The organism is Nonomuraea insulae (assembly GCF_042656245.1).
The window spans coordinates 217908-273236 of record NZ_JBHSPA010000052.1 but is presented as its reverse complement, the minus strand read 5'-3'; the positions used below and the strand labels follow the sequence as shown (position 1 = coordinate 273236).

Below are 55329 nucleotides of genomic sequence, written 5' to 3'. Positions count from 1 at the left end.
TGGGCGGCCCCATGGCCGTCCACCTGGTCAAGGCCGGGCATGCCGTGACCGGCTACAACCGCACGCCAGAGAAGGCGAAGCCGCTGGCCGCGGCAGGGGGGCGGGCGGCGGAGTCGATCGCCGCCGCCGTGACCGGGGCCGAGGTGGTCGCGCTCATGGTGCCCGACTCGGCCGACGTCCAGGACGTGCTGACCGGCGAGGACGGCGTGTTCGCGCACGCCGCACCCGGCACGCTGATCATCGACTTCTCCTCGATCCGCCCCGACGTCACGCGCGAGCTGGCCGAGGAGGCGGGCCGCCGGGGCCTGCGCTACCTCGACGCCCCCGTCTCGGGCGGCGAGGCGGGCGCCAGGAACGCGGCCCTGTCGATCATGGTGGGCGGGGACGCCGCCGACTTCGAGGCCGCCGGGCCGATCTTCGACGCGGTCGGCAAGACCGTCGTGCACGTCGGGCCGAGCGGCTCCGGGCAGACGGTCAAGGCCGCCAACCAGCTCATCGTGGCGGCCAACATTGAGGCGCTGGCGGAGGCGGTGGTGTTCCTGCGGGCCTACGGGGTGGACCTGGAGGCGGCGCTGGAGGTGCTCGGCGGAGGGCTGGCCGGCTCCGCCGTGCTGACGCAGAAGGGCGCCAACATGGTCGGGCACTCCTTCGAGCCCGGCTTCCGCATCGCCCTGCACCACAAGGACATGGGCATCGTCACCTCGGCCGCCCGCGAGGCCGGCGTGGTGCTGCCGCTCGGGGCGCTGGTGGCCCAGCTCGTGGCCTCGGCGAACGCCACCGGCGACGGCTCGCTCGACCATTCCGCGCTGCTGCGCGGCGTCGAACGTCTCTCGGGCACGCCGTAAAGGGAGTTCCAGATCTGTCACTCTAAGTGACAAGGCGACTAACTCAGCGTAATTGCCGCTGCTTAGTTGTGGGCCATGTTCTCCATCATGTCCCGCCGCTTCGCAGCGGCCGTCGCAACCATGACCGTCCTGGCCCTGGTTCCGGCGACCGGCGCGGGCGCCGCCACTCCCACCGAGCTCCCTCCTCCCTCGTCCGCGGCCGTCGCGTACGCCGAGCTGCAGCAGCTCTCCGTCGCCCAGCCCGGCTCGATGGCCGGCTACAGCCGCGCCCGCTTCCCGCACTGGTCCTATCAGGGCAACGCCTGCGACACCCGCGAGGTCGTGCTCGCCCGCGACGGCGTGGACGTCAAGCAGGACGAGGCCTGCCGCTCCATCGCGGGCATCTGGTACAGCGAGTACGACGGCAGGGAGTTCACCAGCTCCTCCGCCCTCGACATCGACCACATGGTGCCGCTGGCCCAGGCCTGGCGCTCCGGCGCGAACACCTGGAGCGACGCCGAGCGCAGGCGGTTCGCCAACGACCTCGACGGGCCGCAGCTCATCGCCGTCTCGGCCTCCTCGAACCGGTCCAAGGGCGACCAGTCCCCCGACCAGTGGCGGCCCCCGCTGCGCAGCTACTGGTGCACCTACAGCCGGGCCTGGATCGACATCAAGTCCCGCTACAACCTCACCATCACCGCCGCCGAGCAGGACGCGCTCGTGGAGATGGTGGGAACCTGCGGCCCGAACGGAGCGTGAGTGTCCGCGCGGACCTACGAGAGCAGCGTCGTCGCCGGCCCCGGCGGGGTGATGACCGATGAGGTCGGCGTCATCACCGGCGAGGTGACCGTGCGCACGGAGGTGACGGGCGGCCAGGCCACGGTACACATCCAGTACCTGGACGCCGACGAGTGGTACGAGATCGAGGGCAGCCCCCTGGGCCCCGTCGACCCCGGGCCACACCTCCACCAGGAGATCGTCCAGGCGGTACGGCAGGGCATGCCGGACGGCCTGACGGCCTTCCACCCGGCCACCTGACCCACCCGGCCACCTGAGCCTGGCCACCTGAGCCTGGCCACCTGAGCCTGGCCACCTGACCCACCCGGCCCGGCCCCGGCGACACCCGAACGGCGTCGCCGGGGCCTTCACACCTCAGCCGTGGTCGGACGAGCGCCGGATCAGCTCCTCCGCGGTCATCGCCTCGCCGGGCGGGACCGGCGCCGGATGGGCACGCATGCCCGCCAGCACCAGACGTACAGTCCGGCCTCGCAGCTCCTCGCCCAGGTCGGCGGGCAGCGTGGGCAGACCGCGGACGAGCAGCCCGACCACCCCCATGACATCCCCGGCCCCGACGTCGGGGCGCAGCGCCCCCTCGTCGTGGGCGGCGCCGACGATCTGGTCGAGGGCCTTCAGCAGGCGGGCACGGCCCGCCTCGATCTCGGGTGCGGCGGGCACCCCGTGCGCCCGCGACCCCGCGACCGACACGAGCAGGTCCAGCCGCTGCCCCGCGCAGCGGTCCACGAACCTGCTCAAGGAGTCCCAGGCCCAGGTCTCCTCCTCGCGTGCCTCCTCGGCCAGCGCGACCATGCGGTCCAGGCCGTCGGAGAACACGGCGTGGACCAGGCTGTCGCGGTCGGGGAAATGCCGCTGGAGGGCGTCCGATCCGGTCAGCCGCGCCACTTCGTCCAGAGAGGCGCCGGGGCCCTGCTCGGCGAACACCCCCCGGGCCGTGTCGATGATCAGCTTCCGATTCCACTTGGCGTCCGCTTGCAGGTGGCCCGGCGCGCCCATAGGGTCTGCCGCCTCTCGCTCGACTTCACTTCTCCCAGCAGCCTAACGTGAGCCACGGGAGAGGGTTTCCTCAGTTCGGCTCGGCGAACTGCTCGGCCCCGACGGTGAGCCCGTGGCCGTGGCGACTGCGACGGCGCACATCACGGAGATCAGGCGGGAGTGAGAGCCGGGCCTCAACTAGCCGGCCACTCTCGGGGTACGTGCAGGTCATGACGCATATCATCGAGCGCGAAGCCGTCCAGGACCTGCTCGCCACCAAGGAGGCGCAGCTCGTCGAGGTGCTGCCGGAGCGCGAATACTCCTGGGCGCACCTGCCACGGGCCGTCAACGTGCCACTCGGCGCCATCGACCGCGCGTCGGAGCTGGATCCGGGGCGCCCTGTCATCGTCTACTGCCACGACGCGCTGTGCGACCTGAGCCCGCGCGCCGCCCACCGCCTCGACCGGCTGGGCTTCGGCGAGGTCTACGACTACGGGCTGGGCAAGATGGACTGGCTGTCGGCCGACCTGCCCTACGACGGGCACGCCGCCCTGGTCTCCCAGAGCGTGCGCCGCGACCCGGTGACCGCCCTGCTGGACGACCCGCTGGGCGCGCTCACCGAGCGCATCATCGCCGACCCCGCAGGGATCGCCGTCGTCGTGGACGAGGACGACGTCGTCCAGGGCACGATCGGCTCGCGCGAGCTCAGGGGCGCCGACCTCGACGCCACGGCCGAGAGCGCCATGCGGCTCGGCGCCACCACCGTACGCCCGAGTGAGGAGCTCGAACCCCTGATCCAGCGCATGGACCGGGCGAAGGTGGACCACGTGGTGGTCACTCAGGCGGACGGGACGCTGGTGGGCCTGTTCGGCCTCGGCGACGCACGTCCGCCAGAGAGCGACTCCGACCAGGGTTAGGACCTGCGGTCGAGGCGGAACGAGGGCTGCCCGGGGGAGCCCGGCTGGGCGTCCAGCGCCTTGTCATCGAGGATCTGCACCGCGTCCTCGGCGACGAACACGCGTACATCCTCCTTCTCGACCACCTGGTCACCCTGCTGCGGCGTGCTCGCCAGGGAGACCTCCAGAGTCCCGGCCTCGTCGGCCTTCGGGGCGATGCGCAGGCCCGCGTCCTCGGGCACGTCCTCGCCCACCATGAGGTCGCGGATGGCGACGACGGCGTTGTCGGTCAATGTCAGCACGGCTTGCTCCTTTACGTCGTGAGCCCTCCGACTCCCCTCTGACCTGGGAGGCAAACACATGCGCCGACCGGTTGCGGGTAGCGGGGCGGCATGGGTAAGACCGATGGAGCCGTCCTGGACGCGCTGCTCGACCGCTACGGCCGCACATACGCCCGCGAGGCCGGCATCAAGCTTTCCGACCAGCCGAAACCGCTCTACCAACTGCTCGTCCTGGCCACCCTGCTCAGCGCGCGCATCTCGGGGCAGGTCGCGGTCGCGGCCGCCAGGGAGTTGTACGCCGCCGGATACGGCACACCCAAGGCCATGCGGGAGTCGAGCTGGCAGGACCGGGTGGACGCGCTGGGCCGCGGCCACTACCGGCGCTACGACGAGCGCACCGCCACGATGCTCGGCGACGGGGCCGGCCTGATCGTCGAGCGCTGGAAGGGCGACCTGCGCCGCCTGCGCGACGAGGCCGGGGGCGACGACAGGAGGATCGCCTCGCTGCTGATGGAGTTCCCCGGCATCGGGCCGATGGGGGCCGACATCTTCCTGCGCGAGGTCCAGGCCGTCTGGCCGCAGGTCGCGCCGCACCTGGACAAGCAGGTCCTGGACGGCGCGGGCAAGCTCGGGCTGCCCCGCCAGGCCCGCTCGCTGGCGAAGCTGGCCCACGGAGGCGACGAGCTCGCGCGGTTGTCGGCGGCACTCGTACGGGTCTCGCACGACAAGAAGTCCGTGAACGACGTCAAGTCGGCCGCGGCCCGATGACCATGACGGGATAGGTTCGGCACATGGGTGAGTTTGTGAGCGTCGAGGTGGCCGACCAGATCGCCACGATCCGTCTTGACCGTCCGAAGATGAACGCCCTCAACGGCCAGGTCCAACAGGAGATCGCCGAGGCCGCCGGGCTCGTGGACGGAGATCCGCAGGTGCAGGCCGTGATCCTGTACGGCGGGGAACGGGTGTTCGCCGCCGGCGTGGACATCAAGGAAATGGCCGACATGCCGTACGCCGCCATGGCCGCCCACTCCGGCGCGCTCCAAGGCTGCTTCACCGCGGTCGCCAGGATCGGCAAGCCCGTCATCGCCGCCGTCACCGGCTACGCCCTGGGCGGCGGTTGCGAGCTCGCCCTCTGCGCCGACTTCCGGGTCGCGGGGGAGTCGGCCAAGCTGGGGCAGCCGGAGATCCTGCTCGGCCTCATCCCCGGCGCGGGCGGCACCCAGCGCCTGCCCCGCCTGATCGGCCCGGCCCGCGCCAAGGACCTCGTCTTCACCGGCCGCCACGTCGCGGCCGCCGAGGCCCTCGCGATGGGCCTGGTGGACCGGGTGGTGCCCGACGAGCAGGTCTACACCGCCGCACTCGAATGGGCCGCCACCTTCGTGGGCGGGGCGAGCGTCGCCCTGCGCGCCGCCAAGCAGGCGATCGACCAGGGCCTGGAGACCGACCTCGACACCGGCCTGGAGATCGAGCGCCTGCAGTTCTCGGGCATGTTCGCGACAGACGACGCCAGGATCGGCATGCGGGCGTTCACGGAGAAGTCCAAGCCCAAGTTCACGGGTCGGTAGGTCAGGCGAACAGCTCATCGACGGTCAGGGCGGTCGCCGCCCGGTGTGCCCAGTCGTCGAGCTGCTCCTGGTCGGCGCACGAGGTGATGGCCGTGAGCGCGTCGTCCGTGATGCCCACGCCGCGCGCCCGCAACACGGTCAGCACGGCCCGCGCCTTGCCTTCCGACAACCCGGCGGCGCGTCCCCTGCTGAAGTGCTCGCGGGCGAACGGGCTGTGAACCGGCCATGCGGCGGACGACATGATCTCCTCCAGGACGCGCCGGACGTCGGCGGACGCCAGGCGATAGGCGTATTCGTAGTAGCGGGCGCCGTGGCACTCCTCCACCTTCGACAGCGCCCCCAGGAACGTCTCCACGACCTTCTCGTCGCTCCCGTGGGCCAGCACGGACACCACCGACAACTCCAGGCGGTCGGCGGCCTCCGAGACGTCCTCGATGGGCGCGATCTGCTCGGGCCCGACGACGAGCGGGTGCAGCACGTACCCCGGCAGACTTGTGACCACGGGTTGCGAGGCCCAGTCGGAGACCCGCGGGTCGGGCACGAGCACGAGCACCAGCACCGGGCGGTTCAGCCGTAGCCAGAGCGCGGCGCTGCGCCGCGCCCAGCCCTGCCGGTCCTCCTCCGACACGGACCGTTGCAACTCCACGATGACGCCGTGCGCCGGCTCCGCCACGAAGAACGGGTCCTGGCCGGGGAGCGGCACGCCGCCGTCATCGGGGATGACCTCGATCAGGCTGTGCGGCGGCAGATCGATGTCGAAGACCTCGCCCAGCAGCTCGACGGCGAGGGTGGGCCGGTTCCGAAACAGGGCGTTCAACGCATCATGCACGGAGGAGGGCATGTCGCGGAACGTTAGCATCCATGCACTCACTGTGCCCGGCCTTTAACAAGATCCATGCCCGGAGCCGACGGGGTACGACGAGAAGTCAATACATTCGGTCAGGGTCGTCCTTACCGATGTTGGTTTGCCACTATGGTGGCGTTTCATGATGCGCGTCCTGGTCCCCGCCCGGCTCCGCACCGCCGTGCGTACGTGGTTCGACTCCCGCTACATCTCGATCAGCGATCACCGCCAGGACATCAGGGACGCGCTCTGGGAAGTCCAGACCCTCAGGCGCGAGATGGCCACCCTCCAGAGCGAGGTGGAGCGGCTCAGGAACGCCCGTCCGGCCGCCCCGCCGAAGACCGACGACCGGCTCAGGACGAAGGTCGACGACACCCAGCGGCTCGCCCAGGAGACCGCGAAGGCCCTGGACGGCGTGCTGCAGAACGAGATCCTGGTCTGGCAGGCGATCGACGGGCTGCGCGACGCCGGCGACCGGCGCGGGCAGGCGGAGGAACGACCGTGCGCGTGACGTGGAGCGGCGGTGGCAACCTGAGCTTCCGCCTCGATCCGGAAGACGAGATCACCGGCAAGGCCTCCGACGAATACCCGATCAAGCTGGCCATCAACTCCTGCTCCGTCGGCGGGGTCCCCGACGACGCCCACCCCGACCTGTTCGCCGTGGCCGCCTGGACGATCGTGGCCCCGTGGACGCGCAGGCGGATCCTGTTCGACCGCGCCGTCTCGGCGGAGCTGGCCCAGGTGCTGCACGAGGGCTGGGGCGTCGAGGCGGGCCCGGTGGGGGCCGAACCCCGCCGCGCGGGAGCCCGGCTCGCGATCTCGTACAGCGGCGGCGCGGACTCGGTGGCGGCGGCCACGATGTACCCCGACGCCCCGTTCGTGCACTTCCGCCGCGTCGCCCACAGCCGCGTGCCCAACCGCTGGCCCCACTACCGCTCCGACGTGCTCGCCAAGCTGGCCGCCAAGACGGGCCGCGAGCTGAGCACGGTCACCTCGGACCTGGAGTACACCCTCGCCGAGCCCCGCCCCGGCTACCCCGAGCACCACGCGGTGGCCGCCGGCGCCCTGCTCCTCGCCGACCAGCTCGACCTGGGCGGCCTGGGCTTCGGCTACGAGCTCGGCTCGCGCTGGCTGGGCGGCGGCCGCTACCTGTGGCGCTTCACCCCCGACAACCCCATGTGGTCCCCGCACGGCAGGTGGGGCCGCCTGTTCGCCGCCGCCGGCCTGCACATCGTGCTGCCCGTCGGCGGCGTGAGCGAGGCCGTCACCATGCGCCTGGCCCTGAACTCGCCCATGAAGGCCCAGGTCCGCTGGTGCCTGCGCGGCACCGACGGCCCCTGCCGCACCTGCGGCAAGTGCCTGTACAAGGAGCTCATCCAGGCGGCCGTCGAGCGCCGCCCGCTCGACACCCCGATCACCGCCGACCGCCCGCAGGCCCGCAAATACCTCAAGAAGCCGCCGTACGGGGGCCAGGAGATGATCCAGTACGGCCTGGCGCGCGTTCCCGGCATCGAGAACACCCTGTTCGGCCCGGTGCTCGACTACTTCGACGTCAGCGAGGAGTCGACGAACTGGCTGGAGCACTGCTACCCGCCCGCGCTCGACGAGATTCCCCCGGAGTGGCGCGCGGAGGCGGCGGCGTTCGTGGATGCGAACGCGGGGCTGATGAGCGAGGACGAGGTGCGCCGGGTGGAGTCGTGGGGCGACTGACCGGCCGCCTGGCGAGGAATGGAGTGGCGTGGTGAAGGTCTATCTGTCGGTGGATATGGAGGGCGTGACGGGGCTGACGGACCCCGAGGAGATGCACGCCGGCAAGCGCGGGTACGAGCGGGGCTGCGAGCTGATGACCGCCGACGCCAACGCCGCCATCGAGGGCGCGTACGCGGGCGGGGCGAGCGGTGTGCTGGTCAACGACGCGCACGGCTCCACCAAGAACCTCAGGATCGACCTGCTGGACCCCCGGTCGAGCCTGATCAGGGGCCCCGGTAAGGCGCAGCGGATGGCCCAGGGGCTGGACGGGTCGTTCCAGGCGGCCTGCTTCGTGGGCTACCACGCCCGCGCCGGGGTGCCGCACGGCGTGCTCAACCACACGTGGATGGGCAAGGAGATCCAGAACGTCTACCTCAACGGCGAACCGTGCGGCGAGACGCGGCTGGTCGCGGCCTGCGCCGGGTTCCACGGGGTGCCGGTGGTGCTGGTCACCGGGGACGAGGCCGTGGGGGAGGAGGCCCGCGAGTTGCTCGGCGACGTGGAGACCGTGGCGGTCAAGAAGGGCATCGACAAGTTCTCGGCCGAGCTGCTGCCGCCGATCGTCGCCCAGTCCCGGATTCGTGAGGCCACCTCGCGGGCTCTGGGCCGGTTGAGCGACTTCACACCGTACGTGGTGGCGGCGCCGTACACGCTGGGGGTGGAGTGGAACTCCACCGCGATCGCCGCCGCCGTGGCGCTGATCCCCGGCGTGAAGACGGCGGGGACGCGGCACACGGAGTTCACCACCGACGACTTCACCCAGATCATGGCCCTGTTCGGCCTCTTCGCCACCATCGGCGGCCAGGTCGCCTGCGGCAGCGGCCCTTATGGCTGAGGTCATGGCGTCCGGCGGAGTAGGGAGCGGCTGAGGTGGAAGGCGCCAAGCTGACCCGGCGGGGGCTGCTCGTCGGGATCGGGGCGGTCGGCGGGGCCGGGGCCATGTACGCGGCCATGGGCGCGCTCGGCCTGGCCCCCTCCGAGCAGGACAAGGAGTTCGCGGCCCCCCGCCAGGGCGACTTCAGCCTGCGCGGCAAGGGCGCGGCCAAGGTCGTGATCCTGGGCGCGGGCGTGGCCGGGCTGATCGCCGCGTACGAGCTGGGCAAGGCCGGCTACGACTGCACGCTCCTGGAGGCCGGTTCCAGGGCGGGCGGCCGTAACCTCACCCTGCGCGGCGGCGACCGCCTGACCGAGCTGAACGGCCCCGCCCAGGACGTCAAGTTCGGCGAGGGCGTCTACTTCAACGCGGGTCCAGGCCGGATCGCCCCCTGGATGGTCACCCTCGACTACTGCCGCGAACTCGGCATCCCCATCGAGACGTTCATCAACAACAACGCCGCCGCGTACGTCCACACCAACGGCCAGACGGTCAGGGCCCGCACGGCCCGAGCCGACATGTACGGCTATGTCGCCGAGCTCCTGGCCAAAGCCACGAACCTCGGCGCCCTGGACCGGACCATCACCAAGGCCGACCAGGAGACCCTGCTGGACTTCCTCAGAAGGTTCGGCGACCTCGGCCCGAAGCTCGAGTACGAGGGCTCCGACCGCCGCGGTTTCACGAAATTTCCGGCGATCGGCGGCGGCACCCCCGTCGAGGCCCCCGGCACCCTCCACCAGATCCTCGCCGCCGGCACCGGCCGCTCCATCATCGGCGACTTCGGCTACGAGCAGGCCACCCCCATGTTCCAGCCGGTCGGCGGCATGGACGCCATCGTCGTCAAGCTCAAGGAGGCCGTCGGCGAGGACCGCATCAAGACCGGCGCCAAGGTCACCAAGATCACCACCTTGGCCGACGGCGTCGAGATCGCCCACACCGGCGGCGTCGTCAAGGCCGACTACTGCATCGCCGCCCTCCCGCCCCACATCCTCGCCAAGATCCCGCACAACCTCGGCGCCCAGATCACCACCGCCCTCGCCACCCCGGCCCCGGTCGCCGCGGGCAAGATCGGCTTAGAGTACGGCCGCCGCTGGTGGGAGCTCGAAGACCGCGTCTACGGCGGCGTCACCGAGACCGACCTGGACATCACCCACATCTGGTACCCCTCCCACGGCTACCACTCAGAACGCGGCCTCCTCGTCGGCTACTACAACACCGAGCACGAGGCCGAGCTGTACGGCTCCCTCTCCCCGGAGGACAGGCGTAACAGGGCGCTCACCCAGGGCAAGAAGATCCACGGCGAGAAGTACCGCCAGAACGTCCTGGCCAGCGCCTCCATCGCCTGGCACCGCCAGGAGCACATCCAGGGCGGCTGGGTACGCTGGCCATCCTTTGATTCGTCCTTCACTCTTCTGCAACGCCCTGCGGGAAGGGTGTACTTCGCGGGCGACTGGCTCACCCATCTGATCGCCTGGCAGGCGGGGGCCATGGAGTCCGCCCGCGGCGCCGTCACACAGTTGCACCAGCGAGTGTTGCAGTCTCCGTGACGTCGCCCGCTGCTCCCCGAATAGGCTTTTGGGAGAAGCGATCGAGGAGATGGAATGACGTTGCACTGGGTGCCCGCGACCGAACGGATCGACCTCCTGGGTGATCCGGTGGCGCGAGCCGTACCGAATATGGAAGGCGTCGAGGTGGCCGAGATCGACCCGGATCTGGCCGACACGGCGGAGTTCTGTGAGCGGTACGGCGTGACTCTCGACGAGTCCGCCAACTGCGTCGTCGTGGCGGCCAAGCGGGGCGGTGAGACGCGCTACGCGGCGTGCATGGTGCTCGCGACGATGCGAGTGGACGTGAACGGCGTCGTACGCAGGCACCTCGACGCTCGCAAGGCCAGCTTCGCGCCGATGGCCGGCGCGGTTGAGCTGACCGGTATGGAATACGGCGGCATCACGCCCCTCGGGCTTCCCGAGGAGTGGCCGATCCTGGTCGACACGCACGTGGCCGAGCACCAGAGGGTGGTGATCGGAAGCGGTGTGCGCAGGTCGAAGCTCGCCGTGTCCGGCGCCACGCTGGCCGGGCTGAAGAGGGCAGAGGTGCTCTCGCTGGCCGGCTGAGGGAAAACTGAAGCCGATTCGAGACCGTTGGATGGGAAACCGATGAGGCCGTTCTGGACGTTGTACGAGTGGGAATGTGGCCTCATGGTTCATCTCGTGGGCGGGGATTAAGCCGGTATGGTGCTTCATGCCATGAACGATGACCGACTAGGCCCTTACCGGCTGCTCAGGCGGCTCGGTGAAGGCGGGATGGGCGTTGTCCACCTCGCTGTCGACCCTCAGGGGCGACAGGTGGCGGTCAAGGTCCTGCGCGGAGAGGTCGCCGGTGACGAGGTCGCCAGGCGACGGCTTTCGCGCGAGGTCGAGACCATGCGCAGGGTGCGCAGCAAATACATCGCCGAGGTGCTCGACGCCGACGTGACCGGTCATCGTCCTTACATCGTCACCCGTTACGTCGCGGGCCGCCCCCTTGACGAGATCGTCAAGGACGACGGGCCCCTCGACCTGAGCGCTCTGATCAAGGTGGCGCACGGTGTCGCCTCCGCGCTGGCCGTCGTGCACTCGGTGGGCGTGATCCACCGCGACCTCAAGCCCGGCAACGTGCTGATCCTCGACGGCGAGCCGGTGCTGATCGACTTCGGCATCGCGCAGGCGGTCGACGCGACGCGGCTGACGCAGACAGGCATGTTCATCGGCACGCCAGGCTACCTCGCGCCCGAGATCATCGAGGGCCAGGAGGCGGGGCCCGAGGTCGACATCCACGCGTGGGCGGGCACGCTGCTGTTCGCGGGAACGGGCCAGCCGCCCTTCGGCAAGGGCACGCTGGAGATGATCTTCTACAACATCACCGCGGGCAAGGCCGACATCAGCGCCGTCCCCTCCGAGTTGCACCCGCTGCTCAAGGCGGCCTTCCAGCGCAACCCGGCCAAGCGCCCCAAGGCCGCCGACCTGGCCGAGCAGACGGCCAGGATGTTGCCCAAGCAGGCGCCCGCCAGCTCGCCCGACGAGATCTCGACGGCGCCGCGTCCCGACCTGCCGCCGGCTCCGCCGTTCCCGCAGAGGGTGACGGACAAGCCGTCCTATGACGTCTCGACGCCGCCGGTGACGCCCAGGCGGCTGCTCGACGGCCAGGACCAGCAGCCCGCCGCGCCGTCGCAGGACCAGCAGTACGTCTCGCTCCTGCCCAACCAGCCCGACCCCTACCCGACCCGCAGGGTCTCGCCGGAGGAGCTGCGGCAGATCCAGCGCGAGGCGGGCATCTACCCGCCGCAGGGCAACGGCCCCGCGCCGTCGTCACAGTCCCAGTCACAGTCACAGTCCCAGTCACCGGCACAGGCACCGCCGCAGGGCGAGACCGACGTGCCCACGCGACGGGTGCGGCCCGACTCGGCGGAGTTCCGCAGGCTCAACCAGCCGCCGCAGTCCCCGCACGACTACGGGCGCCCCAACCCGATCCCGGTGCAGCCGCCGCCCTACATCCCGGCCCAGCCGCAATATCCGCAGCCGGATCTGTCGACCAAGCGGGATCCCTACAACCCGGGCATGCCGCAGGGCAAGGCACTGCAGCGGTCCAGGTCGTACGGTGTGGCCAGCGCGATGTTGCTGATCCTGATGATCGTGGCGGCCGTGCTGGCGCCGATGGTCGTGTCGATCGTGGCGATCCCCTTCGCGATCCTGCTGCGCGCGGCCGACCTGGCCCAGCCCCAGCTCACGGCCCGCAGGGCGGCCGGGGCGGCGGCGCTCGACGTGTTCAGGGTGCTCGCCTACCCGGCCGAGCTGGCCAAGTCGGCGGGCATCACGCTGGCGCTGGCGCTCTACGCGCTCATCCTCGGGCTGCCGGTCACGTTGTTGCTCACCGTCGTGGCGGGTATGAATGCCTCGAACGCCCTCGCCTGGGGCGCCGCGATAGCTCTGTGGACCGTCTGCGCAGGCCCCGGAGTGGAGGGTCCAGGCAAACAGATGCGCAGAACGCTCTCATCGCTCGTACCCTCGAGAACAGCGGCGATGGTGACGGCGGGAGTTCTGGCGGTGGCAGCCGCGCTCTCGCTGAGCCTCGCTTACGGCACGTTCGGGGAGAGAGAGGCCGTATGGAATCCGCTGAACGTCGACCCAGTGGTCGGACAGCTCGAAAATCTAGGGGGGAATTCCGGGGGATGACGCGGGGAAGGTGGCGATGAGCACCCAAGCACCGGAACGTCTGGGCCCGTACCGCCTGGTCAGGAAGATCGGCGAAGGTGGCATGGGGGTCGTCCACCTCGGTCTCGACGGGGAGGGCCGTGAAGTCGCGATCAAGGTTCTGCACCCGCACGTGGCGGCCGACCTCAAAGCGCGCGACCGGCTCACCCGCGAGGTCGAGACCATGCGCAGGGTGCGCAGCCCGTTCGTCGCCGAGGTGATCGACGCCGAACTCGTGGGCGGGCAGCCCTACGTGGTGACGCGCTTCGCGCCGGGCCGCACGCTGGAGGACACCGTCCTGACCGAGGGCGCGCTGGAGGCGCGTCAGATCATCAGGCTCACCCAGGGCCTCTGTCAGGCGCTGGTGGCCATCCACGCGGCCGAGGTGATCCACCGCGACTTCAAGCCGTCCAACGTCATGCTGGTCGGCGGCGAGCCGCTGGTCATCGACTTCGGCATCGCCCACCTGGTGAACGCCACCAGGCTGACGCAGACCGGCATGTTCGTCGGCACGCCTGGCTACCTGGCGCCCGAGATCATCCGCGACTCGGAGATCACCCAGGCCGCCGACGTGCACGCGCTGGCCTCGACGGTGTTCTTCGCCGCGACCGGGGCGCCGCCGTTCGGCACGGGGACGTTCGAGGCGGTCTGCTTCAACATCATGGAAGGCCGGGCGCAGATCGACAAGGCGCCCGTGTGGCTGCGCGCCTGGCTCAGCCGGGCGCTGCAGGTCGATCCGGCGGCCCGGCCCGGCGCCCACGAGCTGCTGCGGATGGCCAGGGCACTGGATCCGTCGGTGACGACGTTCAACGAGGCGTCGTTCGAGGGGCCGACGGGGACCAAGCGGCTGGGCAACAGCACGCGGACCATGGACACCTTCTCCGACCTGCTGCCGCCGGTCGACTACCGCAAGCCCGCTCCCGCGCCGTCCCGGCGGGACGCGCCGCCCAGGAGGGAGGAGCGGCCGCCGCCTTACGTGCCCGCGCCGATGACGGCCAGGCCGCCGGTGCCGCATCCCGACCAGCGGGTGGCCGGTTACCCGGCGCCGCCGCAGACCGCGCCGTCGCAGGTGCGGCCCTACGCTCCGCCGCCCCAGTACACGCCGCCGTCCGAGCGCAAGAGATACCTGTTCGGCAGCCAGGTCGTCGGGCTGCTGACGCTCGTCACGCTGGTGGCGCTGACCGTGATGATGCCGGTCATGATGGGCGCGATCGCCGTCGCGCTCGCACTCGTGCTGCGCATCGGCGAATACCTCTTCGGCGACATGGTCAAGCGGCGCCAGGTGCGCGGCAGCAGTGCCGCCGATCCGTTCCTCGTCCTGGTCGGCACGCCGTGGGCGCTGATCAAGTCCGCGCTCGTGACGCTGGTGCACGTGCCGCTGGCGCTGCTGTTCGGCGTGTGCGTCTGGGGAGCCTTCTACTGGGCTCTGAGGGACGTCAACCAGGCGGCCGCCTACGGGGCGGGCGCCTTCGCCGGCGGCCTGTTCGTGCTGCCCGGCGGCGGCGCGCCCCGCAAGGCCGTCACCCGTACGCTCACCGGCGTGCTGCGCAGCCCAGGCGCGGCGCTGGTCGCGGTCGTGCTGATGGGCACCGCGGCCTTGTTCGCGGTGATGTTCGCGCTGGGGCAGGACACGGTGTGGGCGCCGTGGCAGGAGCCGGAGAGGGTGATCGACAGCCTGGCCGGCGATGCCAGGCAGAGCACGATCGGCCTGATCACGGGGCTGGTCGGCAGTCTGCTGGACGGTCTGGGGCTCGGATTCCTGAATCCCTGGTCCTGAATGTTCCCCGCCGTCGCTCGGGGGGAGAGATGAAAGTATGAGCGAGCACCTCGGCCCGTACGAGATTCTCTCCCGTCTCGGGGCCGGCGGATTCGGCGAGGTGCACCTGGCGCTGGACCCCGAGGGGCGCACGGTGGCGGTCAAGGTGCTGCACCCGCACGTCGCGGCCGACGGCGTGGCGCTGGCGCGGCTGGCGCGCGAGGTCGAGACCATGCGCATGGTCGGCGGGGCGCACGTGGCGGAGGTGCTCGACGCCTCGCTGGAGGGCTCCCGGCCCTATCTGGTGACCCGTTACGTCCAGGGGCGTCCCCTCAGCGCCGTCCCCATGCCCGTCACCGACCTGCGGCGGCTCGCTTCCGGCCTGGCCGACGCGCTGCAGGCCATGCACGAGGCCGGGGTGGTGCACCGCGATCTCAAGCCGGCCAACGTGATGATGACCGAGGGCGAGCCGGTCGTCATCGACTTCGGCATCGCCAGCGCGCTCGACTCGTTGTCCGTCACGGCCTCCGGCGCCGTCGTGGGCACGCCCGGCTATCTGGCTCCCGAGGTGCTGGAGGGGCGTTCCGCGGGGGTGGAGGCGGACGTGTTCTCCTTCGGGGCGACGCTGGCGTACGCGGCCACGGGGCGGCAGCCGTACGGGCAGGGGCCCGCCTCGGCGGTCGCCTACCGGGTCGTGCATCATCCGCCGGACCTGGAGGGCGTACCGGAGTGGCTGGAGCCGCTGTTACGTGAGTGCCTGTCCACCGACCCCGCGGCGCGGCCGACGGCCGCGCAGATCAGCGCCCGGCTCGGTGTCGCGCCCGTCTCCCACGTGCCGCGTGTTCCCGCCGCTCCTGTCGTACGGCCGCGTTCCGCCGCCGATGACCTGAGCACCAAGGAGTGGCAGCCAGGCAGGGAGCAACATCGGCGGTCGGTGGAGGAGTCGCGGGCCAGGCATCGGGAGAAGGTGCGGCGGCGGTGGCTGATCGGGTCCGGGCTCTTCGTGGCGTTGCTGGCCGCCGCGGCCAGGGAGCCGTTGACCGAGGTGTCGTTGTTCTTGCTGGCGGCGTACGCGCTGGCCGGGGTGGCCGACGCCGGGGTGGCGTTGTTCTCGCACGGCATCTACCGGCGCAGCCGGATGGTGGTGGACTTCGCCAGCGTGGCGGGGGTGGTGGGGTTGTGCTTCGGGCTGGCGGCGATGTTCAGTACGTTCACGCTGGCGTTGTTCGCGGGCACGGCGCTGGTGGTGGGAGTCGTTTTCCTGCTGTCGGCGTAGGCGTTTCGGATATCTCGCTTACCGAATAAAGTTCGGTATGGTGGTTGGCGTTGGTGGCTTGCGGGTTTGCCTGCAAGCTACTCATGGGTAACATAACGGCTAATACGACGGCACACCCTCTGTCGGGTGCCCGGCGGGCACCTGGCAGTCTGGACAGATGCATTCGGCGCCACCGCAGCGAGGCGGGGGCGCACGCGAACTACGGGAGGTCGGCCACCGGCCATGAACATCGTCGTCTGCGTGAAGCAGGTCCCCGACACGGCGACCGAGCGCAAGCTGCGGTCCGATGACAACACGCTCGACCGCGACGCCGCCGATGGCGTGGTCAACGAGCTTGACGAGTACGCGGTCGAGGAGGCACTGAAGCTCAAAGAGGCCCACGGCGGTGAGGTGACCGTCCTCACCATGGGCCCGGGCAGGGCCACCGAGACCATCCGCAAGGCGCTGGCCATGGGCGCCGACAAGGCCGTCCACCTCAGTGACGACGCGCTGCACGGCTCGGACGCGCTGTCCACCTCCTACGCGATCGCGCAGGTGCTCAAGAAGATCGGGTTCGACCTGGTCATCCTGGGCTCGGAGTCCACCGACGCGCGCACCGGCGTGCTGGCCGCCATGCTCGCCGAACGGCTCGGCACGGCGCAGCTCACGCTGGCCAACAAGGTCGAGGTCGAGGGCACCTCGATCAAGGTGCAGCGCCTGACCGACTACGGCTTCGACCGGGTCGAGGCCACGCTGCCGGCCGTCGTGTCCGTGGTCGAGAAGATCAACGAGCCGCGCTACCCGTCGTTCAAGGGCATCATGGCGGCCAAGAAGAAGCCGGTCGAGACGCTGGCCATCGGCGACGCCTCCATCGACGCCGCCCAGGTCGGCCTGGCCGCCGCCTGGTCCGAGGTCGTGGACTTCGCCTCCGCCCCGCCGCGGGCGGCCGGCACGATCGTCAAGGACGAGGGCGACGGTGGCGCGAACGCCGCCGACTTCCTGGCGTCCAAGAAGTTCATCTGAGAACGGGGGTTTTACAGAAATGTCGGAGATTCTCGTTCTCGTGGAACAGGTCGAAGGCGAGGTCAAGAAGGTCACGCTCGAACTGCTGACCCTTGCCCGCACCCTCGGCACACCCGCCGCCGTCTGGGCCGGCCCCGGCTTCACCCCCGAGGCCAAGGCCCGCCTCGCCGAATACGGCGCCGAGAAGATCTACGTCGCCGCTTCCAGCGACATCGTGGACTACGTGGTGGCTCCCAAGGCCGAGCTGCTCGCCCAGCTCGCGACCTCGGCGGACGCCGTCCTCGTGGCCGCCACGGCGGAGGGCAAGGAGATCGCCGGCCGCCTCGCCATCAAGACCGACTCCGGCGTCATCACCGACGCCGTGGGCCTGAGCGAGGGCTTCGTGGCCGACCAGTCCATCTTCGGCGGCGGCATCAACGTGCACGCGAAGGTCCGCAAGGGCACGCCCGTCATCGCCGTACGCCCCAACTCCACCGCCCCCGTCGCATCCGCGGGCGCCGGTGCCGAGGAGGAGGTTTCGGTCACCCTGTCCGACGCCGCCAAGGCCACCCGGGTCGTGGAGCGGGTCAAGCAGGAGAAGGGCGCCCGCCCTGAGCTGACGGAGGCCGCGATCGTGGTCTCGGGCGGCCGGGGCGTGGGCTCCGCCGAGAACTTCTCGGTCATCGAGGGCCTCGCCGACGCCCTGGGCGCCGCTGTGGGCGCCTCCCGGGCCGCCACGGACGCGGGCTGGTACCCGCACCAGTTCCAGGTGGGCCAGACGGGCAAGACGGTCTCGCCGCAGCTGTACATCGCGGCGGGGATCTCGGGGGCCATTCAGCATCGGGCGGGCATGCAGACGGCGAAGACCATCGTCGCCATCAACAAGGACCCGGAGGCCCCGATCTTCGAACTGGCCGACTACGGCGTGGTCGGCGACCTGCACCAGGTCGTCCCCCAGCTGACGGAGGAAGTCCAGAAGCGCAAGTAGAGGCCCAGGAACCTTCGCAGGCCCTTGGGGGTCCGGGGGGAAACGCATGGTCTTCCCTGATCAGCGCTTCGCGCACAGGGGCTCAGGCTGTGAAATTGGGGGGCGCAGCCCCCCAAACCCCCGCTCAAAGCCGCTCCGCCGATTCGTTGGCCAATTACGTATCCCGCTACGCCTTGGGCGTTGGACAGGAGCGCATAACCCATCACGCCTCCACAGCATCGATGGACCTGGTTGGCTCCGTGGTGGGCGGCGCGGCCTCCTCCGTGAGTACTTCGGCCCACACCGTGGTGCCAGCGGTGCCTGGTCGAACGCCCCACCGGGCAGACATCGCCTCAACCAGGCAGAGGCCACGACCATGATTGGCGTCATCCTCCGCTTGGCGGGGTTGCGGAATGGTCTGTGCGCCGTCGTCGGTTACTTCGACGCGCGCCAGCCTGTCGCTGATCTCGAAGACTTCCACGGTGACCAGGCCGCCTGGACTCCCTGAGCGGGTGTGCACCACGGCGTTGCTCGCCAGCTCGGTAAGGACGAGGCGCATGGTTTCCGGGTCCGGGTGTCCCGCCGCCGTCAGAACCAGCGTGACGTAGTGCCGAAGAAGTGGCACAGAGGATTCGGCCCCCGGAACCACTGCCTCCGCGAGAAACCGCTCGCTCACTGCGTTGCCTCCCAGAGCTGCGGGGACCGGCATCTGTGATGTCCGTCCCGGTGATCAGGCCTAGAGCCTCGCTGTCGATTCAGCCCACCGAGGCCAATCACTCGGCGTAATCGAAGAATGACTCATCGATACCGAGCTATGCAAGCAGATCTGCAAATTTGCTCTAGCATTCTCGATCTGTGGCTCCTGATGCGGGCGTTGAGAAGCTACGGAACACTGGGAGGGTCACGTTACGAGGGGATTGCACTATGGCCGGTGGGCGAGGCCCCACTCTCCGGCGACGCAGGCTCGCCGCAGAACTCCGCATTCTGCGGGAGCGCTCGGGACTCACGGGGGAGCAGGCGGGAGAACGGCTCGGGTGGTCTGTGAGCAAGGTGAGCCGCATCGAGACTGCGCAGGTTGGGGTGCAAACGCGTGATCTCGTGGCGCTTCTTGATCTCTACGGTGTGTCCGAAGCCAAGCGTGACGCTCTCAAGGAGATAGCACGGACCGCTGCCCGGCGTGGTTGGTGGGATACGTACGAGTCGATCTCAACCGACTATGCGAACTACATCAGCTTGGAGTCAGAGGCTACCGCCATCAGGTGCTTCTCCCAGACGCTCATCCACGGCCTTCTCCAAACCGAGGACTACGCGCATGCCGTCATCAGGGCCGCCCTGGTTCCGTTCACCTCCGCCTCGGAGATCGACCGGCGCGTGGAGATCCGCATGACGCGGCAGAAGGTCCTGCGCCGAGACGACCCGCTCAACATCTGGATGGTTCTCGATGAGGCCGCTTTGTACCGGCTGATTGGCGGCGCAGAAGTCATGAAGGCTCAGTGCGCGTCGTTGATCCGGCTGTCCGAGCTTCCCAACGTCACGATCCAGGTCCTCACCAGCGCGGTCGGTGCTCACCCTGGAGGCAACACGCCGTTCTCGGTCCTGTCGTTCCCCGAGGTGTACGACCCTGACGTGGTCTACATCGAGACCATGACGAGTAGTCTGTGGATTGAGGACGACAGCGAGGTTCACCGCTATAGCCTCGCCTTCGATCAAGTGCGTGCAATGGCGCTCAGCCCGGACGACTCCGCGGAGTTGATCTCAGAGGTGGTTGGACGCTTGTAGATGGAAGAGGACCCCGAGACATGCACACACTCCCCAACGACCCTACGGCTCTGACTTGGCGGAAGAGCCAGCGAAGCGACGGGGGCAATGGCTGCGTAGAGGTTGCACTTGCCGGCAACGCACCAGTCGATGCTCCCCACAAGGCCGACCGGGGGCCCCTGGTGCTCATTCGCGACAGCGAGAACCCAGCAGGTCCCGTCCTGGCCTTCACCGGCCCCGAAGCCCGGGCGTTCTTCGCAGGTATCAAAGACGGAGAGTTCGACGACCTGATCTGACCACGGGTCTGTGTCCGCTGCGATCGATAGTGTGAGCTGCCATCTCGCGTACCGGTCGAGGACCAGCCGCCTGGCAGATGCGGTGCTTCAGACTCGATTAACACCCATCTATGGCCTTTCCACTGCGTCAAGAAGCCGATGAGTGTGTCTGCGTACCGGATGTTGCAGCTCGGCGTAGTCATCCACGCGATGCGCACGCCCGAGAATGTGGGCCGCCGCACTGAGCTGGGCAACCTGGCCGCTGGGCGTGTCGAGCAGGTCGGCGAACACCTGGTGAACCTTCTCCGCCGTTTCAGGCACGAGGAGACTGTGAAAATAGAGCAGAGCCGCTCCGTATCCGGCTGGAGCGGATCCCCAGTACTCCCAATCCAAGATGCACAGGCGCGGACTCGTCAGATTGGCCCAATGGAGATCTGTGTGTTCAGTCCTCAAGGGCGGACGCGGGAGGTCTAGTCGCCGCGCATACAGGTCTTCGAGTTCCCGCACCACGGCTTCCGGGGAGTGTTCTCCCCGGTCCGTAGGGTGCAAAGCGAGCTTGTCGAGCGCCGAGCGTAGATCCCGCCACCACGTATCGGGAGCGTCGAGGGGCCGCATCAGCTCAGGAGTCGAAGAACAGACCTGGTCCGGAACGTAGGTCATCAGCTCGACATACATGGCGACCGGCGGCTCTTCCCACTCCACCCGCGCGACAAGGTGCGGCTTCGGCACATCCGAGATCCCTGCCGCATCGCGGTTACCGGTCCAGGGGTCGCCTTGGGCCCAGTCCTGGGTTTCCGCGGTCGCACGAAGCCAGAATCGCTCGCCATTCCTGATGACGGGCGATCCGATGGTCCGGTCCCGCCAGCCGAACGCCCCATCGCCAATGAGAGAGACACCAAGTCGGTCCGCGCCCTCGCGGAGAAGCCGATGCAGGAACGCGCGTTGCCCGTTCGGCTCGTGATGTTCACCGGTCACAGCAGAGGCTTCCTACTTCGTGGGACGGCTCCGGCCATGCAACTTCTATCAACACTGTCTGCGCTCTGGAGCACGAAGCACGCCCGCGCGAGACGACCGCGCTGCGGCTCCCTGCTGGTTGCTCTACGAACGGGACGGGATCTGCGCCGGTTGGTGGGGCAAGGCATCCAAAGCGCTGGCGAATCGCTGCATCGTAAGCGGCCTACCCGCTGCCTGCGGGGAGGTTCACCGAGGAGTTGGTTGTTTGCGGTACCGCCAACGTACACTCGCAGATATGAGCGCCGGACATGCGTATGAGGAGCTTCACCACCTGGTGGACCAGCTGTCGCCCGATCAGGCGCGCCGCCTCCTGCGATTGGTGAAGACCGATCCGGAACTCGCTGACGTCTCCGACGAACACGACGAACCGGTACGTCGTCGTCTCTCGATCGCTGGCATCGGCGCGTCCGGTGAGGGCGATCTCTCGGAACGGGTCGAAGATCTGCTGGCGGAACGGTTCAATCGGTCAGTGTGACCGCTGTTCTTCTGGATACAGGCCCCTTGATCGCGGTAGTCGATCGAGATGACAAGCACCACGCTTCCTGCGTCCGACTGCTGGAGAGCCTGAACGGCCCGCTGCTCCTGCCATCAACGATCTTGATCGAGGCTGGCTGGACGATCAATCGACACATGGGTTCGTTCGTGCATGCCCAGTTTCTGGATCTCGTGACCGACGAGTTCGAGCTGGTCAACCTCATTCCACCGGACGTTCGGCGCATGGCGGAACTTGTCCGCACCTACAAGGATGCGCGTCTTGACCCTGCCGACGTGTCCGTTGTCGCGATCGCCGAGCGGCTAGCAGTTACGCACATCGCAACCCTTGATCGTCGAGATTTCTCACTAATACGCCCTCGCCATGTGCCAGCGTTCACTCTGCTGCCTGAGAAGCTGGTGTGATCTCAGCGCGTTGCCCGAGACGGAAGATCTGGCCAGCGCGGTTCTCAGGGTTCACGCCGGTTCTGCCGGGCTGAACGAATCATGGGAGGGGCTGTGCTCCTTGCGCGGGGTCCGGCTGAGCTGGAGGAGGCTCATACCGAACATCAGCACGCCCAGCGGAACGTGCACGGTCTTCACCCCGGCGATGCCCAGCGCTATCTGCGCCAGCGTGAGCCCCAGGAAGACGACCGCGTACAGGATCGGCCTGGGAGAGCCGCCGCCCGGACGCCACACCAGGATCGCGGCGATCACGTGCACTATCGCCACGGTGAACACGGTGTAGGCCGAGACGCTGTGCAAGGTCCGGCCGTTGGGGACGGACAAGAGCAGGCCGGCGGTGATGGGCGCGGCGAAGAGCGCCAGGGTTTGCAGGATGAGCGTGACACGCAAGAACATGGGTGACTCCTTGACAACAGGGGAAGAGGGCGACGAGCTGCCGGCCGCGCGTCTGGGGTGGTCCGGCTGGGTGGCCGTCCGTCTGGGAGGCTCTAGTCCTGGGGCTCGCCCGTCCACGGCCGGAGCTTTTCGGGGTTGCGTACTGCCCAGATGTGCTTGATCCGGTCGTCCACGACGTCGAATGCGATCACCACCACGGTGACGCCGTCGTGCTGGGCCACCAGGCCGGGCTGGCCGTTGACCGTGCGCTCCAGGACCGTCAGTTCGGGCACCTTGCCGGTGATCTCGACGGTGTAGCGTGCGACCTGCTCGCTGCCGTGGACCGGGTGGAGCACGGCGCTGACGAGGCCGCCGCCGTCGGCGATCGCCGTGACGTCCGGGTCGAGGAGGCTGACGAGGGCGTCGATGTCCTTGGCCTCCCAGGCCAGCCTGAACTCCCTGATGATGTCGGCATGCTTCGTCGCCATGGAGACGGGGGCCTGTGACGCCTGGATGCGGCGGCGGGCCGAGGTGGCCAGTTGGCGGCAGGCCGCCGGGGTGCGGCCGACGATGTCGGCCACCTCGGGGAAGGAGTAGCGGAAGACGTCGTGCAGGATGAGGGCGACGCGCTCTGCCGGGGTCATGGATTCGAGGACGACGAGGAAGGCCATGCTGACCGACTCGTCGAGGGTGACGCGGTCGGCGGGGTCGGCGCTGGTCCACTCCGTGTGGTCGGGCAGTGGTTCGGGGATCCATTCGCCCACGTAGCGTTCGCGGCGGGCCCTGGCCGAGCCGAGCAGGTCGAGGCAGATGCGGCTGGCGACCTTGGTCAGCCAGGCGCCCGGTGAGTCGATGGCGTCCTGTTGCGGCCGGGACATGGCGTACCAGCGGGCGTAGGTCTCCTGGACGACGTCCTCGGCGTCGGCCAGCGAGCCGAGCAGCCGGTAGGCGAGGTTGGTGAGGTGACGCCGCTCGCTCATGATCGCGCTCAGGCTTGGATCGAGCGGGCCTTGTCCGGTGGTCATGGTGTCGTCGGCCTTCCTTCGTCGCGGCTGCCCTCACTCGTTCGACGAGACAGCGCGACGAAGTGTGAGGTCGGCGCACCTCCTCACATTCCCGGCGGTTGTGTCGTCGGACTAATGAGACACCATCCAGTACTCAGCCAGCTCAGCGACCCCGGCCGGCCGGTTGCTCAAGGACTGCGCTGAGACCACGAAGGGAACACCTCGCCATGTCCACACCCACGACCGAGCAGGACGAAATCAAGTCGCGTCTGCCCGATCCCGTCGAGCTCTTCCCCGAGATGGCGACGATCGCCGGAGGCATGACCAAGGCCATCCACAACGGCTTGATCCCGCAGAGCACCATCGGCCTGGTGCAGCTCCGTGCCGGGCAGATCGTCGGCAGCACGTACCACACCGTCCGGCAGGCCGGCGGCCTCCGCAAGGCCGGGGAGACGGAGGAGCGCATCACCGCCGTGGCGTCCTGGCAGGACGCCCCCTACTTCACCGACGCCGAACGGATCGCGTTGGAGCTCACGGAGGCCGTTCTCACGCCGAACCCGTTCGGGGAGCGCGTCCCCGACGAGTTGTATGTCAGGGCGTCCGCGCACTACGACGACAAGGCGCTCTGGACGCTCACCCTGGTGATCGCCCAGATCTGCTTCTTCATCCCCGTCGCTCTCATCGCCAAGCCGATCCCCGGTAGGCCGCTGGGCAAGAATTACAGCAAGTAACGCCGTAGAGGGCATCAGGGGTGACCCCTGATGCCCTGAGCGACTATGTGAACCGGATCGGCTTCTCGCCCGACTGTGCAGGGTGACGGGAGGAAGGGATGACCGATGAACTGCTGGTGGTACGCGCCCAACTGGGCGAGCGGGCCGCGCTGGCCGAGCTGGTGGCTCGCTGGCGGATGCCCGTGTGGACGTACGTCCGGCGCATGCTGGACGCCGAGCGGGCCGACGACGTGAGCCAGGAGGTCTGGCTGGCCGTGGTACGCGGCCTGCCCCGGCTGCGGGAGCCCGCCCGGTTCGCGCCCTGGTTGTTCACCATCGCCCGCCGGTCGGTGACCGATCGGCTGCGGAGCCAGTACTCCCAGAGCGAGGAAGGCGTGAATCCGGGCGATCTGGTCGTCGAAGACCCGGTCGAGGCCGCGATGGAGCGGGCCGAGCTGGTCGGCGTTCTGTCGGGGCTGCCGGTCCTGGAGCGGGAGATCCTCGTCCTGTACTACCTGGAAGACCTCTCGGTGGAGGACTGCGCGCAGATCTGCCGCGTTCCCGCCGGAACTGTCAAGTCCCGGCTCAGCCGCGCCCGTCGCCTGTTGCGTGAACACCTGGAGGAGAAGGGGTACCGGCCATGACCGAGGAGGAACCGCGCCTGTCGGCGCAGGAGATGATCGAACGGCTGGAGCCGGCGATGTCACCATGGAAGCGCGTTCGCGCGGTGGTGGCGTTGCTGGCCGGGGCTGCCGGGGCGGTGTTCGTGGCCGCGTTGTGGGGGAGCGAGCCGGGGCCGCTGCCGGGTCGTACGCAGGTGGCGTTCGCGGTGTTCGTGGTGTTCTGCCTGGCCTGGATGGGTTATGGCGGGTGGTTGCTGACGCGCCGCGTGCCGCTGTTCGCCACCGATCGGGTGATCGCCGCCTGGATCGCCCTGGCGGCCTCTGCCGTCACCACGGTGATGGTGGTCGTCGTGGCCGTCCAGCGGGGGACAGGTCTGGGACTCGCGCTCCTGGTCGGAGGGGTGTTCGTCGCGGCGTCGGCGGCGCTGGTCGTACGCGCCCGTGCTCGCAGGGCTATGCTGCTGCGCCGCAAGGATGAGCTGACCGAGGAGGGTGGCGCATGAGCGAGCTCGGCGATCGCCGGTGGGTTCCCGTAGTCGAAGTAGTCGGCGAGCTGAGGGAGGATGACACCGGCCTCGCGGACGAGCTGCGGGAGGCGCTCACCGAGACTACGGACGATCTGCGCTGGTAGACCTGTGCTTCTCGGTCGGCAGTCTGACGTGGAAGGAGGCGCCCTTCCCCGGGGACGTGCGCAGTTCCACGCGCCCCCCGTGCGCAGCCACGATCGACCGTACGATGGCCAGCCCCAACCCGGCCCCTCCCGTGGCGCGGGCGCGGGAGCCGTCCGTGCGGTAGAAGCGGTCGAACACCCGCGACGCCTCCTCAACCTCCATCCCGGGCCCGTCGTCGGCGATGACCAGCACCGCCTCCCCAACCTCCGTCCCGACGCCGATCCTGACGGAGGTGCCGGCGGGGGTGTGGGTGATGGCGTTGCCGACGAGGTTGCTGACCACCTGGCGGAGGCGGGCCTCGTCGCCGAGGACCGGGGCGGTGGCGGCGGGGCCGCCGGAAGGGCCGGTGAAGGTGATGGGGCGGCTGGGGTCGAGGGCGGTGAAGTCGTGGCGGGCGTCGGCGGCGAGGGTACGCAGGTCCATCGGGGTCAGGTCGAGCCCGGGACTGTCGGATTCGTCGAGGCCGGCCAGGAGGAGCAGGTCGTCCACCAGTTTGGCCAGGCGGCCCGACTCGCTCTCGATGCGGGCCAGGGCGGGGCCGGCCTCGGTGCCGCCCATGCGGTACAGCTCGGAGAAGCCCTTGATGCCGAACAGGGGTGTGCGGAGTTCGTGGCTGACGTCGGCGACGAATCCGCGCATGCGGGCCTCCGACTCGACCTTGACCGCGACCCCCTGCTCGATCTGGGTGAGCATCGTGTTGAGTGAGCGGGCCAGGCGGCCGATCTCGGTGTTCGGCGGGGCGGGCTCGGGTACGCGCCGGGTGAGGTCGCCGTTCGCGATGGCGGCCGCCGTCTCCTCGACGCGGCGCAGCGGGGCGAGGCCGGCTCTGATCGCGATCCCGCCCGCGACGGCGAGCAGGGCCAGCAGCACCGAACCGGCCACCAGGCAGGCCGCGCGCAGCCGGTTGATCGTGGACCGCATGCCCTCCAGCGACACCGCCGCCACCACACCTGCCGTGCTCGTGCGCTTCGAGGGCAGCGCCACCACCCGCCACTCCACGTCGTCCGCCGCCTCCACGGTGAACGGCTCCTCGGCGCGGGCGGCGATGGCGGCCGTGTCGAGACGGGGCAGGTCGAGGCTCACCGGGTCGCCGTACTCGCGCAACACCGTCCCATCCGCCGACAGGTAGGCCGCGTATCCCTTGGAGACCAGGTCGAGCTCGCCCCTGACGAGCGGGCCCTGGCCCATCTGACTCCTGAGGCGGCTCGCCAGCTCGGGCGGCAGCGCCGACAGCGCCGAGCCCATCGGGGCGAGCTGGGCGTCCACGCGGGTCATGAGCTGGCTCTCCAGCTCCCGGACCACGACCGAGCTGATCAGCGCCAGGCCGACGATCAGCAACCCGACCGTGATGGCCAGCAACCGGGCGCGCAACCCCCATCGCCTGATCATGCTTTGGGCTTGCGCAGGAGGTAGCCGACGCCGTGCACGGTGTGGATGAGTTTGGGGGACTCGCCGGTGTCCAGCTTGCGGCGCAGATAGCTCACGTACGTGTCCACGATGCTCGTGTCCCCGGCGAAGTCGTACCGCCAGACCTGTTCCAGGATCTGCGCCTTCGGCAGGACACGACCGGCATTGAGGACGAGGTAGTGGAGGAGACGGAACTCGGTGGGCGACAGGCGTACCGGATGGCTGGCCCTGGTGACCTGGTGGCCGTCGGGGTCGAGTTCGAGGTCCCCGACGACCAGCGTCTGGTCGTCGGGGAGCACGCCCGTGCGGCGCAGGATGGCCCTGATGCGGGCCAGCAACTCCTCCAGGTCGAACGGTTTGGTCACGTAGTCGTCGCCGCCCAGCCGGAGGCCGTTGACCTTGTCGGCCTTGGCGTCGCGGGCGGTCAGGAACAGTACGGGGACGGGGCCGGGGCGTCCGTCCGCCCTGGGCAGGCCGCGCAGGCGGCGCAGGACCTCGAAGCCGTCCAGGTCGGGCAGCATGACGTCGAGCAGCACCAGGTCGGGCGGGTCGCGCCGGGCCTGCTCAAGAGCCTGCGCGCCGTTGTCCGCCGAGCTCACGGTGAAGCCCGCGAACCGCAGCGTCGCGGACAACAGCTCCTTGACGGTGGGCTCGTCGTCGACCACCAGCAACCGTTCCCCCAAGTGGGACACCTCCCCGGCGTCAAGCGTATTCAGGCGTCCCGGTTCTTGAACTGGACGAACGCCGCGACCAGCATGACAGCGACAAATCCCACAAGGACCCCGTACGACACCACCGGCGACAGCTCGGACGTGCCGGTGACGGCCTGGAAGGCGGCCCCGGTCGGCCAGTAGGTGCTGAGGAGGTCGCGCAGGAAACCCGGCGCGGAACCGGCCAGAACGGGCACCAGGAGGAAGGCGGTGCTGACGTTCGCGGCGGCGGCCGTACCGCGCAGCAGGAAGCCCAGGGCCAGGCCGAACAGTGAGATCAGCGTCAGCACGACCGGCCCCAGCAGCAGCATCTGGAGCGCGGCCGGATCCCCGGGCATCGCGTACGGGGCCCCGCTCACGGCCAGCGTGCTCTGCCCGGTCGTGAACATCAGCCACACCGAGGCCACGCTCACCGGCAGGGCGGTCAGCGCCGTCAGCCCCGCCTTGGCGGCCAGCAGACTGCCACGCCTGCCCACGGCGGCCAGGCTGGCCCGCATCGTGCCGGAACCGTACTCGGAGGAGGCCACCAGCACCCCCAGCGCCGAGATCAGGAGTTGCACGATGAACATCCCGCGGCCGGCCATCAGCAGCGGCTGGAAGTCCAGCCGCTCCTGCGTCGTGGCGGTGGCGTAGCCCGTGGCCGCGGCGTTGGCGAACAACCATCCGAACAGTCCCGACACGGTGACGGTCGCCAGCGACAACACCATCGTGGCCCTGACGCTGCTGAACTTCGTCCACTCCGCCCTGAGCGCGCCCGTCTCGATCATCGGGCCGCTCCGTACTCGACGGCGTCGCGGGTCAGCTCCATGAACGCCTCCTCCAGCGACGCGTGCCGCGTGGTCAGCTCGAACAACGTCACGCTCTCGGCCGCGGCCAGCCGCCCTACGTCGGGCGCTCCCATACCGGTGACCAGCAGTTCGTCACCGTGTACCTGGACGCAGGCGCCCGACAGCTCCAGCCGCCCGGCGAAGGAGGCGGCCTCCGGCGTGCGGACGACCACCGACGCCCCCGCCCCGGTGAAGTCGCCGATCTCCCCTTCGGCGATGAGCCGCCCCTTGCCGACGACCACCAGCCGGTCCGCGGTCAGCGCCATCTCGCTCATCAGGTGGCTGGACAGCAGCACCGTGCGCCCCTCGGCGGCCAGGCCCCGCATCAGCGTACGGATCCACAACACGCCCTCCGGGTCCAGCCCGTTGACCGGCTCGTCCAGCAGCAGCACCGGCGGATCCCCCAGCAGGGCGGCCGCGAGGCCCAGCCGCTGGCCCATCCCCAGCGAGAACCCGCCCGCCTGCTCGCCCGCCGCCTCCGCCAGCCCGACCAGGCCGAGCACCTCATCGACGCGGGCGGCCGGGATGCCGTTCGTCTGTGCCAGGTAGAGCAGATGTTTGTACGCCGTGCGCCCCGGATGCACGGCCTGCGCGTCCAGCAGCGAGCCGATCGTGCGCAGCGGATGCGGCAGCTCGCGGTGCGGGCGGCCGAGGATCGTGGCCGTGCCGGACGTGGGCAGGTCGAGGCCGAGGATCATGCGCAGGGTCGTGCTCTTGCCCGCGCCGTTCGGGCCCAGGAAGCCGGTGACGAGCCCCGGTCGTACCGTGAAGGAGAGATCGTCCACGGCGACTTTCTCGCCGTAGCGTTTGGTCAGTCCGCTGAGCTGAATCATGAGATCCAGAGTGGGGCGGCTGGTTGCGGGTGTTCTGAGTGGTTCTGTGAGTTCTCTGTGAGCGGGGGCGCCGTCACATGGGGGTGTGCGGCGCCGCCCGCCCCGATCCATAGGGAACTCTCAGGCCAGCACCGCCCTCAGCCGGGCGGCGCACGCCTCCGATGATCTCAAGCGGTGGCCTCGGCGGGTTCTCTGGCGGGGAGCGGGCTCACCTCGGTCGCCGCCTCCCTGCGTGGGAGCAGGCGGGCGGAGAGAGCGATCAGCACGCCCAGGACGACGCCGATGCTCAGTGCCGTACGCAGTGAGGTGCTGTCCGACAGGAACCCGATCACCACGGGGCCGAGCAGCAGGCCCGCGTACCCCATGGCGCCCGCCTGCGCGATCGCCGGTCCCGGCGTGTCGGTCGCGGTCCCCGCCAGCGACAGCGTCAGCGGCGAGATCGTCGCCACGCCGAGCCCGACGAAGAACATCGCGAACACCGCCACCGTCGCCGCCGGCGCCAGCAGCACCGCAGCGAAGAACCCGCCCGTGGCCACGCCGGACACGGTCAGCATCCCGCGCACCCCGAACCTGACCCGCAGGCGGTCGCCCCCCAGCCGGGCGATGAGCATCCCCGCCTCGAACACCGGGTACCCGAGCGCCGCCAGGGCCTCGGGCGCGCCGAGTTCGTCGCGCATGTACAGGCCGTTCCAGTCGGCGACCGTGCCCTCGACCATGAAGGCGAAGAACATGATCGCGCCGAGCAGGTAGACGATCGGCGGCAGGCGGCGCCGCCCCGTCGCGGAGGTCTCCACCGCCGGGGGCTCCGGCAGGTACGTACGGCCGAGCAGCACCATGACCGGCAGCGACACCAGCGCGATCGCCACCACGTGAACGGTGAACGGCAGGCCCGCCGCGATCGCCAGGCTGCCCAGACCGCCCGCCGAGATGGCGCCCACGCACCAGCCGGCGTGCATGCCGTTCATCAGCGGGCGTCCGTACGCCTGCTCGACCGCCGAGCCCTGGGCGTTCATGGCGACGTCCACGGTGCCGAAGGCCATGCCGAACACCGCCACGGCCACCAGGAGCAGGGGGAGGTCGGGGGCGACGGCCACGCCGAGGAGGCCGAGCGCCGTCAGAGGGCCGCCTGCCCGCAACACCGCCCGGCTGCCCATACGCGCCATGACGCGTCGCATGGACTGCATCGTCACCAGAGCGCCCAGGCCCCACACCAGCAGGATCGTCCCGACCGTGGCCTCGGACAGGCCCAGTTTGTCGGTCAGGGCGGGGATGCGCACGGTCATCGTGCCCACCATCAGGCCGGCAAGGACAAAGGTGAGGACCGCCCCGTAACGGGCACTCCTCAGCTCGCGGGTCATAAGGCCACACCTCACACAAGTTCGTAGTAATTAGGGATGAAGGCAGGGGCGCGCGGTGGCGCGCCCCTGAGGGCTTTCGTGGGTCTTCCGGCGGCCCCAGCCGCCCGTGATCGGGCGGCCCTCGCCGTCGGCTGATGTCCGTGTCTGGTCAGGTGGCTCGGGCGTCCAGGGCCCAGGCGTCTCTCGGCGGTTCTGACGTCGGACGCCTCTTATGAGCCTCGATCAGCTATGGGCCTTGATCGGCGCGAGCAGCCAGTCGTCCCGAATCCGGCGAGCGACACCACCGGCCGTCATCCGGGCGAACGACACCACCGGCCGCCATCCGGCGAGCGGCACGACCGGCCGCCGTCTCCTTGCGCGAACGGGTCGCGGAGAGGCGGCCGGCCCGTGGGGGACCGGCCGGAGGTTGGCGCCGATGGCGCGGGGGATCAGCTGGGAGCGGGGACGATGAGCGTTTTGAGGCGGCGTTCCAGAGCCTGGAGATCGTCCTCGGAGTTGAGCTCCGGGTCGTGGCTGGCCACGTCCCAGAGCCCCTCACACGCCAGTCGCACGATCTGCGACCCCAGCGGATCGGGCTCCTCGCTCAGCCCCTCGCGATGCCAGCGGGCCATCGCCTCACGTAGCGGTGCGAGCAGGAAGAGATTGCCCGACGCCCCGGTGACGACGGCCCATCGTCGCAGGCGGCCGGATCTGACGGCGGCCAGCGTCGCTCCCAGGTAGCGCTCGGTGTAGGTCTCGCCCGGCTGAGTGGTCGTCAGCTCGTCGAACTCCTCGATCAACCGTTCCACCATGGCCTTGATCAAGGCTTCTTTGGTGCCGTAGTGATAGAGGAGGCCACCTTTGCTCACACCCGCCCGATCTGCCACCGCGGCCAGGGTGAGCGCGGTCGAGCCCTGGTCGCAGAGAAGATCCTCCGCAGCATCCAAAAGCTCGTCCCTTCGCATGCCTCAACTGTACCGTCCGGACGGTACAGTCGCAAACGAGATACCCTGAGCACGTGACGAGACCGTCGGCCTACCTTGATCATGCGGCGACCACCCCGATGCTGCCCGAAGCGATCGAGGCCATGACGGATCAACTCAAACGCGTCGGCAATGCTTCCTCGCTGCACGCGGCCGGCCGTCAGGTGCGCAGGGTGGTCGAGGAGTCACGCGAGACGATAGCCGACGCGCTGGGCGCCAGACCCAGCGAGGTCGTGTTCACCTCGGGCGGCACCGAGGCCGACAACCTGGCGATCAAGGGCCTCTACTGGGCGGGCCGGCCGCGCAGGCGGGTGCTGATCAGCTCGGTCGAGCACCACGCCGCCCTCGACCCGGCCCACTGGCTGGCCGACAGCCAGGGCGCCGAGGTCGAGCTGCTGGAAGTCGACGAGCTCGGCCGCGTCCACCCCGACACGCTGCGCGCCGCCATCGAGCGCGACCCCGGTGACGTGGCCATGATCAGCATCATGTGGGCCAACAACGAGGTCGGCACCGTCCAGCCCATCCACGTGCTGGCCGCCATCGCGCACGACCACGGCATCCCGTTCCACACCGACGCGGTCCAGGCGGTCGGGCAGTTGCCCGTGTCGTTCTCCGGCTCGGGCGCCGACGCGCTCACCCTGACCGGCCACAAGGTCGGCGGCCCGATGGGGGTCGGCGCGCTGCTGCTGGCCAGAGGGCTCACACCGGTGTCGGTGCAGCACGGCGGGGGTCAGGAGCGCGACGTGCGCTCGGGCACGCTCGACGCGCCAGCCATCGCCGGCCTCGCCGCCGCCGTCAGCACCGCCGTGCGCGAACAGCAGGCCCTGCACCACCGCCTGTCGTCGCTGCGCGACGAGCTGATCCAGCGGGTCCGCGAAGCCGTCCCCGACGTCGTGCTCAACGGCGACCCGGAGGACCGGCTGCCCGGCAACGCCCACTTCTCCTTCCCCGGCTGCGAGGGCGACGCCCTGCTCATGCTCCTCGACGCCAAGGGCGTGGAATGCTCCACCGGCTCGGCCTGCTCGGCGGGCGTGGCCCAGCCGTCCCACGTCCTGCTGGCCATGGGCGCCGACGCGGCGGCGGCCCGCGGCTCCCTGCGCTTCACCCTCGGGCACACCTCGGCCCGCGACGACGTGGACCGCCTCATCGAGGTCCTGCCCACCGCCGTCGAGCGCGCCCGCCGCGCGGGCCTCGGCTGACCCCGTCAGGTCAGGAAGGGGGCCACGGCGATCCAGGCGGGGTCGGCGGACACGTCGACCCTCGGCTCGCCCTCCTCCCAGCCCACGATCAGCTCCTTGGCGTGGATGGCGGCGTCGCCGGTCGGGTCGGCGTACACGTGGATGATGCGGTGCCCCTCCGCGCTCAGATGCGCCGCCAGCACCGCGTCGTCGCGGAGCTTGAGCAGGCGGGCGGCCAGGCGTTCCTCGAAGGAGCGCAGGGCGGTCAGGGAGTCGCCGACGGGCAGGCCGTTCTCGTCGCGGTGCGTGTACGGGAGCGTGATCATGATGTGCTGGTCGAACAGCGGATGGTCCACCGGCCGCAGCGGATAGCGGGCGGTGGCGACCAGGGGCGTGCCGCCGGGGGTCTGGCCCTCCAGCAGCAGCCACTCCTCCTCGGAGAAGCCCGAGGCCACGTCGGTGACCACGGAGGGCAGGTGCATGGCCGCCACGGAGTCGATCGGCTCGAACGTGACCGGCGCGATCTCGCCGACCCACCTGGCCACGTCGTCCTCGCCGAGCAGCCAGTCGAGGGCCAGCAGCGCGGCCTCCATCCTGGTGTCCTCGTCGAGCTCGCCGAAGATCGGATGGTAGGCCGACACGTCCACTCTCGGCTGATTACGCGGAACGCGCAGGCCCAGCTTCAGCTTGTCGAGCGCGAACTCGAAGCCGCCCACGTCGAGGGTGAGCTCCATCGCCATCGGATTGGCCTGCCGCGACGGATGGAACTCCCACAACATGTCGGACGGCGGCGCGGCCTTGGACCAGCGGTGCGCGAGCGAGCGGAGCTCTGCGTCGCCCGCGGCGGTCACCACCAGGGCGTGCGCGGCCTCCTTGCCTGGGGCCACCTCGTAGACCAGGTCAGGGTGGATGGCGGCGACGGCCGAGGTGAGCAGCTCGTCCAGCCCCTCCGGCTCGCCCGCGGCCACCAGCGAGTCGAGCCGCGGCCTGGTCTCCTGCCACCACGTCCAGAAACCGGCGATGGCCTCGTCAGGCCCTACGGCCCCTTCATCTGCGTCCTTGCGCCCGAACAGTCGCATGGACGAATACTTCCAGACCGAGGCCATGGTCGCGCACTCCCGCCAGGACAGTAGGCTGGAACGGTCATGGGATTGCGTGTGCTTGCCGCCATGTCGGGCGGCGTCGACTCCGCCGTGGCCGCTGCTCGGATCGCCGAGGCCGGTCACGACGTCACTGGTGTGCATCTCGCCCTGTCAGCCAACCCCCAATCCCATCGCACGGGAGCCAGGGGCTGCTGCACGGTCGAAGACTCGCGCGACGCGCGCCGCGCCGCGGACGTGATCGGCATCCCCTTCTACATCTGGGACATGGCCGAGCGTTTCCAGCGCGACGTGATCGAGGACTTCGTGGCGGAATACGCCGCGGGCCGCACGCCCAACCCGTGCCTGCGGTGCAACGAGAAGATCAAGTTCGCGGCGGTGCTCGACCGGGCGCTGGCGCTGGGCTTCGACGCCGTGGCCACCGGTCACCACGCCAAGCTGGCGGACGGGGTGTTGTCCAGGAGCGTCGACCAGGGCAAGGACCAGTCCTACGTGCTCGGGGTGCTCACCCGCGCGCAGCTCGGCCACGCGATCTTCCCGCTGGGCGACTCGACCAAGGCCGAGGTGCGCGAGGAGGCCGCCAGGCGCGGCCTGACCGTCGCCGACAAGCCCGACAGCCACGACATCTGCTTCATCGCCGACGGTGACACGCGCGGTTTCCTGGCCGGGCGGCTCGGCGCGGCCGAGGGGCCCATCGTCGACCAGGAGGGCGCGGTCGTGGGCAGCCACCAGGGCGCCCACGGGTTCACGGTGGGGCAGCGCAAGGGCCTGCACATCGACCGTCCGGCCCCCGACGGCAGGCCGCGTTACGTGCTGTCCATCGAGCCGGTGTCCAACACGGTCACGGTCGGTCCGCGTGCGGCGCTGCAGGTCACCGAGATCACCTGTGGTCGTCCGATCTGGAACGGGCCGCCCGGTCTCGACGACCTGACCGTGCAGCTCCGGGCGCACGGGGAGGTCTATCCGTGCCGGTTCGAGGAGGCCGGGGGCGGGCTCACGATCGAGCTCGACCGGCCCGCCACGGGCGTCGCCGCGGGCCAGGCCGCGGTGCTCTACTCCGGCGCCAGCGTGATCGGCTCGGCGACCATCGTGTCCGCTAGCTGAGCGTGGTGGACTCGCCGACCGCGAGGCGGCGGATGTCGGCGCCCTGCTTGTCCGCCTCCATCTTCAGCCAGTTGTCCACCAGGCCCAGGCCGATCTCGCTGTAGAGGGCGTCGTGCGTGGAGTACGCGCGAGCCGGGCGGATCGTACGCAGATACTCCACCACCTCCTTGAGCTTCAGCCACGGCGCGCCGGTCGGCACCAGCAGCGTCGGCACCTCCACGTCCGGCACGGTCAGCGCGTCGCCGGGGTAGAACAGCTCCTCGTCGACCAGGAAGCCGACGTTCTGGACGACGGGCATGTCGGGGTGGTTTTCGGCATGCCACTCCCCGAAGGCCTTCACCTGGAAGCCCGCCGTCTCGAAGCCGTCGCCGTGGCGTACCACCTGGACCTTGCCCGGCACCTCGGTCAAGGCCGCCGCGACGCCCTCGCAGGTCCAGATCTCCAGGTCCGCCGAGGCGGCCTTCAACCGGTCGACGTCCACGTGGTCGAAGTGCTCGTGGGTGATGAGCACCGCGTCGGCGCCGTCCAGCACCGGGCCCTTGCTGAACATCCCCGGATCGATGACGAGGACCTTGCCGTTCTTCTCCACCCGTACACAGGCGTGGTCATGTTTCGTGAGCTTCATTCAGCAGAGCCTACGCTTGTGCCCATGTCGAAGTGGGAAGCCACCGGAGTAGGTTCGCATCCGGGCGAGGATCATCTAGAGGCCATCAGGGTCGTGTTCGGTGAGGTGCCCGGGCTGCCGTACCTGCCCGAGCTGCCCGCGAGAGGCGTCGGGGCGGACATGGTGGGGCGGACGGCGGCGCTGCTGGTCGATCTGCCCGTCGAGGTGCAGCCGTCAGGGTGGCGGCTGAGCGACCGGCCGGGGCGCGACCATCAGCGGGCCGTCGATCACCTGCGGCGCGACATCGACGGGCTGGAGGAGCTCGGGAACGACTACTCGGGGCCGCTCAAGCTGCAGGTCTGCGGGCCGTGGACGCTGGCGGCGACCATCGAGCTGAAGTACGGGGACAAGATGCTCTCCGACCCGGGGGCCGTCCGCGATCTGACGGCCTCGCTGGCCCAGGGCGTCGCCGACCACTGCGCCGAGGTGCGGCGGCGACTGCCCGGGGTGACCGAGATCGTGCTGCAGCTCGACGAGCCGGGGCTGCCCGGGGTGCTCGCCGGGAGCGTGCCGACCGCGTCCGGGTTCGGGCGGCTCGCGGCGGTCGAGGAGTGGCAGGTGGAGGCGTCGATGCGGCTCTTCGAGGCTCCCGTCGTGCACTGCTGCGCGCCCGGGGTGCCGTACGACCTGCTGCGGAGGGCGGGGGTGCGCGGGATCTCCGTGGACGGGGCGCTGGTGCGGCGCAAGGACGACGACGCGCTGGGGGAGGCGTTCCAGGCGGGGCTGGTGTTGTTCCTGGGAGCCGTGCCGGGCAGGGACATGCGGCTTCCCGACCCGGCGGTGGTGGCCAGGCCCGCGGTGCAGCTGTGGCGGCGGCTGGGCTTCGAGGCCGAGCGGCTGGCGGCTCAGGTGGTGCTGACTCCGGCGTGCGGGCTGGCGGGAGCGTCGCCCGCGTACGCCCGTGCGGCACTGGCTGCCTGCGGAAAGGCGGCCCAGGTGCTCAGGGACGACCCCGCGAACGGGATGCAAGGCTGAACCGTGTCCTTGCCGGTCCTCGACGGTAGCGTTTGCTCAGGCAGTCGAACGGAAGGGGGCGCCGCGTGAGCGAGCCAGATGCCGAGGTCGGTGGGGTGCCGGTGACCGCGCTGAAGCGGCATGCCGAGGTCAGCGAGCTGGTCGAGGACGCACGCTGGCGCTACTACGTGCTCGACCAGCCCACGGTGAGCGACGCCCAGTTCGACGAGTGGTTCAGGGAGCTGCTCGCGCTGGAGGAGGCCCACCCGACGCTCCAGACGCCCGACTCGCCCACACAGAAGGTGGGCGCGCCGGTCTCGGGCGATTTCGCCAAGGTTCAGCACCTCAACCGGCTGGAGAGCCTCGACAACGCCTTCAACGCCGAAGACATGGCGGCCTGGCAGACGCGGGCCGAGCGGCTGGCCGAGGGCGACGCGGGGCCCTACCTGTGCGAGCTGAAGATCGACGGGCTGGCGATCGCGCTGGTCTACCGCGACGGCAAGCTGGAGCGGGGGGCGACGCGCGGCGACGGGCGCACCGGCGACGACGTGACGGCCAACGTCCGCACGATCAAGGGCGTCCCGCACCGGCTCAAGGGCGATGACGTGCCGAGCCTGGTCGAGGTGCGCGGCGAGGTCTACATCCCGGTGGAGGACTTCGGCAAGCTCAACGAGCAGCTCGTCGAGCAGGGCAAGCCGCCCTTCGCCAACCCGCGCAACGCCGCGGCCGGCACGCTGCGGCAGAAGGACCCGCGCATCACGGCCCACCGGCCGCTGCGGATGCTGGTGCACGGCATCGGCATCTGGGAGGGCGCGGCCGAGCCGCGGGCGCAGTCGCACGTCTACGACCGGCTGCGGGAGTTCGGGCTGCCGGTCAGCGATCTCTGCAAGGTGGTGCCGGGGCTCAAGGAGATCAACGAGTTCATCGAGCACTACCGCGTGCACCGGCACGACCCGGCCTACGAGATCGACGGGGTCGTGGTGAAGGTCGACGACTTCCGCACGCAGCGGGAGCTGGGCTCGACCTCGCGGGCGCCGAGATGGGCGATCGCGTACAAATACCCGCCGGAAGAGGTCAACACCAAGCTGCTCGACATCCAGGTGGGGGTCGGGCGCACGGGGCGGGTCACGCCGTTCGCGGTGATGGAGCCGATCGTGGTGGCGGGCTCGACCGTGGAGCGGGCCACGCTGCATAACGCGGCCATCGTGGTCAAGAAGGGCGTGCTCATCGGCGACACCGTGGTGCTGCGCAAGGCGGGCGACGTCATCCCCGAGATCGTCGGGCCGGTCGCGGCGCTGCGCGACGGGTCCGAGCGGGAGTTCGTCATGCCCACGCACTGCCCGGAGTGCGGCACGGAGCTGGCCTACGAGAAGGAGGGCGACGCCGACCTGCGCTGCCCGAACGCGCGTGCCTGCCCGGCCCAGATCCGCGAGCGCATCTTCTTCGCGGCCGGTCGGCGCGCGCTCGACATCGACGGGCTCGGCTACGTCGCGGCCACCGCGCTCAGCCAGCCGCTGCCGCCGCAGCAGCCCGTGGTGCGCACCGAGGCCGACCTGTTCGACCTGACGCTGGAGCAGCTCATCCCGATCAAGTCGGTGGTCCGCGACCAGGACACCGGCCTGCCCAAGATCGACCCCAAGACCGGGGAGGAGAAGGTCGTCACCTTCTTCTCCAACCTCAGCGGCGAGCCCAGCCAGAATGCGCTGCGGCTGATGGAGGAGCTGGAGCGGGCCAAACAGGTGCCGCTCGCGCAGGTGCTGGTGGCGCTGTCGATCCGGCACATCGGCCCGCCCACGGCCCGCGCGCTGGCCGACGCCATGCGCTCGATCGACGCCGTGATGAACGCCTCGGAGGAGGAGCTCGCCGCGGTCGAGGGCATCGGGGCCAGGGTGGCGGCCACGATCAAGGAGTGGTTCGCGGTCGACTGGCACCGGGAGATCGTCGAGCGGTGGCGGGCCGCCGGGGTGCGGATGGAGGACGAACCCGCTCCCGAGAAGGGGCCCCAGACCCTCGAAGGGCTGACGTTCGTGGTCACCGGCACGCTGGAGGGCTACACGCGCGACTCGGCGGCCGAGGCGCTCACCAGCAGGGGCGGCAAGGTGTCGGGGTCGGTGTCGAAGAAGACGTCGTTCCTGGTGGCGGGGGAGAACGCGGGGTCGAAATACGACAAGGCGGTGAGCCTGAGCGTGCCGATCCTCGATGGCGAGGGGTTCGAGGTGCTGCTCCACGAGGGTCCTGACGCCGCCGCCGGCGCCGCCGTCACGCCCTCCCCATAACCCCGTCCGGGGACGCTCTCAGGGCTCCGTTCGGGGAACGCTCTCAGCGCCCCGACCATCCCGCCGTCCGGGGAAACGCACCTAGAAACCCCAACCATCCTTTACGGCTTCGCCGAGCCGGCCCCGCCCGCCGCACGGGGCCGGGCCCCGTCCAGGGGAACGCTCCTCCGGTTCACGTGGCCGGCCGCCGTGACGTGCGCCCCGTGGGCCGTCCGCGTGGTCAGTCGTCATCCCCGTCAGCTCCCAGAGGGCCTGCTTAGGCGGGCCCTCTCGCCATTGCGTGCCCGGCTTGCTACTCAGGGTGCTTTTTGGGTATATGTCGGATAGGAGCATTACGGACCGTACGCGCTTGGTTTCGCGAAGTGGGGTGAAGGTCGTACCCTCCCATAGTGACCTAATGGGGGTTCTGTTACCGATGACTGACCCAACCGACACCCGTGACACTGGACCACGCGTCGGCACGCCGCTGTGGGCGTTCCTCGCGGGCATCACCGTGATCGGCTTCACCGCCCTGGTGGTGGCCATGCTCAGGCTGGACGCGGCCGGACTGGTCGAGCTCGCCCGCGGACCGCTGTTCTGGGTGCTCGCGGTGCTGGTCATTCTGGGCGAGCTGCGGCCCGTGATGGTGTCGTCCGCGACCACCGTGGGTGGCACGTACCCGTCCACCATGTTCACCTTCGCCGTGCTGCTGCACTTCGGGCTGCCCGTGGCCGTGCTGATGCAGGCCGTCGCCGTGGCCATCAACGGCGTGGTCACGCGCAAGTCGTGGCATCGGGTCATGTTCAACATCGCCCAGTCCACCCTCGCGCTGACCGCGGCGGCCGTGGTGCTGGGGACGTTCGGGATCGTGCCGAGCCCCGCCCTGCCCTGGGTGCCGCGCGGGAGCGACCTGCTGGCGATAGCGCTGGCCGGGGTGGCGTACTTCGTCACCAGGGCCGCCCTCGTGAGCGGCGCGGTCGCCCTGCACGAGCGGCGCTCGATCATTCGGGTGATGAAGGCCACCGCCGGGCCGCAGAGCCTCGTCTACACGGGGCTGCTGGGCCTCGCGCCGCTGGTCGTGGTGGTCATGAACCATTCGCCCGGCCTCGTGCCCCTGTTCGTCGCCCCCCTCGCCGCCGTCTACTTCACCGCCACGCTCTCCATGCGCCGCGACCACCAGGCCCTGCACGACGAGCTGACCGGCCTGCCGAACCGCAAGATGCTCATCGTCAGCACCGAGGAGGCGCTGGCCGAGGCGCGCCAGGAGGAGCGGGTCGGCCTGTTCCTGCTCGACCTCGACCGGTTCAAGGAGGTCAACGACACGATGGGCCACCCGGTGGGCGACCGGCTGCTGCAGATGGTGGCGCACCGGCTGACCCACTCGATACGGCCCGGCGACGTCGTGGCCAGGCTCGGCGGCGACGAGTTCGCGGTGCTGCTGCCCTCCATCAGGGACGCCCACGCGGCCAGGGAGGTCGCGGCCCGGCTGCGGGCGGCGCTGACCGAGCCGGTACGCCTGGAGGGCATGACCTTCGACCTCGACGCCTCCGTCGGGATCGCGCTCTATCCCGACCACGCGCCCGACTTCGAACTACTGCTCCAGCGGGCCGACGTGGCCATGTACCTGGCCAAGGAGGGCCGTACCGGCGTCGAGCTCTACCAGGCGGACAAAGACCGCAACTCGCCCGAACGCCTCACCCTCCTGGGCGACCTGCGCCGCGCCATCGACAACCGCGAACTGCGCCTGCACTACCAGCCCAAGGTCGCGCTGGACACCGGCGACGTCCAGGGAGTCGAGGCGCTGCTGCGCTGGCGGCACTCGGTGCACGGGTCCATCCCGCCTTCGGAGTTCGTGCCGCTGGCCGAGCAGTCTTACCTGATGCGGCAGCTCACCGCGTACGTGGTCGAGGAGGCCCTGGCGCAGGCCGCCGCCTGGTGGCACAGCGGGATGCGGGTGCAGATCTCCGTCAACATCTCCGCCCGCGACCTGCTCGCCTCGGCCCTGCCCGAGCAGCTAGAGGTCGGCCTGGCCCGCTACGGCCTGCCGCCGGCCGCCATCCAGCTCGAGGTCACAGAACGCATCCTGACCGGCGACCAGGCCTACACCCAGGAGACCATCAAGGCCCTGGCCACACTCGGCGTCCCCCTGGCCCTCGACGACTTCGGCACCGGCTACTCCTCGCTCATCCGGCTCCAGCGGCTGGCGGTCTCCGAGGTCAAGATCGACGCCTCCTTCGTCCGCCGGATCGCCGAGTCCGAGGACGACTACCGCATCGTCCGCTCCATCGTGGACCTGGTCCGCTCGCTCGGGCTCCGCTCTGTGGCGGAGGGCGTGGAGTCGGACGAGGTGGCCATGCGGCTGGTGGAGCTGGGCTGCGACGTGGGCCAGGGCTGGCTCTTCGGCCACCCGTTGCCCGCCGAGGAGGCCACGGAGTGGCTGCGGGATCGGGCGGGGGCCGTGGAGTACGGCTACGAGCCCGAGGTCAGCGGCCTGGCCTGACGCTGTGTTAGGAATCGCGTTCGGAAGCCCATTTCTTAGAAGTACACTTCGACGAAGTGTACTTCTATGCCTCGGAGGTCGGCTTTGATCGCAAAGCCAGAGAAGGTCTTCGCCAGGGACTTCGAGTGGCAGGCCCTGGCGAAGTTCGCCGCGAACCTGGGCCACACCGCACGGATGGGCGTTGTCAGTGGGCGACGTCGCCAGGGCAAGACGTTGCTGATCGAATCGCTCGCGAAGGAACTGGGGGGCTTCTACTTCGGAGCGACAGAAGCGACCGAGGCAGAATCGCTGAGCATGTTCTCGGCGGCGCTCGCCGATCATGCCGGGGAGCCTCACTCGTTCCGGTTCGCCAACTGGGATGAAGCGATCCGACGTCTCTTCGCCATCAGCGCGGAGCGTCGCGATCTCATGGTGATCGACGAGTTTCCCTACCTGTGCAAGGGGGCTCCCGCGCTGCCTTCAATCGTGCAGAGGGAGATCGACCGGGCGATCTCCAGGGACGCTCCGGCGTCCCTGATTCTCTGCGGTTCGGCGATGTCGGTCATGGGCCGCCTGCTCGCGGGAAGCGCGCCATTGCGTGGTCGTGCGTCGCTGGAGCTCATCGTCCGCCCGTTCGACTACCGCGTCGCCGCCGAATATTGGCGAGTGACCGATCGGCGGCTGGCTGTCAAGACTCACGCCATAGTCGGCGGATCCCCTGCCTACCGCCGGTTCGTCCACGAGGACACACCAGAAGGGCCGGATGACTTCGACGACTGGGTGCTGCGAACCGTGCTCACTCCCAGCAGTTCTCTGTTCAGAGAGGCTCGCTACCTCTTGGAGGAGGAGGCCGACGTGCGTGATTCCGCGCTGTACCACTCCGTTCTGGCCGCAGTGGCGCACGGCAACGGCACGCGAGGCGCGATCGCGGCCTATGTGGGGCGCAAGGCGGCCGACATAGGTCACCATCTCAACGTGTTGGAGAACAGTTGCCTCCTGCGGCGAGAGCCGGACGTCTTCCGTTCGTCGCGTTCGGTCTACCGTGTGTGCGAGCCGTTGGTCACCTTCTACCACGTGATAATGAGGCCACGCTGGTCGCTGCTGGAGGTGAACAGAGGGGCCAACGTTTGGGAAGACTCTCGCGGCAGGTTCAGCGACCAAGTGCTCGGCCCTCACTTCGAAGAGATGTGCCGCCAGTTTGTGATGCTCGAACCGGACTTCTTCGGCGCCCTGCCCGGCGAGGTCGGCTCCGGGATCGTGACGGACCCCGTACGGCGGGAGCAGATTCAGATCGACGTCGTCGTCTTCGCGCCTGCGATGCCCGGCGAGCAGCGACGCATCCTCTCCCTGGGAGAGGTGAAGCTGGGCAAGACCATGGGTCCCGGGCACGTGGCGCGGCTCAGGAGGGCCAGGGATCTGCTCGACGCCAAGGGATACGACGTCAGGGACACCATGCTGGCCTGCTACGGCGGTGCCGGGTTCGACGGCGCACTGTCCGGGGAGCGAGATGTGCGGGCGATCGGCCTGGACGAGCTCTACGGGTGACACCCCCGGGGCGGATTAATGCGTTCGGGGCTGCTACGTCAAGCCCCCTAGGATGGCAGTGTCCAAAGACTCCATCCACGAAACGGGTTCAACGACTCATGTCCGCCATAACCCGCGACGAGGTCGCACACCTGGCCCGGTTGTCCAGGCTGGCGCTCACCGATGGCGAGCTCGATCACTACGCCACCCAACTCGATCAGATCATCGAGTCGGTCGCGAAGGTGTCCGAGGTCGCCGCCGACGATGTGCCGCCTTCGTCGCACGCGCTTCCGCTGACCAATGTCTTCCGTGCCGACGAGGTGCGACAGTCCCTGACGCCTGAGCAGGCGCTGGCCGGAGCTCCGGCCGTCGAGGACGACCGCTTCCGGGTTCCGCGCATCCTCGGGGAGGAGGCATGAGTTTGATTCGCAAGTCCGCCGCCGAGCTGGGGTCGATGATCGCCGGTGGCGAGGTGTCGGCCGTCGAGGTGGCCGAGGCGCATCTCGACCGGATGGCCGAGGTGGAGCCCAAGGTCAAGGCGTTCCTGCACGTCGATCGGGAGACGACGCTCGATCAGGCGCGGGCCGTGGACGCCAGGCTCAGGGCCGGCGAGCAGCTCGGGCCGCTGGCCGGGGTGCCGATCGCGCACAAGGACATCTTCAGCACGCGCGACATGCCGACGACGGCCGCGTCCAAGATCCTCGAAGGATGGCGGCCCCCCTACGACGCGACCGTCACCACGCGCCTGCGCGAGGCCGGGCTGGTCATCCTGGGCAAGACGAACCTCGACGAGTTCGCCATGGGCTCCTCCACGGAGAACTCCGCCTACCACTCCACCCACAACCCCTGGGACCTGACGAAGGTGCCCGGAGGTTCGTCGGGCGGTTCGAGCGCGGCCGTGGCCGCCTACGAGGCGCCGCTGTCCACGGGCACCGACACCGGTGGCTCGATCCGGCAGCCCGCCTCGGTGACCGGAATCGTGGGCATGAAGCCGACATACGGTGGCTCGTCCCGCTACGGCCTGATCGCGTTCGCCAGCTCGCTGGACACGCCGGGGCCGTTCGCGCGTAACGTGCTCGACGCGGCGCTGCTGCACGAGGCGTTCTCCGGCTACGACCCGATGGACTCCACCTCCATCGACGCGCCCGTGCCGTCGGTGGTCGAGGCCGCTAAGAACCCCGACATCTCCGGCATGCGGATCGGCGTCGTCAAGGAGTTCGCCGGCGAGGGCTACCAGGCGGGCGTCCTGGCCCGCTACCACGAGGCCGTCCAGCTCCTGGAGTCGCTCGGGGCCAAGGTCGTCGAGGTCTCCTGCCCGTCGTTCACGACCGCGCTGCCGGCCTACTACCTGATCGCCCCCTCGGAGTGCTCCTCCAACCTGGCGCGCTTCGACGCCATGCGCTACGGCCTGCGCGTGGGCGACGACGGCACCCGCAGCGCCGAAGAGGTCATGGCGCTGACCAGGGCCGCCGGCTTCGGTCCCGAGGTCAAGCGGCGCATCATGCTGGGCACGTACGCGCTGTCGAGCGGCTACTACGACGCCTACTACGGCCAGGCGCAGAAGGTGCGCACGGTCATCTCCCGCGAGTTCGAAGCCGCCTACCAGCAGGTGGACGTGCTGGTCTCGCCGACCACGCCGACCACGGCGTTCTCGATCGGCGAGCGCGCCGACGACCCCATGGCGATGTACCTCGCCGACCTGTGCACCATCCCGTCCAACCTGGCGGGCAACGCGGCCATCTCGGTCCCGGTCGGCCTGGCCGACGAGGACGACCTGCCGGTCGGCCTGCAGATCATGGCGCCGGTGCTGGGCGACGACCGCTGCTACCGGGTGGGGGCCGCCGTGGAGCAGGCCCTGGAGAGCCGGTGGGGCGGCGGACTGCTGTCCAGGGCGCCAGAGCTGTAGGACTCGGGAAGGGGGACGGCGGCGTGCTCACACGGATCGAGATCGACGGGTTCAAGTCCTTCCTGGACTTCGAACTCGACGTGCCGCCGTTCCTTGCCCTGGTCGGGCCCAATTCAAGCGGAAAGTCCAACTTGCTGGACGCGCTGGCGTTCGTTCGGGGGGCAATTCTGTCGGACGGCGGCGCGACGTCGCACGATCCGCTGCGGCACGACCCGCTGTTGAACGCGCGCCGGGGCAAGCCTCAGGAGCTGTTTCACAAGCCGGCGGGGAGTACGCCCGTGAACGAGTTCACGATTCGGGTGGCCGCACGGAACGGTCATGAGGAGATGACGGCTGAAGTCGAGGCCGATCGCGAACTGGGTGACTGGCACGTAGACCGCGTGGACGCGGGCCGCTTGTGGAGGCGGGAAGTGTCGTCCTGGCACTTCCACATGCCCGACCCCGCCGTCATGAGGCAGCCCGTCAGCAGACTCGACCGACGGCCCCTCGCGGAGGACGCCGCGAACCTGGCGGGCGTGCTCGGCCGGATGGCGGACACCGGAGAGTTGGACGACCTGATGGTGGATCTCTCGGCGTTGGTGCCCGATGTGACCGGTGTCCGGCCGTTGTTCGACGAGCGGTCGGAGGAATGGTCGTTCGATCTGCTGATCGACCATGAGCCGGTCCCGTGCAGGCTCGCCTCCGACGGCACGCTGCGAGTGCTCGCACTGCTGGCTGCCCTCTACGATCAGAGCTCTTCCGGCCTGCTGATGGTGGAGGAGATCGAGAACGGCCTCCATCCCAGCAGGCTTGGCGAACTGCTGGAACGAGTGGTGCAGCGGGTCGGCGTGAAGGAAGATTCCTGGCGGCAGGTGATACTCACGACCCACTCGCCGGTCGCGGTCTCGACCTTGTATGCGACCGCTCCCGACGCTCTGGTCTTCCTGGACTCCGTCTGGCGGACCGGTGGCGGGAACCCGCGATCAAGGGTGACCATCCCCAAGCCGGTGCGCCCGGCAGGGGAACCGGGCACATTCGTCTCCCCGCGACAGGTGCGCAACTACCTCAGCACGGTAGGGCGGGCGCCATGAGCCGCCCGCTTGTTCCCGGCCTCGTCAGCGAGGGTGACACCGACGAACTCTTTCTGGGGCCCATCATCGGACGCCAACTGCGCGCGTTGACGGATCTCGCGCCACGTCCTGTGGACGTGCAATCCGTCCAGTACGGCTCGTGCCGGCGGTGCTGGCCGGCGTGTCCCATCGGAAGGTCGCGGAGCACTTCGCCTTTGCGGGTGATCACGTGAACCTGTCCGTGCTGGAACAACTACCCGCCTACACCGAATGGCTGAACGCGACCTCCAAGGCGCTGAGGAACCATGGCTTTCTCTGAGCGCCGAAGCGATAGCTTGAACGCAACGATCTGAACTAAGGACCTCACCATGACTGCCGGTACGCTCATGCCGTACGACGAAGCGCTCGACCGGTTCGAGCCGGTGCTCGGCCTGGAGACGCATGTCGAGCTGGGCACCAAGTCGAAGATGTTCTGCGGCTGCAAGACGACCTTCGGCGCCCCGCCCAACACGCAGGTCTGCCCGACCTGTCTGGCGTTCCCCGGGGCGTTGCCGGTGGCCAACACCGCGGCCATCGAGTCGACGATTCGCATCGGGCTGGCGCTGAACTGCTCGATCGCCGAGTGGTGCCGCTTTGCCCGGAAGAACTACTTCTATCCGGACATGCCGAAGAACTACCAGATCTCCCAGTACGACGAGCCGCTCTGCTTCGACGGTTACCTTGACGTCGAGGTCGAGGGGAAGACCGTGCGGATCGAGATCGAGCGGGTGCACCTGGAGGAGGACACCGGCAAGTCCACGCACGTGGGCGGTGCCACCGGGCGCATCCAGGGGGCCGACTACTCGATCGTGGACTACAACCGCGCGGGCATCCCGCTGGTCGAGATCGTGACCAAGCCCATTCCCGGCACCGACCGGATGGCGCCCGAGGTGGCCAAGGCGTATGTCACCGAGCTGCGCGAGACCATGCGGTCCCTGGGCGTCTCCGACGTGCGCATGGAGGAGGGCTCGCTGCGGTGTGACGTCAACGTCTCGCTGATGCCGCGGGGCTCGTCCGAGTGGGGCACCCGTACGGAGACCAAGAACGTCAACTCGCTGCGCAGCGTTGAGCGGTCCGTGCGGAGCGAGATCGAGCGGCAGGCGGCGGTGCTCGCCGCGGGCGGGAAGATCTTTCAGGAGACCCGGCACTTCCACGAGGACAGCGGCACCACCACGTCCGGGCGCTCCAAGGAGGAGGCACAGGACTACCGCTACTTCCCCGAGCCCGACCTGGTGCCGATCGCGCCCGACACGGCATGGGTGGCCGAGCTGAAGGCTGGCCTGCCCGAGCTGCCGTCGGTCAGGCGCAAGCGGCTGCAGGCCGAGTGGGGGCTGTCCGACCTCGACATGCAGGCCATGCACAACGCCGACGCCATCGGCCTGGTCGAGGCCACGGTCGCGGCCGGCGCCCCGGCGGCGGACGCGCGTAAGTGGTGGATGGGTGAGCTGGCGCGGCGGTCCAACGAGACCGGCACTCCGCTGGCCGACCTGCCCATCACCCCCGAGCAGATCGCCAAGGTGGCCGAGCTGGTCGCCTCCGGCGCGCTCAACGACAAGCTGGCGCGCGAGGTGCTCGAAGGCGTGCTGGCCGGTGAGGGCACGCCCGACGAGGTGGTCGAGCGGCGCGGCCTGCGGATCGTCAACGACGAGGGCGAGCTGTCGGCGATCATCGACCAGGTGCTGGCCGACAACGCCGACGCCGCGGAGAAGGTGCGCTCAGGGAAGGTCGCCGCCGCGGGTGCGCTGGTCGGCGGGGTCATGCGGGCCAGCAAGGGCAAGGCGGACGCGGCCAGGGCGCGGCAGCTCATCCTGGAGAAGCTCGGCGTTCAGGAGTAACACGATTTCCCCGGCGGCCTTGCGGGGATTCGGTGGCCCCGTCGACTCAGGTGAATCGACGGGGTCCAAGCGGCTCCGGTCGCTCCAGGCGGATCGACGGGGCCCGAACGGCTCCGGTCGACTCAGGTGAATCGACGGGGTCCAAGCGGCTGCGGTCGCTCAGGGCGCGGTCTTTTCGCGGCGGGTCGCCGTGCGCTTCCTGAGCAGGGGTGCGAGGAGGGCGAGCGCGGCCAGGGCCAGCAGGACGGCGGCGATCGGGCTGCGTACGAGCACGCTCACGTCACCCGCCCCGATGGCCAGCGCCCGCCGGAGCTGGATCTCCGCCATCGGGCCCAGGATCATGCCGATCACCGCGGGCGCGACGGGCAGGCCGAAGCGCCGCATGGCGTAGCCGAGCAGGCCGAGCACGTACAGGACGAACAGGTCCACCACCGTGCCGTTCAGCGCGTAGACGCCGAGGGCGGCGAACAGGACGATCCCGGCGTAGAGGTACGGGCGGGGGATGCGCAGGACGCGGGCCCAGAGGGGGGCCAGCGGCAGGTTGAGGACCAGCAGCATCAGGTTGCCGATGAACAACGAGGCGATCATGCCCCACACCAGCGCCGGGTTGTGGTCGAAGAGCTGGGGCCCCGGCTGCAGGCCGTACTGCTGGAAGGCGGCCAGCAGGATCGCGGCCGTGGCGGAGGTGGGCAGGCCCAGCGTGAGCAGCGGGACCAGGGTGCCGGCCGCCGAGGCGTTGTTGGCCGCCTCCGGGCCCGCGACGCCCTCGATGGCGCCCTTGCCGAACTCCTCGCGCGCCACGCCGCGGGCAAGGCGTTTCTCGGCCGCGTACGACAGGAAGGTGGGGATCTCGGCCCCGCCGCCCGGCAGCGCGCCGAAGGGGAAGCCCAGGGCGGTGCCGCGCAACCAGGGGAGCCAGGAGCGCCGCCAGTCCGTACGGCCCATCCACGCCCGGCCGACCGGCACCACTTCGGGGGTGGCGTGGCGCAGGCGGGAGGCGACGTACAGGGCCTCGCCGACCGCGAACAGGCCGACCGCGACGATCACCACGTCGATGCCGTCGAGCAACTGCGGGATGCCCAGCGTGAGGCGGGCCTGGCCGGTCTGCTGGTCGATGCCGATCAGGCCGATCGCCAGGCCGAGGCCGAGCGAGGCCAGGCCGCGCACGACCGAGCGGGACAGGACCGAGGAGACGGCCGTGAAGGCGAGGACGGCGAGGGCGAAGTAGTCCTCGGGGCCGAAGGCGATCGCGAAGCTGACCACCGCGGGCGCGGCCACGACCAGGAGCGCGGTGGCAATGGTGCCGGCCACGAACGAGCCGATGGCCGCCGTGGCCAGCGCCTGGGCGGCCCGGCCCCGCCTGGCCATCTTGTTGCCCTCCAGCGCCGTGATCATCGAGGCCGACTCGCCCGGCGTGTTGAGCAGGATGGAGGTGGTCGAGCCGCCGTACATGCCGCCGTAGTAGATCCCGGCGAACATGATGAACGCGCTGGCCGGCGGCACCGTGAACGTGATCGGCAGCAGCAGCGCCACGGTCATCGCGGGCCCGATGCCGGGCAGGACGCCGACGAGGGTGCCGAGGGTGACGCCGATGAGGGCGTACAGGAGGTTGACGGGGGTGAGGGCGGCGGCGAAGCCGTCGAGCAGGAGCTGGAACGAGGTCATCTCAGATCAGCCCCACCAGGGAGAGCGGCCCGCCCGGCAGCGCCACGCCCAGGCCCTTGACGAACAGCAGGTACGTCGCCACCCCCATCACGACCGAGATCCCCGCCGCGCGCGGCTTGTGCTCGGCCCCGAGTGCCACCGACAGGCCGAAGAACAGCAGGCTCGCGCCGATGATCCAGCCCAGGACGTTCAGGAGCGCCGCGAAGGCCAGGAAGATGCCGCTGACCAGGCCGACGCTGCGCCAGTCCGCGGGGGCGGCGGTGTCGACGTCCTCGCTCTCCTCGGGGTCGCCGTGCCCGCCGCGCAGGACGTCGGCCACGTAGAACAACCCGATGAGCACCATGGCGCCGCCCACCAGCATGGGGAAGAAACGCGGCCCGAGGCCGATCTGGGAGGCCGCCGCGGAGACGTCCAGCGTCCCGACCACGACGAGCACCCCCAGCACCAGCACGATGACCGCCAGCCCGAGCTCGGGCCGCAGGCGGGGATTCATCAGGAGACGAGCCCCATCTCGGCGATGATGCCCTTGACGCGGGTCTGCTCGGAGCTCAGGAAGTCGGTGAACTGCTGGCCGGTCTGGAAGGAGTCGATCCAGCCGTTCTTGGCCACCGCGTCCTTCCACGGCTGCGCGTCGTGCATCTTGGTGACCAGGTCGGTCAGGGCCTTCTTGTCGGCCTCGGACAGCCCGGCGGGGGCGACGAAGCCGCGCCAGTTGGCCAGCTCCACCTCCAGCCCGGCCTCCTTGATCGTGGGCGCGTCCAGGTCCGGCAGCCGCTGGCCCGAGGACACGGCCAGAGCGCGCAACTTGCCCGACTTCACGTGCTCCGCGAACTCCGCCACACCCGAGATGCCCGCGCTGACCTTGTTGCCGAGCAGCTCGTTCAGCGCCTCGCCGCCGCCGGAGTGGGCGATGTAGTTGACCTGCTTGGGATCCACACCGGCGGCCTTGGCCATCAGCCCGGCCACGATGTGGTCGGTGCCGCCCGCCGAGCCGCCCGAGATGGACACCTTCGCCGGGTCGGCCTTCCAGGCCGCCACCAGGTCGGCCAGCGTCTTGTACGGGGAGGCGGCCGGGACCACGACGATCTCGTACTCCTCGGTCAGTTTGGCGATGGGCGTGGTCTCGGACAGCGTGACCTTCGACTTGTTCTGCTCGATGGCGCCCACCATGACCAGGCCCATGGTCATCAGCAGGTTGCCGTTGCCCTTCTCGCCGGCGAGCTGCGCCAGGCCGATCGTGCCGCCGGCGCCCGGCACGTTGAACACCTCGACCTTGCGCTTCGGGTCGGCCGTCTTGAACGCCTGCTCCGCCGTACGGGAGGTCTGGTCCCAGCCGCCGCCGGGCGCGGCAGGAGCCATGATCCGCAGGGACGAACCGGCGGCGGTGGTGGTGCCCGACTCGCCGCAGGCCGTCAGCGCGCCGAGAGAGAGTGCCGCGAGGGCGGCGAATACGCGCAAGCGCATGATCACTCCAAGTTTCACCTTCGTTGAACTGGCATGGTGAAGTCCCTTTCGTGGCGCGTCGAGGCTTTGCGCGGTTGCCGTCATAGTGGTCGTATTGGTCGCGACCAGGACGTGACCTCCATTTGTTTCCATGTGCAGGGTGAGACGGGTTCGTGACGCCTCCCTCGGGACCCAGCTGTTCGTGCTGCAAATGGTGGTCGTGCTGCTCGCCGTCGGAGGTACGGGAGGCGTGTGGGCCGAGCACACGCGCGACCAGCTCGATTCGCTGCACCAGCAGCGGGCGCTGGCGATCGCCCAGTCCGTGGCGGGGCTTCCCCAGGTACGCGAGGCATTCAAGCTGCAACATCCGGAGACCGTGCTGCAACCGCTGGCCATGAGCGTCCAGCAGGAGACGGGCGCCGACTACGTGGTGATCGCCAACACCGACCAGAAGCGCTACGCCCACCCCAACACCGCGCTGATCGGCAAACGGCTGTCCACCGACGGCACCCCCGTCCTGCGTACGGGCAGGAGCTGGGTCGGCACGGAGACCGGCACGATCGGCACCACGGTCAGGGGCAAGACGCCCATCCGCGACGAGTACGGCGCCGTCATCGGCCTCGTCTCCGTCGGCGTGCTGGAGACCACGGTCACCGGCCAGCTCTCGCGCGCCCTCCCGCCGCTGATCTGGACGGCCCTGGCCGTGCTGCTGGCCGGTCTCGCGCTGGCCGCGCTGATCACCGCGCGGGTACGCAAGCAGACCTTCGGCCTGGAGCCCCGCGAGATCGCCGCCCTGCTGGAGCAGCGCGAAGGCGTGCTGCACGGCGTCAAGGAGGGCGTGCTCGCGCTCGACCTGGCCGGCCGGGTCACGCTGGTCAACGACGCCGCCCGCGACCTCCTGGGCGACACCGTCCTCACCACGGGAGAGGATCTGACGCAGATGCCGGTCTCCGAGCGCATGCGCGACGTGCTCAGCGGCGCCGACCCCGGCGACGACCGCGTCGTGCTGCACGGCGAGCGGGTGCTGGTGCTCAACCGCACCCCCGTCTGGGTACGCGGGCGGCATCGCGGCTGGGTGGTCACCCTGCGGGACCGTACCGAGCTGGTCAGGCTGGCCCGCGAGCTCGACGACACCAGCAGCGCCACCGAGGCGCTACGGGCCCAGGCGCACGAGTTCGCCAACCGCATGCACACCGTCGTCGGCCTGCTGGAACTCGGCGAGAACGAGGCCGCCGTCACCTTCATCACCCGCACCACCGGCGCCGCCTACGCCTCCGACCTGCGCGAACGCGTCCAGGACCCCACCCTCGCCGCCCTCCTGATGGCCAAGTCCGCCGAGGCGGCGGAACGCGGGGCCACGCTCGTGTTGTCGGAGGACTCCTCGGTGCCCGACGGCCTGCTCGGCGACCCACGGGACGCGGTCCTGGTGGTCGGCAACCTGGTCGCCAACGCCATCGACGCGCTCGACGGGGCCGAGGGCACGATCGAGGTGTCGGTTCAGGCCGACGACGGCGGCCTGCGCGTGCGGGTCGGCGACTCGGGCCCCGGCATCGCGCCCGGCCTGGTGGAGGAGGTCTTCAGGGAGGGCTTCACCACCAAGGCCGCCCACTCGGGGCCGCGCGGGCTGGGGCTGGCGCTGACCAGGCAGGTGTGCCTGCGCAGGGGCGGGTGGGTCCGCGTACGGAACGCCGGCGGCGCGGTCTTCACGGCCCTGCTCCCGGTCCGGAGCGGTTCATGATGATTCGTGTGCTCGTGGTCGACGACGACTTCATGGTGGCTCGCATCCACAGCGGGTACGTGGCCCGCGTACCCGGCTTCAAGGTCGTCTCCGTCGCGCACAACGGCGCCGACGCGCTCGCCACGGTCGAGGAGTTGCGGCCCGATCTCGTGCTGCTCGACATCTACCTGCCCGACATGTCCGGCCTGGACGTCCTCAAGGCGCTCCACGACGTGGACGTTCTCATGATCAGCGCCGCCCGCGACGTGCCCACCGTCAGGGAGGCCATGCGCGGCGGCGCGGTCAACTACCTCATCAAGCCGTTCACCGCCGCCGCCCTGGCCGAACGCCTCCAGCAGTACGCCGACACCCGCAAGCGCCTGACCGCCATCGGCGCCGAGGCCCGCCAGGGCGACGTGGACCGGCTCTTCGGCATCGTCACCAGCTCCGCCCCCATGCCGAAAGGGTTGTCCGCTGCCACGTGCGCCCTGGTCGCCGATACCCTGCGGGAGGCGGGCCGCGACCTGTCAGCCGCCGAGGCTGCCGAGCTCACAGGCCTGTCACGGGTCAGCGCCCGCCGCTATCTGGAGCACCTGTGCGCGGTGGGGCAGGCCGAGTTCCGGCCGCGTTACGGCACGGCCGGTCGACCGGAACATCGCTACCGGTGGCTAGGTTGACACACTTCCGTAGCCATTTCCCGTGACATAGGCGGACCCCCGTGCCTTACTGTTGCCTGAGACTTGGCTGCGGACCGGGAGGAGATTGAGGCGTGCGTAACGCCGGACCGATCGAATCACCGACCGACCCGTTCGCCTCGGTGCCGCTGCCCACGTCGGGTGTCTCCAAGAAACCGCGGATCGAAGGACTGCCCCCGGGAGTCTCCCGGGACATCTTCGGCCCGCCGGAACGTCAGGAGACCCGGCAGGCCCAAGGCCCGAGCAGCGCCCAGGGCGGTCCCTCGGGGAAGGGCGGGTTGCCACCGGTGGCCCCGCCCGCCCAACCCTGGCCGATGGCCGAAAAGGGCGCGGCCCCGGCGTTCGCCCCATCCGAGGGCCCTTCCCCCTACGAGCCCGAGCCGCCCCGGCGTCGCCGGGTGCTGCCCGGGCTGGTCGCGTTTCTGGTGGTGCTGGCGGCGCTGGCGTACGTGGTCCCGGCTGTTCTCATGTCCGGATCGGTCTTACGAGGCACCCATGTGGCCGGGGTCGACATCGGCGGGCTGACGGTGACTCAGGCGGCCGACAAGTTGCGTACGGAACTGGCCACCAAGCTCAGCAAGCCCGTGATCGCCGACATCGGCGGCAAGAAGGAGACCGTCCAGGCCGACGAGGCCGGGCTCGAACTCGACGTGGTCGGGACGATCGGGCAGGCGCCCAGCGGGTTCCCCAGCCCCGAGGAGGTGTGGCGTGGCCTGACCGGCACGACCGACCTCAATCCGAAGATCGCCGTCGACTCCGCCCAGCTCACCAGGACCGTCGAAGGCCTGGCGAAGTCCGTCGACAAGCAGGCCCACGAGGGGCGGGTGTTCTTCACCGGGCTGCTGCCCAAGGCCCGCCAGCCCGAGGACGGCGTGCTGCTCGACCGGGAGGACGCCGTAAGCAGGATCAGCGACACCTTCCTGAGCGGGGGCGGCTCGGTCGTCCTCACCCTCAGGCCGGACAAGTCCGTCACCACGCCCGAGGGCGTCGCGGCCGCGCTCGTCAAGGCGAAGGCCGCCGTGGCCGCGCCCCTGACGCTGACCCTCGGTGACAAGCAGGCGCAGATCCCTCCGGCCACGATCGCCGCGCACCTGACGTTCAACTCCGACGGCGACGGCTCGCTCGCACCCGCGTTCGACGCCAAGGCGGTGCTGACCGGTGTGGAGAGCAGCCTGGTCGACGCCGCGCAGCAGCCGCGCGACGCCACGTACCAGATCGTCGATGGCAAGCCGGTCCTGGTGCCCGCGCGCACCGGGCGGGGCGTCAACGACAAGCTTCTGGCCAGGGACGCGGAGAAGGTGTTCGCCGAAGGCGGGAGCCGGACCATCCCCGTACGGCTCGGCACCGTCGCACCCGCCGTCGAGACCTCGCAGATCCAGGGGCTCGGCATCGAGCAGATCGTCGGCACGTTCACGACGACGTTCGACTGCTGCCAGACCCGGGTGACGAACATCCAGCGGATGGCGCAGGACGTCGACGGGCGTGTGGTGAAGGCGGGGGAGACGTTCTCGCTCAACGACGCCGTCGGAGAGCGGACCGTCGAGAACGGGTACGTGGAGGCCGGGCAGATCGTCGGCGGGCGCATGGTCAACATCATCGGCGGCGGGACCTCGCAGTTCGCCACCACCATGTACAACGCGGCCTTCTTCTCCGGGTTCGATGACGTCGAGCACCAGCCCATGGACTACTACGCGCCGCGTTATCCCGCCGGGCGGGACGTGGCGCTGCTGTATCCGGACCTGGACCTGAAGTGGCGCAACGACTCCGACAACGGGGTGCTCATCAAGACCGCCTTCACCGGTACGTCCGTCACCGTCACGTTGTGGGGGAAGAAGCGGTACGACGAGGTGGAGGCCGTGGAGTCGGAGCGGCGCAGCTTCACACCGTTCCGGAGGGTCAGCAGTTCCGCGCCCGGGTGCCTGCCTACGGTGGGGGAGCAGGGGTTCACGATCGATGTGACCCGGGTGTTCCACCAGGACGGCGACGTGGTCAAGAAGGACGAGAAGCTGACCACCAAGTACCGCCCCCAAACCCAGACGACCTGCACGGCCGGCTGACCCCTTTCCCAGGACCTCAGCCCGGGTGGCTGAGGTCCTCCTGAGGCTGCCACCTCAGCCGGTTGCGGCGAGGTGGCGATCGAGGTCCTTCAGGGGCGCGGTGGGACCGCGGGCGCCGGGACGACCGCCGCATCGCGACTCGGCCCGTGAGGCGCCCGGCCAGTTCCGGACATGGTCCCAAATGCGCCTA

Annotated in this window: 56 protein-coding genes (1 of these 56 cut by a window edge); 38 read left to right on the top strand and 18 right to left on the bottom strand. The window is 69.8% G+C overall.

Annotation, left to right across the window (positions count from 1 at the left end; all coding sequences use genetic code 11):
* The 3 genes from ACFPZ3_RS41195 to ACFPZ3_RS41185 all read left to right on the top strand — a co-directional run.
* On the top strand, positions 1 to 845 hold the 3' portion of the coding sequence (locus ACFPZ3_RS41195; protein WP_379519831.1) for a 2-hydroxy-3-oxopropionate reductase. The gene continues 40 nt to the left of window position 1, outside the view; only the last 845 of its 885 coding nucleotides appear in the window; its start codon lies off the left edge, out of view; the stop codon is at positions 843 to 845.
* 87 nt (positions 846 to 932) lie between these two features.
* Positions 933 to 1583: an HNH endonuclease family protein gene (locus tag ACFPZ3_RS41190; RefSeq protein ID WP_379519793.1), complete on the top strand. Its 651-nt coding sequence runs from the start codon at positions 933 to 935 to the stop codon at positions 1581 to 1583.
* On the top strand, positions 1584 to 1862 hold the full coding sequence (locus ACFPZ3_RS41185) for a hypothetical protein (RefSeq protein ID WP_379519792.1): 279 nt from the start codon (positions 1584 to 1586) through the stop codon (positions 1860 to 1862).
* Positions 1863 to 1976: 114 nt separating this feature from the next.
* Here the strand turns inward: ACFPZ3_RS41185 and ACFPZ3_RS41180 are convergent, their stop codons facing one another.
* Positions 1977 to 2615: a TetR/AcrR family transcriptional regulator gene (locus tag ACFPZ3_RS41180; protein WP_379519791.1), complete on the bottom strand. Its 639-nt coding sequence runs from the start codon at positions 2613 to 2615 to the stop codon at positions 1977 to 1979.
* A gap of 209 nt (positions 2616 to 2824) precedes the next feature.
* Between ACFPZ3_RS41180 and ACFPZ3_RS41175 the strand changes: the two genes are divergently transcribed.
* Positions 2825 to 3511, top strand: a complete 687-nt coding sequence (locus tag ACFPZ3_RS41175) for a rhodanese-like domain-containing protein (RefSeq protein WP_379519790.1) — start codon at positions 2825 to 2827, stop codon at positions 3509 to 3511.
* On the opposite strand, the gene ACFPZ3_RS41170 is transcribed toward ACFPZ3_RS41175, so the two are convergent.
* Positions 3508 to 3792 (bottom strand): Fe-S cluster assembly protein HesB, encoded by a 285-nt coding sequence (locus tag ACFPZ3_RS41170; protein ID WP_379519789.1) that lies wholly within the window; start codon positions 3790 to 3792, stop codon positions 3508 to 3510. The genes ACFPZ3_RS41175 and ACFPZ3_RS41170 overlap by 4 nt on opposite strands.
* Before the next feature lie 90 nt (positions 3793 to 3882).
* Here ACFPZ3_RS41170 and ACFPZ3_RS41165 point away from each other — a divergent pair, with 90 nt between their 5' ends.
* Both ACFPZ3_RS41165 and ACFPZ3_RS41160 read left to right on the top strand, forming a co-directional pair.
* Positions 3883 to 4539, top strand: a complete 657-nt coding sequence (locus tag ACFPZ3_RS41165) for an HhH-GDP family DNA glycosylase (RefSeq protein ID WP_379519788.1) — start codon at positions 3883 to 3885, stop codon at positions 4537 to 4539.
* Between the two features lie 23 nt (positions 4540 to 4562).
* Positions 4563 to 5336 (top strand): enoyl-CoA hydratase/isomerase family protein, encoded by a 774-nt coding sequence (locus ACFPZ3_RS41160; RefSeq protein WP_379519787.1) that lies wholly within the window; start codon positions 4563 to 4565, stop codon positions 5334 to 5336.
* Between the two features lies 1 nt (position 5337).
* Here the strand turns inward: ACFPZ3_RS41160 and ACFPZ3_RS41155 are convergent, their stop codons facing one another.
* Entirely contained in the window at positions 5338 to 6177 is an 840-nt protein-coding gene (locus ACFPZ3_RS41155; RefSeq protein ID WP_379519786.1) for a hypothetical protein, read from the bottom strand.
* Positions 6178 to 6322: 145 nt separating this feature from the next.
* Here ACFPZ3_RS41155 and ACFPZ3_RS41150 point away from each other — a divergent pair, with 145 nt between their 5' ends.
* The 10 genes from ACFPZ3_RS41150 to ACFPZ3_RS41105 all read left to right on the top strand — a co-directional run bounded on the left by ACFPZ3_RS41150 (position 6323) and on the right by ACFPZ3_RS41105 (position 18033).
* Positions 6323 to 6691, top strand: a complete 369-nt coding sequence (locus ACFPZ3_RS41150) for a hypothetical protein (protein WP_379519785.1) — start codon at positions 6323 to 6325, stop codon at positions 6689 to 6691.
* Positions 6682 to 7890: a DUF6395 domain-containing protein gene (locus ACFPZ3_RS41145; RefSeq protein ID WP_379519784.1), complete on the top strand. Its 1209-nt coding sequence runs from the start codon at positions 6682 to 6684 to the stop codon at positions 7888 to 7890. Before ACFPZ3_RS41150 ends, ACFPZ3_RS41145 begins: the two co-directional genes overlap by 10 nt.
* Before the next feature lie 31 nt (positions 7891 to 7921).
* Complete coding sequence (locus tag ACFPZ3_RS41140; RefSeq protein WP_379519783.1) at positions 7922 to 8764, top strand: M55 family metallopeptidase; 843 nt, start codon at positions 7922 to 7924, stop codon at positions 8762 to 8764.
* A gap of 35 nt (positions 8765 to 8799) precedes the next feature.
* A complete protein-coding gene (locus tag ACFPZ3_RS41135; RefSeq protein ID WP_379519782.1) occupies positions 8800 to 10350 on the top strand; it encodes a flavin monoamine oxidase family protein in 1551 nt (516 codons plus the stop codon).
* Positions 10351 to 10404: 54 nt separating this feature from the next.
* A complete protein-coding gene (locus tag ACFPZ3_RS41130) occupies positions 10405 to 10917 on the top strand; it encodes a YbaK/EbsC family protein (protein WP_379519781.1) in 513 nt (170 codons plus the stop codon).
* 132 nt (positions 10918 to 11049) lie between these two features.
* Positions 11050 to 13014, top strand: coding sequence for a serine/threonine-protein kinase (locus ACFPZ3_RS41125; protein ID WP_379519780.1), 1965 nt, complete (start codon positions 11050 to 11052; stop codon positions 13012 to 13014).
* 16 nt (positions 13015 to 13030) lie between these two features.
* Entirely contained in the window at positions 13031 to 14809 is a 1779-nt protein-coding gene (locus tag ACFPZ3_RS41120) for a serine/threonine-protein kinase (RefSeq protein WP_379519779.1), read from the top strand.
* A 37-nt stretch (positions 14810 to 14846) separates the two neighbouring features.
* Positions 14847 to 16064: a serine/threonine-protein kinase gene (locus ACFPZ3_RS41115; RefSeq protein WP_379519778.1), complete on the top strand. Its 1218-nt coding sequence runs from the start codon at positions 14847 to 14849 to the stop codon at positions 16062 to 16064.
* A gap of 222 nt (positions 16065 to 16286) precedes the next feature.
* Positions 16287 to 17066 (top strand): electron transfer flavoprotein subunit beta/FixA family protein, encoded by a 780-nt coding sequence (locus ACFPZ3_RS41110; protein ID WP_379519777.1) that lies wholly within the window; start codon positions 16287 to 16289, stop codon positions 17064 to 17066.
* A 19-nt stretch (positions 17067 to 17085) separates the two neighbouring features.
* Complete coding sequence (locus tag ACFPZ3_RS41105; protein ID WP_379519776.1) at positions 17086 to 18033, top strand: electron transfer flavoprotein subunit alpha/FixB family protein; 948 nt, start codon at positions 17086 to 17088, stop codon at positions 18031 to 18033.
* A 202-nt stretch (positions 18034 to 18235) separates the two neighbouring features.
* On the opposite strand, the gene ACFPZ3_RS41100 is transcribed toward ACFPZ3_RS41105, so the two are convergent.
* Positions 18236 to 18688: an ATP-binding protein gene (locus ACFPZ3_RS41100; RefSeq protein ID WP_379519775.1), complete on the bottom strand. Its 453-nt coding sequence runs from the start codon at positions 18686 to 18688 to the stop codon at positions 18236 to 18238.
* A gap of 248 nt (positions 18689 to 18936) precedes the next feature.
* On the opposite strand from ACFPZ3_RS41100, the gene ACFPZ3_RS41095 reads away from it, so the two are divergent.
* Complete coding sequence (locus ACFPZ3_RS41095) at positions 18937 to 19791, top strand: helix-turn-helix domain-containing protein (RefSeq protein WP_379519774.1); 855 nt, start codon at positions 18937 to 18939, stop codon at positions 19789 to 19791.
* A gap of 20 nt (positions 19792 to 19811) precedes the next feature.
* A complete protein-coding gene (locus ACFPZ3_RS41090) occupies positions 19812 to 20066 on the top strand; it encodes a DUF397 domain-containing protein (RefSeq protein ID WP_379519773.1) in 255 nt (84 codons plus the stop codon).
* A gap of 108 nt (positions 20067 to 20174) precedes the next feature.
* On the opposite strand, the gene ACFPZ3_RS41085 is transcribed toward ACFPZ3_RS41090, so the two are convergent.
* Positions 20175 to 21020, bottom strand: coding sequence for an aminoglycoside phosphotransferase (locus ACFPZ3_RS41085; protein WP_379519772.1), 846 nt, complete (start codon positions 21018 to 21020; stop codon positions 20175 to 20177).
* Between the two features lie 274 nt (positions 21021 to 21294).
* On the opposite strand from ACFPZ3_RS41085, the gene ACFPZ3_RS41080 reads away from it, so the two are divergent.
* Together ACFPZ3_RS41080 and ACFPZ3_RS41075 are read left to right on the top strand one after the other, a co-directional pair.
* Positions 21295 to 21534, top strand: a complete 240-nt coding sequence (locus ACFPZ3_RS41080) for a hypothetical protein (RefSeq protein ID WP_379519771.1) — start codon at positions 21295 to 21297, stop codon at positions 21532 to 21534.
* Positions 21531 to 21956, top strand: coding sequence for a type II toxin-antitoxin system VapC family toxin (locus ACFPZ3_RS41075; RefSeq protein WP_379519770.1), 426 nt, complete (start codon positions 21531 to 21533; stop codon positions 21954 to 21956). Before ACFPZ3_RS41080 ends, ACFPZ3_RS41075 begins: the two co-directional genes overlap by 4 nt.
* 51 nt (positions 21957 to 22007) lie before the next feature.
* Here ACFPZ3_RS41075 and ACFPZ3_RS41070 read toward each other — a convergent pair whose 3' ends face one another.
* Together ACFPZ3_RS41070 and sigJ are read right to left on the bottom strand one after the other, a co-directional pair.
* Complete coding sequence (locus ACFPZ3_RS41070) at positions 22008 to 22391, bottom strand: hypothetical protein (RefSeq protein WP_379519769.1); 384 nt, start codon at positions 22389 to 22391, stop codon at positions 22008 to 22010.
* A gap of 92 nt (positions 22392 to 22483) precedes the next feature.
* Positions 22484 to 23395 (bottom strand): RNA polymerase sigma factor SigJ, encoded by a 912-nt coding sequence (sigJ, locus tag ACFPZ3_RS41065; protein ID WP_379519768.1) that lies wholly within the window; start codon positions 23393 to 23395, stop codon positions 22484 to 22486.
* A gap of 206 nt (positions 23396 to 23601) precedes the next feature.
* On the opposite strand from sigJ, the gene ACFPZ3_RS41060 reads away from it, so the two are divergent.
* From ACFPZ3_RS41060 to ACFPZ3_RS41045, 4 genes are all read left to right on the top strand, one after another.
* On the top strand, positions 23602 to 24105 hold the full coding sequence (locus ACFPZ3_RS41060) for a carboxymuconolactone decarboxylase family protein (protein WP_379519767.1): 504 nt from the start codon (positions 23602 to 23604) through the stop codon (positions 24103 to 24105).
* 98 nt (positions 24106 to 24203) lie between these two features.
* Positions 24204 to 24728 carry an RNA polymerase sigma factor gene (locus ACFPZ3_RS41055; RefSeq protein WP_379519766.1) on the top strand — a complete coding sequence of 175 codons (525 nt, stop codon included), beginning with the start codon at positions 24204 to 24206 and terminating at the stop codon, positions 24726 to 24728.
* A complete protein-coding gene (locus ACFPZ3_RS41050; protein WP_379519765.1) occupies positions 24725 to 25210 on the top strand; it encodes a hypothetical protein in 486 nt (161 codons plus the stop codon). Before ACFPZ3_RS41055 ends, ACFPZ3_RS41050 begins: the two co-directional genes overlap by 4 nt.
* A complete protein-coding gene (locus tag ACFPZ3_RS41045; protein WP_379519764.1) occupies positions 25207 to 25338 on the top strand; it encodes a hypothetical protein in 132 nt (43 codons plus the stop codon). The genes ACFPZ3_RS41050 and ACFPZ3_RS41045 overlap by 4 nt, the downstream gene beginning before the upstream one ends.
* Here ACFPZ3_RS41045 and ACFPZ3_RS41040 read toward each other — a convergent pair.
* The 6 genes from ACFPZ3_RS41040 to ACFPZ3_RS41015 all read right to left on the bottom strand — a co-directional run bounded on the left by ACFPZ3_RS41040 (position 25316) and on the right by ACFPZ3_RS41015 (position 31457).
* Complete coding sequence (locus ACFPZ3_RS41040) at positions 25316 to 26767, bottom strand: sensor histidine kinase (protein ID WP_379519763.1); 1452 nt, start codon at positions 26765 to 26767, stop codon at positions 25316 to 25318. The genes ACFPZ3_RS41045 and ACFPZ3_RS41040 overlap by 23 nt on opposite strands.
* Entirely contained in the window at positions 26764 to 27468 is a 705-nt protein-coding gene (locus tag ACFPZ3_RS41035; RefSeq protein ID WP_379519762.1) for a response regulator transcription factor, read from the bottom strand. Before ACFPZ3_RS41035 ends, ACFPZ3_RS41040 begins: the two co-directional genes overlap by 4 nt.
* Positions 27469 to 27497: 29 nt before the next feature.
* Positions 27498 to 28262, bottom strand: a complete 765-nt coding sequence (locus ACFPZ3_RS41030) for a hypothetical protein (RefSeq protein ID WP_379519761.1) — start codon at positions 28260 to 28262, stop codon at positions 27498 to 27500.
* Positions 28259 to 29155, bottom strand: coding sequence for an ATP-binding cassette domain-containing protein (locus ACFPZ3_RS41025; protein WP_379519760.1), 897 nt, complete (start codon positions 29153 to 29155; stop codon positions 28259 to 28261). Before ACFPZ3_RS41025 ends, ACFPZ3_RS41030 begins: the two co-directional genes overlap by 4 nt.
* A 167-nt stretch (positions 29156 to 29322) precedes the next feature.
* Positions 29323 to 30513, bottom strand: a complete 1191-nt coding sequence (locus ACFPZ3_RS41020) for an MFS transporter (RefSeq protein ID WP_379519759.1) — start codon at positions 30511 to 30513, stop codon at positions 29323 to 29325.
* A 428-nt stretch (positions 30514 to 30941) separates the two neighbouring features.
* Entirely contained in the window at positions 30942 to 31457 is a 516-nt protein-coding gene (locus ACFPZ3_RS41015) for a TetR/AcrR family transcriptional regulator (protein ID WP_379519758.1), read from the bottom strand.
* 53 nt (positions 31458 to 31510) lie between these two features.
* Between ACFPZ3_RS41015 and ACFPZ3_RS41010 the strand changes: the two genes are divergently transcribed.
* A complete protein-coding gene (locus tag ACFPZ3_RS41010) occupies positions 31511 to 32674 on the top strand; it encodes a cysteine desulfurase family protein (RefSeq protein WP_379519757.1) in 1164 nt (387 codons plus the stop codon).
* 5 nt (positions 32675 to 32679) lie between these two features.
* On the opposite strand, the gene ACFPZ3_RS41005 is transcribed toward ACFPZ3_RS41010, so the two are convergent.
* A complete protein-coding gene (locus ACFPZ3_RS41005; protein ID WP_379519756.1) occupies positions 32680 to 33732 on the bottom strand; it encodes a DUF695 domain-containing protein in 1053 nt (350 codons plus the stop codon).
* Between the two features lie 66 nt (positions 33733 to 33798).
* Between ACFPZ3_RS41005 and mnmA the strand changes: the two genes are divergently transcribed.
* The gene (mnmA, locus tag ACFPZ3_RS41000; protein ID WP_379519755.1) at positions 33799 to 34857 is read left to right on the top strand and encodes a tRNA 2-thiouridine(34) synthase MnmA; all 1059 of its coding nucleotides are present in this window, start codon (positions 33799 to 33801) and stop codon (positions 34855 to 34857) included.
* Here the strand turns inward: mnmA and ACFPZ3_RS40995 are convergent.
* A complete protein-coding gene (locus ACFPZ3_RS40995; protein ID WP_379519754.1) occupies positions 34850 to 35482 on the bottom strand; it encodes an MBL fold metallo-hydrolase in 633 nt (210 codons plus the stop codon). The two genes, mnmA and ACFPZ3_RS40995, sit on opposite strands and share 8 nt — an antisense overlap.
* Positions 35483 to 35506: 24 nt before the next feature.
* Here ACFPZ3_RS40995 and ACFPZ3_RS40990 point away from each other — a divergent pair, with 24 nt between their 5' ends.
* The 9 genes from ACFPZ3_RS40990 (at position 35507) to gatB (ending at position 47562) form a co-directional block, all read left to right on the top strand.
* Positions 35507 to 36496, top strand: a complete 990-nt coding sequence (locus ACFPZ3_RS40990; protein WP_379519753.1) for a methionine synthase — start codon at positions 35507 to 35509, stop codon at positions 36494 to 36496.
* A 65-nt stretch (positions 36497 to 36561) separates the two neighbouring features.
* Complete coding sequence (gene ligA, locus ACFPZ3_RS40985) at positions 36562 to 38751, top strand: NAD-dependent DNA ligase LigA (RefSeq protein WP_379519752.1); 2190 nt, start codon at positions 36562 to 36564, stop codon at positions 38749 to 38751.
* A gap of 415 nt (positions 38752 to 39166) precedes the next feature.
* Complete coding sequence (locus ACFPZ3_RS40980; protein WP_379519751.1) at positions 39167 to 41230, top strand: putative bifunctional diguanylate cyclase/phosphodiesterase; 2064 nt, start codon at positions 39167 to 39169, stop codon at positions 41228 to 41230.
* Positions 41231 to 41314: 84 nt separating this feature from the next.
* On the top strand, positions 41315 to 42754 hold the full coding sequence (locus tag ACFPZ3_RS40975; protein WP_379519750.1) for an AAA family ATPase: 1440 nt from the start codon (positions 41315 to 41317) through the stop codon (positions 42752 to 42754).
* A gap of 98 nt (positions 42755 to 42852) precedes the next feature.
* Positions 42853 to 43152, top strand: a complete 300-nt coding sequence (gene gatC, locus ACFPZ3_RS40970; protein ID WP_379519749.1) for an Asp-tRNA(Asn)/Glu-tRNA(Gln) amidotransferase subunit GatC — start codon at positions 42853 to 42855, stop codon at positions 43150 to 43152.
* Complete coding sequence (gene gatA / locus ACFPZ3_RS40965) at positions 43149 to 44639, top strand: Asp-tRNA(Asn)/Glu-tRNA(Gln) amidotransferase subunit GatA (protein WP_379519748.1); 1491 nt, start codon at positions 43149 to 43151, stop codon at positions 44637 to 44639. Before gatC ends, gatA begins: the two co-directional genes overlap by 4 nt.
* The gene (locus tag ACFPZ3_RS40960) at positions 44600 to 45709 is read left to right on the top strand and encodes an AAA family ATPase (protein WP_379519747.1); all 1110 of its coding nucleotides are present in this window, start codon (positions 44600 to 44602) and stop codon (positions 45707 to 45709) included. The genes gatA and ACFPZ3_RS40960 overlap by 40 nt, the downstream gene beginning before the upstream one ends.
* Before the next feature lie 139 nt (positions 45710 to 45848).
* Positions 45849 to 46007 carry a hypothetical protein gene (locus ACFPZ3_RS40955; RefSeq protein ID WP_379519746.1) on the top strand — a complete coding sequence of 53 codons (159 nt, stop codon included), beginning with the start codon at positions 45849 to 45851 and terminating at the stop codon, positions 46005 to 46007.
* A gap of 49 nt (positions 46008 to 46056) precedes the next feature.
* Positions 46057 to 47562 carry an Asp-tRNA(Asn)/Glu-tRNA(Gln) amidotransferase subunit GatB gene (gene gatB, locus ACFPZ3_RS40950; protein WP_379519745.1) on the top strand — a complete coding sequence of 502 codons (1506 nt, stop codon included), beginning with the start codon at positions 46057 to 46059 and terminating at the stop codon, positions 47560 to 47562.
* Positions 47563 to 47721: 159 nt separating this feature from the next.
* Here the strand turns inward: gatB and ACFPZ3_RS40945 are convergent, their stop codons facing one another.
* The 3 genes from ACFPZ3_RS40945 to ACFPZ3_RS40935 are packed head-to-tail and all read right to left on the bottom strand — an operon-like array spanning position 47722 to position 50691.
* The gene (locus tag ACFPZ3_RS40945) at positions 47722 to 49227 is read right to left on the bottom strand and encodes a tripartite tricarboxylate transporter permease (RefSeq protein ID WP_379519744.1); all 1506 of its coding nucleotides are present in this window, start codon (positions 49225 to 49227) and stop codon (positions 47722 to 47724) included.
* A 1-nt stretch (position 49228) separates the two neighbouring features.
* Positions 49229 to 49720, bottom strand: coding sequence for a tripartite tricarboxylate transporter TctB family protein (locus tag ACFPZ3_RS40940; protein ID WP_379519743.1), 492 nt, complete (start codon positions 49718 to 49720; stop codon positions 49229 to 49231).
* Positions 49720 to 50691 (bottom strand): tripartite tricarboxylate transporter substrate binding protein, encoded by a 972-nt coding sequence (locus ACFPZ3_RS40935; protein WP_379519742.1) that lies wholly within the window; start codon positions 50689 to 50691, stop codon positions 49720 to 49722. The genes ACFPZ3_RS40940 and ACFPZ3_RS40935 overlap by 1 nt, the downstream gene beginning before the upstream one ends.
* A 130-nt stretch (positions 50692 to 50821) precedes the next feature.
* Between ACFPZ3_RS40935 and ACFPZ3_RS40930 the strand changes: the two genes are divergently transcribed.
* The 3 genes from ACFPZ3_RS40930 (at position 50822) to ACFPZ3_RS40920 (ending at position 55139) form a co-directional block, all read left to right on the top strand.
* Positions 50822 to 52408, top strand: a complete 1587-nt coding sequence (locus tag ACFPZ3_RS40930; RefSeq protein ID WP_379519741.1) for a sensor histidine kinase — start codon at positions 50822 to 50824, stop codon at positions 52406 to 52408.
* Positions 52408 to 53064, top strand: a complete 657-nt coding sequence (locus tag ACFPZ3_RS40925; RefSeq protein ID WP_379519830.1) for a response regulator — start codon at positions 52408 to 52410, stop codon at positions 53062 to 53064. The genes ACFPZ3_RS40930 and ACFPZ3_RS40925 overlap by 1 nt, the downstream gene beginning before the upstream one ends.
* A gap of 92 nt (positions 53065 to 53156) precedes the next feature.
* Positions 53157 to 55139, top strand: a complete 1983-nt coding sequence (locus ACFPZ3_RS40920) for a VanW family protein (protein ID WP_379519740.1) — start codon at positions 53157 to 53159, stop codon at positions 55137 to 55139.
* The last annotated feature ends 190 nt before the right edge of the window (positions 55140 to 55329 follow it).

Excerpts from the sequence above, each read along its gene's own strand:
- ACFPZ3_RS41160 (WP_379519787.1), top strand. The coding sequence starts at position 4,563 with ATGGGTGAGTTTGTGAGCGTCGAGGTGGCCGACCAGATCGCCACGATC.
- ACFPZ3_RS40995 (WP_379519754.1), bottom strand. The coding sequence starts at position 35,482 with ATGAAGCTCACGAAACATGACCACGCCTGTGTACGGGTGGAGAAGAAC.
- ACFPZ3_RS41155 (WP_379519786.1), bottom strand. The coding sequence starts at position 6,177 with ATGCCCTCCTCCGTGCATGATGCGTTGAACGCCCTGTTTCGGAACCGG.
- ACFPZ3_RS41115 (WP_379519778.1), top strand. The coding sequence starts at position 14,847 with ATGAGCGAGCACCTCGGCCCGTACGAGATTCTCTCCCGTCTCGGGGCC.
- gatC (WP_379519749.1), top strand. The coding sequence starts at position 42,853 with ATGTCCGCCATAACCCGCGACGAGGTCGCACACCTGGCCCGGTTGTCC.
- gatA (WP_379519748.1), top strand. The coding sequence starts at position 43,149 with ATGAGTTTGATTCGCAAGTCCGCCGCCGAGCTGGGGTCGATGATCGCC.
- ACFPZ3_RS41130 (WP_379519781.1), top strand. The coding sequence starts at position 10,405 with ATGACGTTGCACTGGGTGCCCGCGACCGAACGGATCGACCTCCTGGGT.
- ACFPZ3_RS41180 (WP_379519791.1), bottom strand. The coding sequence starts at position 2,615 with ATGGGCGCGCCGGGCCACCTGCAAGCGGACGCCAAGTGGAATCGGAAG.
- ACFPZ3_RS41090 (WP_379519773.1), top strand. The coding sequence starts at position 19,812 with ATGCACACACTCCCCAACGACCCTACGGCTCTGACTTGGCGGAAGAGC.
- ACFPZ3_RS41045 (WP_379519764.1), top strand. The coding sequence starts at position 25,207 with ATGAGCGAGCTCGGCGATCGCCGGTGGGTTCCCGTAGTCGAAGTAGTC.
- ACFPZ3_RS40980 (WP_379519751.1), top strand. The coding sequence starts at position 39,167 with ATGACTGACCCAACCGACACCCGTGACACTGGACCACGCGTCGGCACG.
- ACFPZ3_RS41105 (WP_379519776.1), top strand. The coding sequence starts at position 17,086 with ATGTCGGAGATTCTCGTTCTCGTGGAACAGGTCGAAGGCGAGGTCAAG.
- ACFPZ3_RS41175 (WP_379519790.1), top strand. The coding sequence starts at position 2,825 with ATGACGCATATCATCGAGCGCGAAGCCGTCCAGGACCTGCTCGCCACC.
- mnmA (WP_379519755.1), top strand. The coding sequence starts at position 33,799 with ATGGGATTGCGTGTGCTTGCCGCCATGTCGGGCGGCGTCGACTCCGCC.
- ACFPZ3_RS41190 (WP_379519793.1), top strand. The coding sequence starts at position 933 with ATGTCCCGCCGCTTCGCAGCGGCCGTCGCAACCATGACCGTCCTGGCC.
- ACFPZ3_RS41020 (WP_379519759.1), bottom strand. The coding sequence starts at position 30,513 with ATGACCCGCGAGCTGAGGAGTGCCCGTTACGGGGCGGTCCTCACCTTT.
- ACFPZ3_RS40930 (WP_379519741.1), top strand. The coding sequence starts at position 50,822 with ATGTGCAGGGTGAGACGGGTTCGTGACGCCTCCCTCGGGACCCAGCTG.
- ACFPZ3_RS41050 (WP_379519765.1), top strand. The coding sequence starts at position 24,725 with ATGACCGAGGAGGAACCGCGCCTGTCGGCGCAGGAGATGATCGAACGG.
- ACFPZ3_RS41060 (WP_379519767.1), top strand. The coding sequence starts at position 23,602 with ATGTCCACACCCACGACCGAGCAGGACGAAATCAAGTCGCGTCTGCCC.
- ACFPZ3_RS41120 (WP_379519779.1), top strand. The coding sequence starts at position 13,031 with ATGAGCACCCAAGCACCGGAACGTCTGGGCCCGTACCGCCTGGTCAGG.
- ACFPZ3_RS41040 (WP_379519763.1), bottom strand. The coding sequence starts at position 26,767 with ATGATCAGGCGATGGGGGTTGCGCGCCCGGTTGCTGGCCATCACGGTC.
- ACFPZ3_RS41165 (WP_379519788.1), top strand. The coding sequence starts at position 3,883 with ATGGGTAAGACCGATGGAGCCGTCCTGGACGCGCTGCTCGACCGCTAC.
- ACFPZ3_RS40935 (WP_379519742.1), bottom strand. The coding sequence starts at position 50,691 with ATGCGCTTGCGCGTATTCGCCGCCCTCGCGGCACTCTCTCTCGGCGCG.
- ACFPZ3_RS40945 (WP_379519744.1), bottom strand. The coding sequence starts at position 49,227 with ATGACCTCGTTCCAGCTCCTGCTCGACGGCTTCGCCGCCGCCCTCACC.
- ACFPZ3_RS41025 (WP_379519760.1), bottom strand. The coding sequence starts at position 29,155 with ATGATTCAGCTCAGCGGACTGACCAAACGCTACGGCGAGAAAGTCGCC.
- ACFPZ3_RS40990 (WP_379519753.1), top strand. The coding sequence starts at position 35,507 with ATGTCGAAGTGGGAAGCCACCGGAGTAGGTTCGCATCCGGGCGAGGAT.
- ACFPZ3_RS40940 (WP_379519743.1), bottom strand. The coding sequence starts at position 49,720 with ATGAATCCCCGCCTGCGGCCCGAGCTCGGGCTGGCGGTCATCGTGCTG.
- ACFPZ3_RS41080 (WP_379519771.1), top strand. The coding sequence starts at position 21,295 with ATGAGCGCCGGACATGCGTATGAGGAGCTTCACCACCTGGTGGACCAG.
- ACFPZ3_RS41110 (WP_379519777.1), top strand. The coding sequence starts at position 16,287 with ATGAACATCGTCGTCTGCGTGAAGCAGGTCCCCGACACGGCGACCGAG.
- ACFPZ3_RS41055 (WP_379519766.1), top strand. The coding sequence starts at position 24,204 with ATGACCGATGAACTGCTGGTGGTACGCGCCCAACTGGGCGAGCGGGCC.
- ACFPZ3_RS41125 (WP_379519780.1), top strand. The coding sequence starts at position 11,050 with ATGAACGATGACCGACTAGGCCCTTACCGGCTGCTCAGGCGGCTCGGT.
- ACFPZ3_RS41150 (WP_379519785.1), top strand. The coding sequence starts at position 6,323 with ATGATGCGCGTCCTGGTCCCCGCCCGGCTCCGCACCGCCGTGCGTACG.
- ACFPZ3_RS41005 (WP_379519756.1), bottom strand. The coding sequence starts at position 33,732 with ATGCGACTGTTCGGGCGCAAGGACGCAGATGAAGGGGCCGTAGGGCCT.
- ACFPZ3_RS41070 (WP_379519769.1), bottom strand. The coding sequence starts at position 22,391 with ATGTTCTTGCGTGTCACGCTCATCCTGCAAACCCTGGCGCTCTTCGCC.
- ACFPZ3_RS40925 (WP_379519830.1), top strand. The coding sequence starts at position 52,408 with ATGATTCGTGTGCTCGTGGTCGACGACGACTTCATGGTGGCTCGCATC.
- ACFPZ3_RS41095 (WP_379519774.1), top strand. The coding sequence starts at position 18,937 with ATGGCCGGTGGGCGAGGCCCCACTCTCCGGCGACGCAGGCTCGCCGCA.
- gatB (WP_379519745.1), top strand. The coding sequence starts at position 46,057 with ATGACTGCCGGTACGCTCATGCCGTACGACGAAGCGCTCGACCGGTTC.
- sigJ (WP_379519768.1), bottom strand. The coding sequence starts at position 23,395 with ATGACCACCGGACAAGGCCCGCTCGATCCAAGCCTGAGCGCGATCATG.
- ACFPZ3_RS41015 (WP_379519758.1), bottom strand. The coding sequence starts at position 31,457 with ATGCGAAGGGACGAGCTTTTGGATGCTGCGGAGGATCTTCTCTGCGAC.
- ACFPZ3_RS41030 (WP_379519761.1), bottom strand. The coding sequence starts at position 28,262 with ATGATCGAGACGGGCGCGCTCAGGGCGGAGTGGACGAAGTTCAGCAGC.